The 57,671-nt window shown below is 68.8% G+C and carries 42 protein-coding genes and 1 pseudogene; 20 read left to right on the forward strand and 23 right to left on the reverse strand.

The features are described from left to right. Positions 1-1,856, forward strand: a pseudogene (locus WT53_RS33740) (hypothetical protein); the annotation flags it as partial. 292 nt (positions 1,857-2,148) lie between these two features. Here the strand turns inward: WT53_RS33740 and WT53_RS00005 are convergent. Continuing rightward, positions 2,149-14,865: an autotransporter-associated beta strand repeat-containing protein gene (locus WT53_RS00005; RefSeq protein WP_060258043.1), complete on the reverse strand. Its 12,717-nt coding sequence runs from the start codon at positions 14,863-14,865 to the stop codon at positions 2,149-2,151. A 733-nt stretch (positions 14,866-15,598) separates the two neighbouring features. Between WT53_RS00005 and WT53_RS00010 the strand changes: the two genes are divergently transcribed. Beyond that, positions 15,599-16,057, forward strand: coding sequence for a (2Fe-2S)-binding protein (locus WT53_RS00010; protein ID WP_034209056.1), 459 nt, complete (start codon positions 15,599-15,601; stop codon positions 16,055-16,057). Between the two features lie 21 nt (positions 16,058-16,078). Then, positions 16,079-18,571, forward strand: coding sequence for a xanthine dehydrogenase family protein molybdopterin-binding subunit (locus WT53_RS00015; protein WP_060258048.1), 2,493 nt, complete (start codon positions 16,079-16,081; stop codon positions 18,569-18,571). 314 nt (positions 18,572-18,885) lie between these two features. Here the strand turns inward: WT53_RS00015 and WT53_RS00020 are convergent, their stop codons facing one another. The 15 genes from WT53_RS00020 to WT53_RS00090 all read right to left on the reverse strand — a co-directional run bounded on the left by WT53_RS00020 (position 18,886) and on the right by WT53_RS00090 (position 31,864). Further along, positions 18,886-19,860 carry a type II secretion system F family protein gene (locus WT53_RS00020; RefSeq protein ID WP_060258052.1) on the reverse strand — a complete coding sequence of 325 codons (975 nt, stop codon included), beginning with the start codon at positions 19,858-19,860 and terminating at the stop codon, positions 18,886-18,888. A 36-nt stretch (positions 19,861-19,896) separates the two neighbouring features. Then, positions 19,897-20,874 (reverse strand): type II secretion system F family protein, encoded by a 978-nt coding sequence (locus WT53_RS00025; protein WP_034209053.1) that lies wholly within the window; start codon positions 20,872-20,874, stop codon positions 19,897-19,899. A 33-nt stretch (positions 20,875-20,907) separates the two neighbouring features. After that, positions 20,908-22,275, reverse strand: a complete 1,368-nt coding sequence (locus WT53_RS00030; protein WP_034209052.1) for a CpaF family protein — start codon at positions 22,273-22,275, stop codon at positions 20,908-20,910. 18 nt (positions 22,276-22,293) lie between these two features. After that, positions 22,294-23,502, reverse strand: a complete 1,209-nt coding sequence (locus tag WT53_RS00035) for an AAA family ATPase (protein WP_060258055.1) — start codon at positions 23,500-23,502, stop codon at positions 22,294-22,296. A gap of 22 nt (positions 23,503-23,524) precedes the next feature. Beyond that, a complete protein-coding gene (locus WT53_RS00040; RefSeq protein WP_034209050.1) occupies positions 23,525-23,968 on the reverse strand; it encodes a TadE/TadG family type IV pilus assembly protein in 444 nt (147 codons plus the stop codon). Beyond that, the gene (locus tag WT53_RS00045) at positions 23,965-24,498 is read right to left on the reverse strand and encodes a TadE/TadG family type IV pilus assembly protein (RefSeq protein WP_034209049.1); all 534 of its coding nucleotides are present in this window, start codon (positions 24,496-24,498) and stop codon (positions 23,965-23,967) included. The genes WT53_RS00040 and WT53_RS00045 overlap by 4 nt, the downstream gene beginning before the upstream one ends. 13 nt (positions 24,499-24,511) lie before the next feature. Next, positions 24,512-25,783, reverse strand: coding sequence for a pilus assembly protein TadG-related protein (locus WT53_RS00050; RefSeq protein WP_034209048.1), 1,272 nt, complete (start codon positions 25,781-25,783; stop codon positions 24,512-24,514). A gap of 25 nt (positions 25,784-25,808) precedes the next feature. After that, on the reverse strand, positions 25,809-26,105 hold the full coding sequence (locus tag WT53_RS00055) for a hypothetical protein (RefSeq protein WP_034209047.1): 297 nt from the start codon (positions 26,103-26,105) through the stop codon (positions 25,809-25,811). 20 nt (positions 26,106-26,125) lie between these two features. Then, positions 26,126-28,060, reverse strand: coding sequence for a type II and III secretion system protein family protein (locus tag WT53_RS00060; RefSeq protein ID WP_034209046.1), 1,935 nt, complete (start codon positions 28,058-28,060; stop codon positions 26,126-26,128). Between the two features lie 103 nt (positions 28,061-28,163). Beyond that, complete coding sequence (gene cpaB, locus WT53_RS00065) at positions 28,164-29,003, reverse strand: Flp pilus assembly protein CpaB (RefSeq protein ID WP_034209045.1); 840 nt, start codon at positions 29,001-29,003, stop codon at positions 28,164-28,166. 35 nt (positions 29,004-29,038) lie between these two features. Beyond that, positions 29,039-30,439 (reverse strand): ATPase, encoded by a 1,401-nt coding sequence (locus WT53_RS00070; RefSeq protein ID WP_034209044.1) that lies wholly within the window; start codon positions 30,437-30,439, stop codon positions 29,039-29,041. Positions 30,440-30,482: 43 nt separating this feature from the next. After that, positions 30,483-31,022, reverse strand: a complete 540-nt coding sequence (locus tag WT53_RS00075) for a prepilin peptidase (RefSeq protein ID WP_034209043.1) — start codon at positions 31,020-31,022, stop codon at positions 30,483-30,485. A 28-nt stretch (positions 31,023-31,050) separates the two neighbouring features. Beyond that, complete coding sequence (locus WT53_RS00080; protein ID WP_034209042.1) at positions 31,051-31,257, reverse strand: Flp family type IVb pilin; 207 nt, start codon at positions 31,255-31,257, stop codon at positions 31,051-31,053. A gap of 82 nt (positions 31,258-31,339) precedes the next feature. Continuing rightward, on the reverse strand, positions 31,340-31,531 hold the full coding sequence (locus WT53_RS00085; protein WP_034209041.1) for a Flp family type IVb pilin: 192 nt from the start codon (positions 31,529-31,531) through the stop codon (positions 31,340-31,342). 141 nt (positions 31,532-31,672) lie between these two features. Then, on the reverse strand, positions 31,673-31,864 hold the full coding sequence (locus WT53_RS00090; RefSeq protein WP_034209040.1) for a Flp family type IVb pilin: 192 nt from the start codon (positions 31,862-31,864) through the stop codon (positions 31,673-31,675). Between the two features lie 1,053 nt (positions 31,865-32,917). Here WT53_RS00090 and WT53_RS00095 point away from each other — a divergent pair. From WT53_RS00095 to WT53_RS00120, 6 genes are all read left to right on the forward strand, one after another. Then, positions 32,918-34,156, forward strand: a complete 1,239-nt coding sequence (locus WT53_RS00095) for a glycosyltransferase family 87 protein (RefSeq protein WP_034209471.1) — start codon at positions 32,918-32,920, stop codon at positions 34,154-34,156. Continuing rightward, positions 34,153-35,532 carry a glycosyltransferase family 87 protein gene (locus tag WT53_RS00100; protein ID WP_034209039.1) on the forward strand — a complete coding sequence of 460 codons (1,380 nt, stop codon included), beginning with the start codon at positions 34,153-34,155 and terminating at the stop codon, positions 35,530-35,532. Before WT53_RS00095 ends, WT53_RS00100 begins: the two co-directional genes overlap by 4 nt. A gap of 24 nt (positions 35,533-35,556) precedes the next feature. Then, positions 35,557-36,600 carry a glycosyltransferase family 2 protein gene (locus WT53_RS00105; protein ID WP_060258058.1) on the forward strand — a complete coding sequence of 348 codons (1,044 nt, stop codon included), beginning with the start codon at positions 35,557-35,559 and terminating at the stop codon, positions 36,598-36,600. Positions 36,601-36,612: 12 nt separating this feature from the next. Further along, positions 36,613-36,996, forward strand: coding sequence for a GtrA family protein (locus tag WT53_RS00110; RefSeq protein WP_060258061.1), 384 nt, complete (start codon positions 36,613-36,615; stop codon positions 36,994-36,996). A 294-nt stretch (positions 36,997-37,290) separates the two neighbouring features. Next, entirely contained in the window at positions 37,291-37,794 is a 504-nt protein-coding gene (locus WT53_RS00115) for an inclusion body family protein (RefSeq protein ID WP_034209036.1), read from the forward strand. A gap of 69 nt (positions 37,795-37,863) precedes the next feature. Next, positions 37,864-38,382: an AidA/PixA family protein gene (locus tag WT53_RS00120; protein WP_060258064.1), complete on the forward strand. Its 519-nt coding sequence runs from the start codon at positions 37,864-37,866 to the stop codon at positions 38,380-38,382. Between the two features lie 136 nt (positions 38,383-38,518). On the opposite strand, the gene WT53_RS00125 is transcribed toward WT53_RS00120, so the two are convergent. Together WT53_RS00125 and WT53_RS00130 are read right to left on the reverse strand one after the other, a co-directional pair. Beyond that, a complete protein-coding gene (locus tag WT53_RS00125; RefSeq protein ID WP_060258068.1) occupies positions 38,519-39,460 on the reverse strand; it encodes an ABC transporter substrate-binding protein in 942 nt (313 codons plus the stop codon). A gap of 99 nt (positions 39,461-39,559) precedes the next feature. Beyond that, a complete protein-coding gene (locus WT53_RS00130) occupies positions 39,560-40,681 on the reverse strand; it encodes a TauD/TfdA family dioxygenase (protein ID WP_060258070.1) in 1,122 nt (373 codons plus the stop codon). 414 nt (positions 40,682-41,095) lie between these two features. Here WT53_RS00130 and WT53_RS00135 point away from each other — a divergent pair, with 414 nt between their 5' ends. Together WT53_RS00135 and WT53_RS00140 are read left to right on the forward strand one after the other, a co-directional pair. Continuing rightward, positions 41,096-42,538 carry an MFS transporter gene (locus WT53_RS00135; protein ID WP_060258073.1) on the forward strand — a complete coding sequence of 481 codons (1,443 nt, stop codon included), beginning with the start codon at positions 41,096-41,098 and terminating at the stop codon, positions 42,536-42,538. A gap of 53 nt (positions 42,539-42,591) precedes the next feature. Further along, positions 42,592-43,860, forward strand: coding sequence for an ATP-grasp domain-containing protein (locus WT53_RS00140; protein ID WP_060258075.1), 1,269 nt, complete (start codon positions 42,592-42,594; stop codon positions 43,858-43,860). A 33-nt stretch (positions 43,861-43,893) separates the two neighbouring features. Here the strand turns inward: WT53_RS00140 and WT53_RS00145 are convergent, their stop codons facing one another. Further along, positions 43,894-44,769 carry a LysR family transcriptional regulator gene (locus WT53_RS00145; RefSeq protein WP_060258078.1) on the reverse strand — a complete coding sequence of 292 codons (876 nt, stop codon included), beginning with the start codon at positions 44,767-44,769 and terminating at the stop codon, positions 43,894-43,896. Positions 44,770-44,919: 150 nt separating this feature from the next. Here WT53_RS00145 and WT53_RS00150 point away from each other — a divergent pair, with 150 nt between their 5' ends. After that, positions 44,920-45,864, forward strand: coding sequence for a hypothetical protein (locus tag WT53_RS00150; RefSeq protein WP_034209029.1), 945 nt, complete (start codon positions 44,920-44,922; stop codon positions 45,862-45,864). A gap of 36 nt (positions 45,865-45,900) precedes the next feature. Further along, entirely contained in the window at positions 45,901-47,151 is a 1,251-nt protein-coding gene (locus tag WT53_RS00155; protein ID WP_052100399.1) for an acetyl-CoA carboxylase biotin carboxylase subunit family protein, read from the forward strand. A 20-nt stretch (positions 47,152-47,171) separates the two neighbouring features. Here the strand turns inward: WT53_RS00155 and WT53_RS00160 are convergent, their stop codons facing one another. Further along, positions 47,172-47,786, reverse strand: coding sequence for an NIPSNAP family protein (locus WT53_RS00160; protein ID WP_034209028.1), 615 nt, complete (start codon positions 47,784-47,786; stop codon positions 47,172-47,174). A 96-nt stretch (positions 47,787-47,882) separates the two neighbouring features. Here WT53_RS00160 and WT53_RS00165 point away from each other — a divergent pair, with 96 nt between their 5' ends. Then, a complete protein-coding gene (locus WT53_RS00165; RefSeq protein ID WP_034209027.1) occupies positions 47,883-48,803 on the forward strand; it encodes a LysR family transcriptional regulator in 921 nt (306 codons plus the stop codon). Between the two features lie 189 nt (positions 48,804-48,992). Here the strand turns inward: WT53_RS00165 and WT53_RS00170 are convergent, their stop codons facing one another. Beyond that, positions 48,993-49,913: a LysR family transcriptional regulator gene (locus WT53_RS00170; RefSeq protein WP_034209026.1), complete on the reverse strand. Its 921-nt coding sequence runs from the start codon at positions 49,911-49,913 to the stop codon at positions 48,993-48,995. An 81-nt stretch (positions 49,914-49,994) separates the two neighbouring features. Between WT53_RS00170 and WT53_RS00175 the strand changes: the two genes are divergently transcribed. The 6 genes from WT53_RS00175 to WT53_RS00200 all read left to right on the forward strand — a co-directional run bounded on the left by WT53_RS00175 (position 49,995) and on the right by WT53_RS00200 (position 55,266). Further along, positions 49,995-50,945: a ketopantoate reductase family protein gene (locus WT53_RS00175; RefSeq protein WP_060258083.1), complete on the forward strand. Its 951-nt coding sequence runs from the start codon at positions 49,995-49,997 to the stop codon at positions 50,943-50,945. Then, positions 50,942-51,334 carry a VOC family protein gene (locus WT53_RS00180; RefSeq protein ID WP_027786521.1) on the forward strand — a complete coding sequence of 131 codons (393 nt, stop codon included), beginning with the start codon at positions 50,942-50,944 and terminating at the stop codon, positions 51,332-51,334. The genes WT53_RS00175 and WT53_RS00180 overlap by 4 nt, the downstream gene beginning before the upstream one ends. 2 nt (positions 51,335-51,336) lie before the next feature. Beyond that, the gene (locus tag WT53_RS00185) at positions 51,337-51,795 is read left to right on the forward strand and encodes a MaoC family dehydratase (RefSeq protein WP_034209024.1); all 459 of its coding nucleotides are present in this window, start codon (positions 51,337-51,339) and stop codon (positions 51,793-51,795) included. After that, positions 51,795-53,018 (forward strand): CaiB/BaiF CoA-transferase family protein, encoded by a 1,224-nt coding sequence (locus WT53_RS00190; RefSeq protein WP_060258087.1) that lies wholly within the window; start codon positions 51,795-51,797, stop codon positions 53,016-53,018. Before WT53_RS00185 ends, WT53_RS00190 begins: the two co-directional genes overlap by 1 nt. Next, a complete protein-coding gene (aroE, locus tag WT53_RS00195; protein WP_059827474.1) occupies positions 53,015-53,848 on the forward strand; it encodes a shikimate dehydrogenase in 834 nt (277 codons plus the stop codon). Before WT53_RS00190 ends, aroE begins: the two co-directional genes overlap by 4 nt. Positions 53,849-54,033: 185 nt before the next feature. Then, the gene (locus WT53_RS00200; RefSeq protein ID WP_059827476.1) at positions 54,034-55,266 is read left to right on the forward strand and encodes an MFS transporter; all 1,233 of its coding nucleotides are present in this window, start codon (positions 54,034-54,036) and stop codon (positions 55,264-55,266) included. Positions 55,267-55,573: 307 nt separating this feature from the next. Here WT53_RS00200 and WT53_RS00205 read toward each other — a convergent pair whose 3' ends face one another. Then, the gene (locus WT53_RS00205) at positions 55,574-56,512 is read right to left on the reverse strand and encodes a PLP-dependent cysteine synthase family protein (RefSeq protein WP_060258090.1); all 939 of its coding nucleotides are present in this window, start codon (positions 56,510-56,512) and stop codon (positions 55,574-55,576) included. Positions 56,513-56,753: 241 nt separating this feature from the next. Beyond that, positions 56,754-57,620, reverse strand: a complete 867-nt coding sequence (locus WT53_RS00210; protein WP_060258093.1) for an NmrA family NAD(P)-binding protein — start codon at positions 57,618-57,620, stop codon at positions 56,754-56,756. Positions 57,621-57,671: the final 51 nt, after the last annotated feature.

The following is a 57,671-nucleotide window of genomic DNA, read 5'->3' on the forward strand; positions in this document are numbered from 1 at the left end:
GCCGTGTTCGCGACCGTTCCAACGACACCGCCGAGGCCGCCGGTCCCGCCACCACCGATGCCACCCAGTGCGCCGGTGACCGTGCCAACCACGCCACCAAGCCCACCGGTCGGATCACCAACTCCACCCAAGGCACCCGTCACCGTGCCGACTGCGCCGCTTGCCGCGTTGCCCACCGTTCCAACGACGCCGCCCAGACCACCGGTCCCGCCGCCAACACCGCCCAGCGCGCCAGTCAACGTTCCGACTGCGCCCGTCGCCGTGTTCGCTACCGTGCCAACAACACCGCCGAGACCGCCGGTCGGATCGCCGATACCACCCAAGGCACCCGTCACCGTACCGACCGCGCCGCTTGCTGCGTTGCCCACTGTCCCGACAACGCCACCGAGTCCACCAGTCCCGCCGCCGATGCCACCCAGTGCGCCGGTGACCGTGCCAACCACGCCACCAAGCCCACCGGTCGGATCACCCACTCCACCCAAAGCGCCCGTCACCGTACCGACTGCGCCGCTTGCCGCGTTACCCACCGTTCCGACGACGCCACCGAGTCCACCAGTCCCGCCACCACCGATGCCACCCAGAGCACCGGTTACCGTGCCAACCACACCACCAAGCCCGCCGGTCGGATCGCCGACACCACCCAAAGCGCCAGTCAGCGTTCCGACTGCGCCCGTGGCCGTATTCGCTACCGTGCCAACAACGCCACCGAGACCACCAGTCCCGCCGCCAACACCGCCCAGCGCGCCAGTCAGCGTCCCGACTGCACCCGTGGCCGTGTTCGCTACCGTGCCAACAACGCCGCCGAGACCACTAGTCCCGCCACCACCGATGCCACCCAGTGCACCGGTTACTGTGCCAACCACACCACCAAGCCCGCCGGTCGGATCGCCGACACCACCCAAGGCGCCCGTCACCGTACCGACCGCGCCGCTTGCCGCGTTGCCCACCGTTCCAACAACGCCACCGAGACCACCGGTCCCCCCGCCAACACCGCCCAAAGCGCCAGTCAGCGTTCCGACTGCGCCCGTGGCCGTATTCGCTACCGTGCCAACAACGCCGCCGAGACCACCCGTCCCGCCACCGCCGACACCACCCAGTGCACCGGTTACCGTACCGACCACACCACCAAGACCGCCAGCCGGATCGCCGACACCACTCAGGGCACCCGTCACCGTACCGACTGCGCCGCTTGCTGCATTGCCTACTGTCCCGACAACGCCACCGAGACCACCAGTCCCGCCACCACCGACGCCACCCAATGCGCCGGTCACCGTGCCAATCACACCACCGAGACCACCCGTCCCGCCACCACCACCGCCGACACCACCCAACGCCCCCGTCACCGCACCGACCGCGCCGGTTGCCGTGTTCGCTACCGTCCCGACGACATCACCAAGCCCGCCAGCCCCGCCACCACTTCCGCCAAGGCCGCCCAGCGCACCCGTCACCGTGCCGACCACACCACCGACACCACCTGCCCCACCGCCGCCACCACCACCGACACCCCCCAACGCCCCCGTCACCGTACCGGCCACGCCTGCGACCGGCTCGAGCAATCCGCTACCGATATCGATGGTCGCGCTTCCCGTCCCCGTCCCTGCCAGCCCGATCGAGATACCGCCCGCATTCGGGCTGCCGACCGTCACCACCCCGTTCCCCCATCCCGTCACGGTGCCGACGAGTTCCCCGGGCGCGGGGGATCCGCCTGCGACGATGAGACCGTCGGATTTGCTGACACTTCCCACCGGGGAAGCCAGTACCCCCGCCTGAGACGCCGAGGCGGCCAGGCTGAACAAAGCCGCGACCGACAAGGCGATGCCTGTCAATTTCACGTTCGCTTTCGTTTTCATGAATAACCTCATTTCGGTTGGACAACCGCGGAACGGCTCGAGCGATGACGCGTGGACCCTGCCGCTGCGAAGGCGGCGCGAATCGTTCGCGGATTGCCCGATACGGCAAAGCGTTGAAACAGGTTTAAACAGGCCGATGCAACGGGACACCAGACATCAAGCGACGCACTTCATGAAAATTGATTCGCATCACGAAACTTAAGCAATGCGAACCTGATAACCGACCATCATCGAACCATCGATCGACGATTGACCGCTCACGACGATACCTTCCGTCGCGAGCGGCCCCCGCCTCCCTTTAGAACTTCCACAGCAGATTGCCGTACAGCGCGTGGTCGCTGATGCTGCCGCCGATCTGGCCGCTGTAGGACAACCCGAGCGACAGGTTCTTCGTGACGGCCGCGTCGACACCGACCTCGAGCACCGCAGCGTCACGCGCGACCGGCACACCGACCACGCTGAACGGCGAACCGCCGCTCGCGAACGACAGCCTCGACGCCGGCTGCGTATTGCCGAACGCGTGCCGCCAGCCGACCGTGCCGAACGCCGTGACCTTGCCCTTCGTCGTGACCGCGACGTCGGTCGAGGCCCGCACGCCGAGGGTCGAGAAGCCGAGGCCCGTCGTGTCGGAATCGCCCTGCAGGGCAGCCGCGCCGCCGTTCTCCTTGAAGCCGTCGGTGTGCAGGCTCGCGTACCCGAGCCCGACGAACGGTTCGAGCGCGACGTTGCGAATGGCCGTCGAGTAGCCGATCTCCGTGAACACCTGCGTCGCGTTCGCGTCGTAGCTCGCGGTGTCGTGATCGGAGAAGCTGCCGAACGACGGATTGCGCTCGCTATGCACGCGGTACCACGACTGCGACACGCCACCGCGCACGTTCCACGCGTCGTATCGGCCGCTGGCGTACAGCGCGATCGTCTCGCCGTTGACCTTCGCCGACTCGTTCTGGTCGGTATTGAGCTGGCTGCGCGACGCGCCGCCCGCGATACCGACGCGCCAGTGGCTGCTGACTTCCGCGTCCGTACCGACGACGAAGCCGTACAGGTTGCGATCGATCGAAGCGACGCCGTCGCCGTCGAACCGGCTATGCGAACCGTACAGCCGGCCCCACACCGCGGGCTTGAACGACTTGGCCGGCGTGCAGCCGTTCTCCGCGGCCATGCGCCGGTCGAGCGCCGCCGAGTGATCGTCCGCCGACACCGGCGCCTCGCATCCGCAGAGCGCCCCGCCCGGCTGCGAACCGAGCCGTGCACGATCGAGCACCGCGTCGCGCACGTAGCGGCTATCCGACAACAGCACGCTGCGCGTGCTCGGATACAGGTCGCCGGCCAGTTGCGTGAACGCACGGTTGGCGGTCGGCGCATCCGTCGTCAGCACCGTATCGAACAGCGGGTTGCCGGCGCCGAGCGTGCCGACCGCGCCCGCCACCGCTTGCCCGTCGGGCGTCGTCGCGACCGACGAGAACGGCGTGCCGTTCGGCGCCAGCGACATCAGCACCTGCGCCGGGTTGTACGTGAGCGTCGGCGTGAGGAACGCATACGTCGAGTTCACCGCGCTGAACTGCCCTTGCACGCCCGCGCCGGCATTCACGATGGTGTAGAGCTTGCCCGGCTGGTATTGCCCGGTCGCCGCGACGACCTGTACCGACCCGCCGTTGAGCGTGGCGGAGCCAGTCACGTCGAGGGCGCCGCTCTGTTGCGGCGTGGCGCCGACCTGCAGCGTCGAACCCGGCTGGAAGGTCGCGTTGCCCGCGACCTTCAGCGGCTGCCCGAGCTGGAGGACCGATGCGGTGCCGCCGCCCGACACGACCAGGCCGCCGATCGTGCCCGTCCCGGTGACGGTCGCGCCGTTGCCGACGGTCACCGGCGAGTTGGCCAGCGAACCGGTGACCGCGAGCGTGCCGCCCGTCACGGTGGTCGGCCCGGACAGCGTGCTGGTCCCGCTCAGCACCTGTGCGCCCGTGCCGGCCAGCGTCAGCGGGCCGGTACCCGACAGCGTGCCCGCGAACGAGCTGGTGCCGGCGGTATTGACGGTCAGCGGCGTCGCGCCGAGGTTCACGTTCGAACCCGTCGTGCCCGACAGCGTGCCGATCGATTGCGGTGCGGCCGAACCCGTGAGGTCCAGCGTCGCGCCGCTGCCGGCGAGCGTCACCGGGCTCGTCGGCGCAAGGCTGCCTGCGCCGGCAAGCGCGAGCATGCTGCCGCTGCCGATCGTCGTGCCGCCGGTGTACGTGTTGACGCCGGTCAGCGTCTGCGTGCCGCCGCCCTGCACCGCGAAGCCGCCGGTACCCGCGATCGTGCCGCCGAACGAACCGCCCGTCGGGCCGGCCACGGTCAGCGTGTTGCCGCCGAGATTCACGGTCGAACCCGCCGCGCCCGACAGCGCGCTGGCCGTCTGCGGCGTCGTCGTGCCGCTGACGTCGAGCGTCGCGCCGTTGCCGGCCAGCGTCAGCGCACTGCCGGCCGACAGGCTGCCGTTGCCGCCGACCGCCAGCGTGCTGCCGTTGCCGATCGCCGTGCCGCCCGTGTACGTGTTCGCGCCGCTGAGGGTCGTCGTCGACGGGCCGCTCACCGCCAGGTTGCCGCCGCCCGAGATCGGGCCGCTCAGGCCGAGGTTGTTGGCGCCGCCCACCGTCAGCGTCGAACCCGTGCCGAGGTTCACGGCGTTGCCGAGCGTCGTGCCGGGCACGCTGGTCCCGAGCGTGCCGCCGTTGCCGCCGACACTCAGCGTGCCGCTGCCGAGTGCGGTCGGCGTGCCGGCGACGAGCGTGCCGCCGCCCGTGACGCTGGTGCCGCCGGTGTACGTGTTGGCGCCGGACAGCGTCGTCGTCGCGGGGCCGCTGAGCGCGAGCGTGCCGCTGCCCGAGATCGGGCCGCTCAGGCCGAGGTTGTTCGCACCGCCCACGGTCAGCGTCGAGCCCGTACCGAGGTTCACCGCGTTGCCGAGCGTCGTGCCCGGCGTGCTCGCGGCCAGCGTGCCGCCCGCGCCGCCGGTGTTCAGCGCGCCGGTGCCGAGCGCCGTGTTGCTGCCCGCGACCAGCGTGCCGCCGCCCGTCAGGTTCGTGCCGCCCGTGTACGTGTTGTTGCCGGTCAGCGTTTCGGTGCCCGGGCCGGCCAGCGTGAGGCTGCCGCCCGCGCCGGCGATCGTGCCGCCGTACGTGCTGCTGCCCGTGCCGCCGAGCGTCAGGTTGTTGCCGCCCAGGTTCACCGTCGAGCCGGCCACGCCCGACAGCGTGCCCGTCGTCTGCGGCGTGGTCGCGCCGCTCAGGTCGAAGGTTGCGCCCGCACCCGTCAGGCTCACCGGCGTCGTCCCCGACAGGCTGCCGCCCGCGCCGATCGCCAGCGTGCCGCTGTTGATCGTCGTCGCGCCGGTGTACGTGTTCGCGCCCGTCAGCGTTTCGGTGCCGGTGCCCGACAGCGTCAACCCGCCCGTGCCGCCGACCGTACCGCCGAACGTGCCGTTGCCCGACCCGCCGAGCGTCAGCGTATTGCCGCCGAGGTTCACCGCCGAACCCGCTGCGCCGGACAGCGCGCCCGTGGTCTGCGGCGTCGTCGCGGCACTCAGGTCGAGCGTGGCCCCTGTACCCGACAGATCGACCGCGCTGCCCGCCGACAGGCTGCCGCCCGCACCGACCGCGAGCGTGCTGCCGCCGCCGATCGTCGTGTTGCCCGTGTACGTGCCGACGCCGCTGAGGGTCGTCGTCGACGGGCCACTCACCGCGAGGTTGCCGCCGCCCGAGATCGCACCGCCGAGGCCGAGATTGTTCGCGCCGCCGACCGTCAGCGTCGAGCCCGAACCGAGATTGATCGCATTGGTCAGCGTCGTGCCGGCCACGTTCGTGCCGAGCGTGCCGCCTGCGCCGCTGGTGTTCACCGTGCCCGTGCCGAGCGCCGAGCCGTTGCCGGCGAGCAGCGTGCCGCCGCCGCTCAACGTCGTGCCGCCCGTGTACGTGTTGTTGCCGGTGAGCGTTTCGGTACCGGTGCCCGCCAGCGTCAGGCTGCCGCCCGTGCCGGCGATCGTGCCGCCGAACGTGCCGCTGCCCGACCCGCCGAGCGTCAGCGCGTTGCCGCCGAGGTTCACCGTCGAACCGGCGACGCCTGCCAACGCGCCCGTCGACTGCGGCGACGTGGCCGCGCTCAGATCGAGCGTGGCGCCGGCGCCGGCCAGATCGACCGCGCTACCCGACGACAGGCTGCCGCCCGCGCCGACCGCCAGCGTGCTGCCGTTGCCGATCGTCGTGTTGCCGGTGTACGAGCTCGCGCCGGTGAGCGTCGTCGTCGACGGGCCGCTCACCGCGAGGTTGCCGCTGCCCGAGATCGCGCCGCCAAGGCCCAGATTGTTCGCGCCGCCGACCGTCAGCGTCGAACCCACGCCGAGATTCACCGCGTTGCCGAGCGTCGTGCCGGCCACGCTCGTGCCGAGCGTGCCGCCCGCGCCGCTCATGTTCAACGCACCCGTGCCGAGCGCCGAGCCGTTGCCCGCGATCAACGTGCCGCCACCGGTCAGGCTCGTGCCGCCCGTGTACGTGTTCGTGCCGTTCAACGTTTCGGTGCCCGTGCCGCCCAGCGTCAGGCTGCCGCCTGCCCCGGCAATCGTGCCGTCATACGTGCCGCTGCCCGTGCCGCCGAGCGTCAGGTTGTTGCCGCCCAGGTTCACCGTCGAGCCGGCCACGCCGGACAGCGTGCCCGTCGTCTGCGGCGTGGTCGCGCCGCTCAGGTCGAAGGTTGCGCCCGCACCCGTCAGGCTCACCGGCGTCGTCCCCGACAGGCTGCCGCCCGCGCCGATCGCCAGCGTGCCGCTGTTGATCGTGGTGGCTCCGGTGTATGTATTGCTGCCCGTCAGCGTTTCCGTGCCGGTGCCCGACATCGTCACGCCGCCCGTGCCGGCGATGTTGCCCGCGTAAGTGCCGTTGGCCGAGCCGCCGAGCGTCAGGTTGTTGTTGCCCAGGTTCACGGTCGAGCCGGCCACGCCCGAGATCGCGCCCGTCGATTGCGGCGACGACGCGCCGCTCAGGTCGAGCGTCGCGCCGGCCGCCGTCAGGCTGACCGGGCTGCTCGACGAGAGGCTGCCGTTGCCGCCGATCGCGAGCGTGCCGCTGTTGATCGTCGTCGCGCCGGTGTACGTGTTGGTGCCCGTCAGCGTTTCCGTGCCGGTGCCCGACAGCGTCAACCCGCCCGTGCCGCCGATCACGCCTGCGTACGTGCCGCTACCCGAACCGCCGAGCGTCAGCGTATTGCCGCCCAGGTTGACGTTCGTGCCCGTGCCGCCGGAGAGCGCGCCGCTCGTCTGCGGCGACGTGGCCGCGCTCAGGTCGAGCGTGGCGCCGGTGCCGGACAGGTCGATCGCGCTGCCCGACGACAGGCTGCCGCCCGCGCCGACCGCCAGCGTGCTGCCGCCGCCGATCGTCGTGCTGCCCGTGTAGGTGTTCGCGCCCGACAGCGTCGTCGTCGACGGACCATTCACGGCGAGGTTGCCGCTGCCCGAGATCGCGCCGCCGAGGCCGAGATCGTTCGTACCCCCGACCGTCAGCGTCGAACCCGCGCCGAGATTCACCGCGTTGCCGAGCGTCGTGCCCGGCGTGCTCGCGGCCAGCGTGCCGCCCGCGCCGCTCGTGTTCAGCGCGCCCGTGCCGAGCGCCGAGCCGCTGCCCGCGACCAGCGTGCCGCCGCCCGTCAGGTTCGTGCCGCCCGTGTACGTGTTGTTGCCGGTCAGCGTTTCGGTACCCGTGCCCGACAGCGTGAGACTGCCGCCCGCGCCGGCAATCGTGCCGCCGTACGTGCCGTTGCCCGTGCCGCCGAGCGTCAGGTTGTTGCCGCCGAGGTTCACCGTCGAACCGGCCACGCCCGACAGCGTGCCCGTCGTCTGCGGCGTGGTCGCGCCGCTGACGTCGAACGTTGCGCCCGCACCGGCGAGGTTCACCGGGCTGCTCGCCGACAGGCTGCCGCCCGCGCCGATCGCCAGCGTGCCGCTGTTGATCGTCGTCGCGCCGGTATACGTGTTCGCGCCGGTCAGCGTTTCGGTGCCCGTGCCCGACAGCGTCAAGCCGCCCGTGCCGCCGACCGTACCGCCGAACGTGCCGTTGCCCGACCCGCCGAGCGTCAGCGTATTGCCGCCGAGGTTCACCGCCGAACCCGCTGCGCCGGACAGCGTACCGGTCGTCTGCGGCGACGTGGCCGCGCTCACGTCCAGCGTCGAGCCCGCACCGGTCAGATCGATCGCGCTGCCCGACGACAGGCTGCCGCCCGCACCGACCGCCAGCGTGCTGCCGCCGCCGATCGTCGTGCTGCCCGTGTAGGTGTTCGCGCCCGACAGCGTCGTCGTCGACGGACCATTCACGGCGAGGTTGCCGCTGCCCGAGATCGCGCCGCCGAGGCCGAGATTGTTCGCGCCGCCGACCGTCAGCGTCGAGCCCGAACCGAGATTGATCGCATTGGTCAGCGTCGTGCCGGCCACGTTCGTGCCGAGCGTGCCGCCCGCGCCGCTCGTGTTCAGCGCGCCCGTGCCGAGCGCCGAACCGCTGCCCGCGATCAGCGTGCCGCCGCCGGTCAGGTTCGTGCCGCCCGTATACGTGTTGTTGCCGGTCAGCGTTTCGGTACCCGTGCCCGACAGCGTGAGGCTGCCACCAGCCCCCGCGATCGTGCCGTCGTACGTGCCGCTGCCCGACCCGCCGAGCGTCAGGTTGTTGCCGCCGAGGTTCACCGTCGAACCGGCCACGCCCGACAGCGTGCCCGTCGTCTGCGGCGTGGTCGCGCCGCTGACGTCGAAGGTCGCGCCCGCGCCGGCGAGATTCACCGGGCTGCTCGCCGACAGGCTGCCGCCCGCGCCGATCGCCAGCGTGCCGCTGTTGATCGTCGTCGCGCCCGTGTACGTGTTGGTGCCGGTCAGCGTTTCCGTCCCCGTGCCGGCCATCGTCAGCCCGCCGGTGCCGCCGATCGTCCCTGCATAGCTGCCGTTGCCGGTACCGGCCAGCGTCAGCGTGTTGCCGCCGAGGTTCACGTTCGTGCCCGCTACGCCGGACAGCATGCCGCTCGTCTGCGGCGTGGTTGCCGCGCTGATGTCGAGCGTCGCGCCCGTACCGGCGAGATCGAGCGCGCTGCCCGACGACAGGCTGCCGCCCGCCCCGACCGCCAGCGTGCTGCCGCCGCCGATCGTCGTGTTGCCGGTATAGGTGTTCACGCCCGTGAGCGTGGTCGTCGACGGGCCGCTGACCGACAGGCCGCCGCTGCCCGAGATCCCGCCGCCCAGCCCGAGATCGTTCGCACCGCCAACCGTCAGCGTCGACCCTGCGCCGAGATTGATCGCATTGCCGAGCGTCGTGCCGCCGACGCTCGTGCCGAGCGAGCCGCCCGCGCCCGTCACGTTGAGCGCGCCGGAACCCAGTGCGCTGCCGTTGCCGGCAATGAGCCCGCCGCCGGCGAGCGTGGTGCCGCCCGTGTACGTGTTCGTGCCGGTGAGTGTCGTGGTGCCCGCGCCGGTCTGCGCAAGGCCGCCGCTGCCGGAAATCGTGCCGCTCAGGCCGAGATCGTTCGCGCCGTTCAGGCCGAGCGTCGCGCCCGCGCCGAGCGTGACCGCATTGCCGAGCGTCGTGCCGCTCACGCTCGCGTTCAGCGTGCCGTTGCCGGTCACGTTCAATGCGCCGGAACCGAGCGCCGTGTTGCTGCCCACGCTCAGTCCGCCGCTGCTCAACGTCGTCCCGCCGCTGTAGGTGTTCGCGCCGCCGAGCGTGGTCGTGCCCGAGCCGGACTGCACCACGCCGCCCGCGCCGGAAATCATGCCGTTCAGGCCGAAGTCGAACGCGCCGCCGAGATTCAGCGTCGAACCGGCGCCCAGATCGACGGCGTTCGCCAGCAGCAGGTTGGCCGTGCTCGCGCTGAGCGTGCCGCCGCTGCCGGTGACGCCGAGTGTGCCCGTGCCGAGCGCCGTGTCGTTGCCGACCGACAGGCCGCCGGCGCTCAACGTCGTGCCGCCCGTGTAGGTGTTCGCGCCGGTGAGTGCGGTCGTTCCGCTGCCGGTTTGCGCGAGACTGCCGCCGCCGGCGATGATGCCGCCGAGGCCGAGATCGTTCGTGCCGCCGAGCGTCAGTGCCGAACCGGCGCCGAGGTTCACCGCGTTGCCGAGCGTCGTGCCGGCGATGCTCGCGGCCAGCGTGCCGCCTGCGCCGCTCGTGTTCAGCGCGCCCGTGCCGAGCGCCGCGCCGTTGCCGGCGAGCAGCGTGCCGCCGCCGGTCAGGTTCGTGCCGCCCGTGTACGTGTTGGTCCCGTTCAGCGTTTCGGTGCCCGTGCCCGACAGCGTCAGGCTCCCGCCCGCTCCCGCGAGCGTCCCGCCGAACGTGCCGCTGCCCGACCCGCCGAGCGTCAGGTTGTTGCCGCCGAGGTTCACCGTCGAACCGGCCACGCCCGACAGCGTGCCGATCGCCTGCGGCAGTGCTGCCCCGCTCAGGTCGAACGTCGCGCCGGCCCCGCCCAGATTCACGGCGCCGCCCGCGGCCAGGCTGCCGCCCGCGCCGATCGCCAGCGTGCCGCTGTTGATCGTCGTGCCGCCCGTGTATGTGTTCGCGCCGGTGAGCGTCTCCGTGCCGGTGCCGGCCATCGTCAGCCCGCCCGCACCGCCGATCGTGCCGCCGAACGTGCCATTGGCGGCGCCACCGAGCGTCAGCGTATTGCCACCGAGATTCACCGCCGAGCCGGCTGCGCCGACCAGCCCGCCCGTCGCCTGCGGCGACGTGGCCGCGCTCAGGTCGAGCGTCGCGCCCGCGCCTGCCAGATCGAACAAGCTGCCGCCGGACAGGCTGCCGCCCGCGCCCACCGCGAGCGTGCTGCCGTTGCCGATCGTCGTGTTGCCGGTGTAGCTGCCCGCCCCCGTGAGCGTCGTGATCGACGGACCGTTCACCGCGAGGTTGCCGCCGCCCGAAATCGCGCCGCCCAGGCCCAGGTTGTTCGCGCCGCCGACCGTCAGCGTCGCGCCCGCGCCCAGGTTCACCGCATTGCCGAGTACCGTGCCGCCGACGCTCGTGCCGAGCGAGCCGCCCGCGCCCGTCACGTTCAGCGCACCGGTGCCGAGTGCGCTGCCGTTGCCCGCGATCAGGCCGCCCCCGGCGAGCGTCGTGCCGCCCGTGAACGTGTTCGCACCGAGCAGCGTCGTCGTGCCGGCGCCGGTTTGCGCAAGACTGCCGTCGCCGGCAATCACGCCGCCGAGGCTCAGATCGGCCGCGCCGTTCAGGCCGAGCGTCGCGCCGGCGCCGAGGTTCACCGCGTTGCCGAGCAAGGTGCCGGCGACGTTCGTCGCGAGCGTGCCGCCCGCACCGCTGACATTCAGCGCACCGGTGCCGAGCGCCGCGCCATTGCCGGCGATCAGTCCGCCGCCGGCGAGCGTCGTGCCGCCCGAGTACGTGTTCGCGCCGAGCAGCGTCGTCGTGCCGCTGCCGGTTTGCGCGAGGCTGCCGTTGCCGGCGATCGTGCCGCTCAGGCCGAGGTCGTTCGCGCCGTTCAGCCCCAGCGTGACGCCGGTACCGAGATTGACCGCGTTGCCGAGCGTCACGCCCGGCACGCTCGCGCCGAGCGACGCCGAGCCGTTGACGTCGAGCGCGCCGACGCCGAGCGCCGCGCCGCTGCCGACGAGCAGGCTGCCGCCCGTCAGCGCCGTGCCGCCCGCGTACGTGTTGTTGCCGGTCAGCGCCTGCGAGCCGGTGCCGGACAGCGTGAGCCCGCCCGCACCGCCGATGTTGCCGGCGAAGACGCCGCTACCGCTGCCCGCCAGCGTCAGGTTGTTCGAACCGAGATCGATCGTCGAGCCCGCGACACCCGACAGCGTGCCGATCGACTGCGGCGTGGTCGCACCGGCGATGTTGAACTGCGCGCCGGCGCCCGTCAGGTTGACGGGGCTCGACGCGGCGAGGCTGCCGCCCGCGCCGATCGCGAGCGTGCCGCTGCCGATCGTGGTGCCGCCGGTAAACGTCTCGGCCGCGGTGAGCGTCGTCGTGCCCGGGCCGCTCACGGACAGGCCGCCCGCGCCGGAAATGATCCCGCCCAGCCCCAGATCGTTCGCACCCCCAACCGTCAGTGCCGCGCCCGCGCCGAGCTGGATCGCATTGCCGAGCACCGTGCCGCCGACGGTCGTGCCGAGCGAGCCGCCCGCGCCCGTCACGTTCAGCGCCCCCGTGCCCAGCGCGGCGCCGTTGCCGGCGAGGATTCCGCCACCGGCGAGCGTCGTGCCGCCCGAGAACGTGTTCGCGCCGGTCAACGTCGTGATGCCCGAACCGATTTGCGCGAGGCCGCCGGTACCGGCGATCACGCCGTTCAGGCCGAGATCGTTCGCGCCGGTCAACGCGAGCGTCGCGCCCGCGCCGAGGTTCACCGCATTGCCCAGCGTCGTGCCGCTCACGCTCGCGCCGAGCGCGCCGCCCGTGCCGGCGACGTTCAGCGCGCCGCTGCCCAGCGCCGTATTGCTGCCGGCGAGCAGCGTGCCGGCGCTCAGCGTCGTGCCGCCGCCGAAGGTGTTCGCGCCGGACAGCGTCGTCGTCCCCGTGCCGCTCAGCACGAGACCGCCGGTGCCGCCGATCGCGCCGCTCAGGCCGAGGTCGTTCGCGCCGTTCAGCGTCAGCGACGCGCCGTTCAGGTTGATGCCGTTCGCGAGCGCCGCGCCGGCCGCCAGATCGGCGCTCAGCGAACCGCCGAGACCGCTCACGTTCAACGCGCCGCCCACGCCGAGCGCCGAGTTGCCGCCGACGATCAGGCTGCCGCCGCCCGTCAGGCTCGCGCCGCCCGTGAACGTGTTCGCACCGGACAGCGTCGTGGCGCCGGTGCCGCCGAGCGCCAGGCCGCCCGCGCCCGAGATCGCGCCGCTCAGGCCGAGATCGGCCGCGCCGTTCAGGCCGAGCGTCGCGCCCGCGCCCAGGTTGACCGCATTGCCGAGCACGGTGCCGCCGACGTTCGTCGCGAGCGTGCCGCCCGCGCCGGACACGTTCAGCGCGCCCGTACCGAGCGCCGCGCCGTTGCCGGCGATCAGCCCGCCGCCGCTCAGCGCCGTGCCGCCAGAGAACGTGTTCGCGCCGAGCAGCGTCGTCGTGCCGGCACCCGATTGCGCGAGGCTGCCGCTCCCGCCGATCGCACCGCCCAGGCTCAGGTCGGCCGCGCCGTTCAGGCCGAGCGTCGCGCCCGCGCCCAGGTTGACCGCATTGCCGAGCACCGTGCCGCCGACGCTCGTCGCGAGCGTGCCGCCCGCGCCGGATACGTTCAGCGCGCCCGTGCCGAGTGCCGCGCCAGTGCCGGCGATCAGGCCGCCGCCGCTCAGTGCGGTGCCGCCCGAAAACGTGTTCGCGCCGAGCAGCGTCGTCGTGCCGGTGCCGCTTTGCGCGAGGCCGCCGCTGCCGGCGATCGTGCCGCCGAGGCTCAGGCCGGCCGCGCCGTTCAGGCCCAGCGTCGCGCCTGCATCGAGATTCACCGCATTGCCGAGCAGCGTGCCGCCCACGTTCGTCGCCAGCGAGCCGCCCGTGCCGCTGACGTGCAGCGCGCCCGTGCCGAGTGCCGCGCCCGTGCCGGCGACGAGCCCGCCGCCGCTCAACGTCGTGCCGCCCGTAAACGTGTTCAGGCCGAGCAGCGTGGTCGTGCCCGAGCCGGTTTGCGCCAGCCCGCCGTTGCCGGCGATCACGCCGCCCAGCCCGAGATTGGCCGAGCCGTTCAGACCCAGGGTGACGCCGGTGTCGATGTTCACCGCGTTGCCGAGCACCGTGCCGCCGACGCTCGTACCGAGCGTGCCGCCCGTGCCCGTCACGTTCAGCGCGCCGCCGCCGAGCGCCGTCGCGGTGCCGACGAGGAGCCCGCCGCCGCCCGTCAGATTCGTTCCGCCCGTGAACGAATTGGCGCCGTTCAGCGCCAGCGTGCCGGTACCGCTCACGTTCAGCGCACCGGCGCCGCCGATCGCACCCGACAACCCGAGCCCGGTCGCGCCGTCCACCGTCAGGCCGCCGGTCAGCGTCACGTTGTTGAGCAGGTTCACGCCGGCCGTGCCGGCCTCGAGCGTGCCGCCACCGCCGACGATCGTGCCGGTGCCCAGCGCGCCGGCGCCGTGGACGATCGCGGTGCCGCCGGTCAGCGACGCGTTCGTCGCGGTCGATGCGCCGGTGATGTCCCACGTGCCGCCCTGCACGGCGAGGTTGTTGAAATTGCCGTACGTATCGACCGCAATGGCGCCGTCCGCCGCGCCGCCGGCGGCCGTGTTCAGCTGCAGGTTGAGCGTGTTGTTGCCGCCCAGCCCGGCGTCGACGCCGAGCCCCACCGACGACCCGGTCAGCGCGTTGAACGTGTTCGACGTGCCGAGGGCCGCGCCCAGCGACACGTTGCCCGTGACGGTGCCGGCGTTCGTGAACGTGTTCCCTGCGCCCGGCGTGCCGCTGGGCGCGAGCGCCACCGAACCGTTGATCGTGCCGCCGCTCGCGTTGGTGAAGTTGGTCTGCGCACCGCCCGACGTGGTCACGACCTGCGCGGTCGGCCCCGCGCCGAAGCCGAGCAGGCCGGTCGTACCGATCGTGCCGGCGTTCGTGATGTTCGTCGTGCCGCCGATGCCGTTGTTGACCGTCAACGCCGGCCCGTTGACCAGCGAGCTCGTCGACCCCATCATCACGCCCGTGCTGGTGTTCGTGACGTTGACGGTGCTCGCCGACGCGCTATTGCCGACCACCGTGCCGTTCGACACGACGCTCAGCCCGGACAACGCGGGGTCGATCCGGCCGTTGTTGGTCAGCGTGACGCCGCTGCCCGTCAGCGACAGCGCGGTGCCGCCGAACAACGGCACCACGGAAATGGTCGCGCCGGGCTGGACGGTCAGGTTCAGATTGTTCGTGCCGTTCGAATAGGACGTGCTGGCTCCGGTACAACTGACGGTCGTCGTTCCGGTGCAGGCAGCCAGGGCGTCGGCGGGGACGATCCCGGCGCCGACCAGCGCGACCAGCATGCCGGTCGGGACGAGGAATTTCGGACGTGCTTCCGCGCGCTTTTTGTTCGAGCCCATGCGCATACGCATAATCACACCTTCCCATAAGAGAATCGACGACACCGGGCATTCGCCGGCGCATTCAAAATGCCGGGGATAAATACCGGAATGCGTTATTCGACGTTTTTCGGAAAATACCGTCCCATCACCAATCCAAAGCGGCTGGCCGGATTAAAAACAAACAAGAACGAATCGACGAGAATTATTGAATCGGCATATTTTACTTTTAACCCCCTTCGTCACCCGGTAAATTTTCCACTAATCAATAACAGTCGTTTTAACGACACCGGAAACGTTGCCTCGACGAGCACAGCTCATCGCATATCCGTCCATCCAGGCCAACAACGCATCCATGCCGAAACCCCGCCCGTACGGGGCCTCCCGCCCCACAATCAAACGCCGCCCGCTCCCGTCGGATAACCGCGCGCCTGTTGCCCCGCACACCGATTCGTCAGTGCCTGCCGCCCGATCCGCCTGTCTCCCGGCGTGATCGCGAGTCAAATATAGGCCCGAGTCGCAAACGTTTTCCATCGGCCGGGTATTTTTTTGGCAAAACTCAATATTCTTTCATTCACATTAATTCATTGGCACGCGAGATGAAAATGATTCTCTTTAAATAAATCACGAAAATCATTAAGAAAGGCAAAAAAATCAAATTCCCCGGTGCAGGTTTTTTAGCGAATCTGCTTTAATTGGTTCAGATTCGCTGCATTGCCTTTCCGTCTCGCGGGCGATAACGAGGTATCCAACGGAGAACTTCACGATGGTGACGTTGAACATCAACAACCGGCCGGCCGAGATCGATGCCGATCCGTCGACACCGGTGCTCTGGGTGCTGCGCGACAACCTCGGGCTGACCGGCACCAAGTTCGGATGCGGCACCGGCGACTGCGGCGCCTGCACCGTTCACGTCGACGGCCGCCCGGCCCGAAGCTGCACGCTCGCGCTGTCGGCGGTCGGCAGCGCGCGCATCACGACGTCCGAACATCTCGCCGACGATGCGGTCGGCAAGGCCGTCCTCGACGCATGGATCCGGCACGACGTCGCGCAATGCGGCTACTGCCAGAGCGGCCAGATGATGAGTGCGGCCGGCCTGCTGCGCGGCAACAAGGCGCCGACCGATGCCGACATCGATCGCGCGATGGCCGGCAACCTGTGCCGTTGCGCGACCTACCAGCGCATCCGCGCCGCGATTCACGATGCGGCTCACGCGCTCGCCTGAGCCTGCCCGGAGACTGTGACCATGCGTATCCGCACTTTCGGGCGCCCGGCAAGCGCCGACACCGCCCATCGCGACGCGCCGCCCGCCACCGGAGCCGATGCTCCGATGCCCGGCCGGCGCGGCTTCCTGAAGCTGACGATGGCGGCAAGCGGCTGCCTCGCGCTCGGCATCGCGCCGACGCGCGCCGCGGCGCAAGCGGGCAAGACCGCGCCGGCTTCGCCACCGCAAGCATTCCTGATCATTGCGCCCGACAACATCGTGACCGTCGCCGTCAACCGGACGGAATCCGGCCAGGGCGTCAGCACCGCGCTGCCGATGGCGCTGGCCGACGAGCTCGACGCCGACTGGCGCAACGTGCGCACCGTGCTCGCGCCGGCCGGCGAGCCGTACAAGGATCCGGTGACGGGCATCCAGATGACGGCCGGCTCGACGTCGGTCAATCACTCGTTCGCGCAATACCGCGAACTCGGCGCCTCCGCCCGCGCGATGCTCGTCACCGCGGCCGCGCAGCGCTGGAACGTCGATCCCGCCACGTGCCGGACCGCGAATGGCGTCGTGACGTCGGGCAATTACCGTGCGACCTACGGCGAGCTCGCGTCGGCCGCGATGGCGATGCCGGTCCCGCAGCGGGTGCCGTTGAAGTCGCCGGACCAGTTCCGCCTGATCGGCAAGCCGACACCGCGCGTCGACGCGCGCGCGATGCTCGACGGCACGCTCAAATACGGGATGGACTGGCGCCTGCCGGACACGATGGTGGCCGTGGTCGCGCGCCCGCCGCGCTTCGGCGGCAAGGTCGCGAGCTACGACGCGGCGGCGGCCCGGGCCGTCAAGGGCGTGGTCGAGGTCGTCGAGATCCCGACCGATCGCGGCGGCACCGGCGTGGCCGTGATCGCGAACGGCTACTGGCCGGCCAAGCTCGGCCGCGATGCGCTGAAGGTGACGTGGAAGGACGCCGGCTCGACCGTCACGTCCGCCGAACAGATGCAGGCGTACAAGCAGCTCGCCGGCACGCCGGGGACCGTGGTGCGCACGGCCGATGCCGGCAGCGCGCCGCCGGCGGCGACGCGGATCCAGAAGGACTACGAATTTCCGTATCTGGCGCATGCGGCGATGGAACCGCTCAGCTGCACGGTCGACGTCGGGCCGGCGAACTGCGCGTGCGGGATCAAGATCTGGGGCGGCTCGTCGCTGCAGACCGCCGACCGCGCGGCCGTCGCGAAGGCGCTCGGCGTCGCGCCGGAGAAAGTCCAGATCTTTACGCTGACGACGGGCGGCGACTACGGCCGGCGCTCGACGCCCACGTCGGACTACGTGGTCGAGGCCGCCCGCGTGTCGTCCGCGTACCTCGCCGCCGGCCATCTCGGCCCGGTCAAGACGATCTGGACGCGCGAGGACGATCTGCGCGGCGGCTATTACCGCCCGATGGTGCTGCATCGCGTCGACATCGGCGTCGACGGCAGCGGCGCCGTGCGCGACTGGCAGCACGTCGTCGTCGGCCAGTCGGTGCTGAAGGGCTCGCCGCTCGAGCGCACGGCGATGCTCCGGCGCGGCACCGATCCCAGCCTGACCGACGGCGTCGCGAACAGCCCGTACGGCTTCCCGATGCAGGTATCGGTCCATCAGACCGACGTCGACGTGCCGGTCCAGTCGTGGCGTTCGGGCGGCCATACGCATACGGCGTTCGTGATGGAAACGCTGGTCGACGAACTCGCGCACGCGGCGCGCCAGGACCCGGTCGCGTACCGGATGGCGCGGCTGGCCGGCCCCGAGCACGCGCCGCATCGCCAGGCGCTCGCGCTGGCCGTCGACAAGTCCGGCTACGGCACGCGCACGCTGCCGGCCGGGCACGCATGGGGCGTCGCGATGCACGAAACGGCCGGCTCGGTCGTCGCGTACGTGACGGAGGTGTCGATCGAGGCGCAGCAGCCGCGCGTGCATCGCGTGACGGCAGGCGTGTATGCGGGCCGCATCGTCAACCCGACCGGTGCGGAAGCGCAGATCCAGGGCGGCGCGCTGTTCGGTCTCGCGACGACGAAGCCGGGTTTCGCGATCGACGTCGACCACGGCGCGGTGCGCAACGCCGGTTTCGCCGACTATCCGCCCGTGCGCATGCAGGAAGCGCCGCCGGTGGACGTCTTCTTCGTGCCGTCGGACGCCCAGCCGACCGGGTTGAGCGACGCCGGCGTGCCGCCGATCGCGCCGGCGGTGGCCAACGGTGCGTTCGTGCTGACCGGCGAACGGATGCGTGCGTTGCCGTTCGCGCCGATGCTGGTCGCATCGGCCGCCCCCGCGATGCCGGAGGCCCCTGCTGCGGCCGTCGAAGAGGATCCGTACGGCGACCTGCCGGCCGGCGGTTGCCGGATTCCGCACAAGGTCAAGCGGGCCGCGTTGAAGCCCAAGGCCGACCAAAGCCACGCAGGCGTCGGCCAGGCACCCGCCGTGCCGAAATTCCTGCGGCCGAAACGGCGCGCCGGGATTCCGTGCATCGAGGATCTGAAGAAAGGCACGGTGTGACGTAGACGATCCGGCGCGCGATCGATACCGGCAGTCGTTTTCAGTGACGCGCCGCGCGCCGGCCGCCCCGATACGGGGCGCCGCCGCTTCGAGCGGTTAGCAGTAGGGGGCAGCCGCGAAGGCGGTGGACTACGGCTTGTTCCATGGCCGACCATGGGTCCAGGATGCCTCGACGCCGCTATGGTCGACCTGTCTCGCGGCGCCGCCTGGGGAGGAAGCCTCCATGAAGCCTGTTGCCGTGCCGGCCGCCGGATCGCCCGGGGCCGGCACGCAAGATCGCGATCGATGCCGGTAAAGCCGCTGCGCTCCGCCGTTCACTGCGCGATGCCGACGAACGTCGGCAGCAGCACGCGATAGACGTGAATCATCGCCGGGCCGAGCAGCACCATCATCAGCGCGGGGAAGATGCAGAAAATCAGCGGGAACAGCAGCTTCAGCGCGATCTTCGCCGCACGTTCCTCCGCACGCATCCGGCGCCGCGTGCGCAGCATGTCCGACAGCACGCGCAGCGATTCGCCGATGCTCGTGCCGAACCGGTCGGCCTGGATCAGCATCGCGCAGAACGATTCGATGTCCTCCACGCCGGTGCGCAGCGCGAGATTGCGCAGCGCCGTCTCCTTCGTGAAGCCGGAGCGCATCTCGAGCAGCAGCAGGTCGAGCTCGCTCGCGACCACCTCGCTGCGAAACCGCAGCTCCTCGCTCACTTTCATCAGGGCTGCGTCGAGCCCGAGTCCCGCCTCGACGCACACCGTCAACAGGTCGAGCGCGTCCGGGAAATCCTCGAAGATCTTCTGCTGGCGCACCTTGGCCCGTTGCGACAGCACTACGTTCGGGATGTAGTAGCCGATGCCGGCGAGCGCCACGAGGATCACCGACAGCAGCGCACGCTCGTCGCCGAGCGGCGTCGTGATCAGCACCAGCAGCGCCGCGCACGGCAGGCCGAGCGCGAGCATCGTCTTCGCGGTGAAATACAGCGCGGCCGCGCTCTGGTTGCGCCAGCCGGCGTTCATCAGCCGGATGCGCAGCGGCGAATTCTCCCACCCCTCCTTCGGCACCGACAGCTTCGAAATCGGGGTGGACAGCTCGACCAGCTTCGCGACCCAGCGCGACGCCATGTCGTCGCCCTGACCCGGGCCGGCGACGGCACCCACCCCGGCCCCGCCGGCCTGCTGGATCCGGCGCTGGATGCCGCGCGGCGCGAACAGCAGCATCGCGACGAGCACGCCGCCGGCCACGACGATGAACAAGCCGCCCAGCATCACGGCCTGGACCACGCTCAGGTTTTGCATGACAGCCTCGCAACGGTTCGTTATTCGGCTCGCGCGTCAGACGCGAATACGGACGATACGACGGATCCAGAACAGGCCGAACAGCATCGACACCAGCATCGTGCCGACCATCCGGATCCCGGCCGGATCCTCCCAGAGCACCGACAGGAACTCGCGGTTCAGCAGCGCCATCACCGCCGCGGTGCCGAACGGCAAGAGCCCGAGAATCCACGCCGACAGCCGCCCTTCCGCCGACAGCACGCGCACCTTGTCGAACAGCTTGAAGCGCTCGCGGATCAGCCCGGCGATGCTGTCGAGCAGCTCGGCCAGGTTGCCGCCCGTCTCGCGCTGGATCAGCACCGCGATCACGAAGTAGCGCAGATCCTGCACCGGTACGCGCGTCGCGAGATTCATCAGCGCGTCGTGCAGCGACACGCCGTAGTTGACCTCGTCGAACGTGACGCGGAACTCGCCGCCCATCGGCTCGGAAAACTCGTCGCCGACCATCCCGAGCGTGCTCGTGAACGAATGCCCGGAGCGCAGCGCGCGCGCGATCATGTCGCAGATCTCCGGCAACTGCCGCTCGAGCTTGCGCAGCCGGCGCGCGCGGCAGCGCAGCACGTACATCATCGGCATCCACCCGGCGAACAGCGCGATCGGCACCGCGGCGAGTTGCGGCAACCGCGCGAAGCTCGCCACGAACCACGCGAGCGCCGCGAACGTCGCGCCGAGCGTGATCAGCTTCGGCAGCGTCCAGTCGAGGCCCGACTGCTGGATCACGAGATCGAGCGCGTGCACGCGCGGCACGCGCAGCAGCAGCCGGTCGAACGGTTTCGACTCGTCGAGCATCCGCTTCTTCAGGATCGACAGCCGCTCCTGCTGGACGTTGCCGCCGGCCGACATCGCGCGGATGCGCGATTCGATCCGGCGCGCGGCGGCGCCGTGCCGCGCGTTCCACCATTGATAGACGCCTTCGATCGACAGCACGACCGCGACGAAGGTGAGAATCACAAAACCGTAAAAGATCGCATTCATGAGGCCTCCCCGGCAGCGCACGGCGCCCTGGCGTCAGTCCGTCTCGTAACGCACGGACGGGTCGTACAGCGAATCCGGCAGGTCGATACCGAACGCCTGCAGCCGCTCGACGAACTTCGGCCGCACGCCGGTCGCGCAGAAGTGGCCGCGCACCGACCCGTCGCGGTCCACGCCCGTGCGCTTGAACGTGAAGATCTCCTGCATGTTGATGATGTCGCCTTCCATCCCGGTCAGTTCCTGGATGCTGACGATCTTGCGCTTGCCGTCCGTGAGCCGCGCCGCCTGCACGACCACCGAGATCGCCGATGCGATCTGCTGGCGCATCGTCTTCGGCGGCAGCGTCAGGCCGGACACGCTGACCATGTTCTCGAGCCGCGTCAGCGCATCGCGCGGCGTGTTCGCGTGGATCGTCGCGAGCGAGCCTTCGTGACCGGTGTTCATCGCGTTGAGCATGTCGAGCGCTTCGGCGCCGCGCACTTCGCCGAGGATGATCCGGTCCGGGCGCATCCGCAGCGCGTTGCGCACCAGCGTGCGCTGCGTGATCTCGCCCTTGCCTTCGATGTTCGGCGGCCGTGTTTCGAGCCGCAGCACGTGCGGCTGCTGCAGTTGCAGCTCGGCGGCGTCCTCGATCGTCACGATCCGCTCGTTGCGCGGAATGAAGCCGGACAGGATGTTGAGCAGAGTGGTCTTGCCGCTGCCGGTGCCGCCCGACACCAGCACGTTCACCTTCGCACGCGCGAGCGCGTCGAGCAGCTCGGCCATCGGCGGCGTCAGGCTGTGGAAGCGCACCAGGTCGTCCATCTTCAGCGGGTTGACCGCGAAGCGCCGGATCGACATCAACGGCCCGTCGATCGCGGACGGCGGGATGATCGCGTTCACGCGCGAGCCGTCCGGCAGCCGCGCGTCGACCATCGGGCTCGATTCGTCGATACGGCGGCCGACGCGCGACACGATCTTCTCGATCACCTTCATCAGGTGCGCGTCGTCGTAGAACGTCACGTCCGTCAGTTCGAGTTGCCCGCAGCGCTCGACGTAGACCTGCCGGCAGGTGTTCACGAGGATGTCGGAAATGCCGGGGTCGCGCAGCAGCGCTTCGAGCGGGCCGAAGCCGAACATCTCGTCGTACACGTCGATCGCGAGCTGCCGCCGCTCGATGTCGTTCGCGGGCAGCCGTTCCTCGTCGAGGATGCGCGCGATCAGCGCGCCGATTTCCATGCGGACCTGGTCCTGATGCAGTCGCGACAGGCGCTCGAGCTCCACGCGCTCGAGCACGGCCAGGTGAATTTCGCGGCGCAGCTTCTGGTATGCGTCGCGCACCGACGAATGGGCCGGGCCGGCCGGCTCGCCGCCCGCCGCCATCGGCTGGGCCCGGTGCAAGGACATCTGTTCGCGCAATGACATGACGGTTCCCCGAAAGAATTACATCGACTTGAGCTTCGGCGTGGCCTTGCGGCCGAACAGCCGGGACATCAACGGTTCGGTGCGCGTCGCGCTGCGTCCCGCGCGCACTTCGCCGTCGACGAGTTGCTTCGCATAGCCCTGCAATGCCCGTGCGACCGCCGAGCCGCGCGCGAGCCGCGACACCGGGTGGCCCTGGTTGATCGCTTCGAGCACGATGTCGGCGTCGTCGGGAATCGTGCAGGCCGCATGCAGGCCGAGCACTTCCTCGAGCGCGGTGCGGGTCCGCTCGCGCGCGCGCGTCGCGCGGTTCACGATCAGCCGCAACTGGTCGGTCGAATAGCCGAGCGACACGAGGATCTCCAGCAGCCGGCGGCCGGCGCGCACGTGCGGCATCGCGGGCTGCAGCACGATCTGGATCTGGTCGCTGCGATCAAGCGCGACCATCGACAGCGGGTTGATGCCGACGCCGACGTCGAAGATCACGAAGTCGTAGCGCGGCGCGGCGACCCCGAGAATCCATTCGAGCGCGTCCTCGTGCACCTCGGCGGCCTTGACCGGGTCGCCGGCGCCGGCCAGCACGTGAAAATTTTCCGTCACGTGCGCGACGCTCGCGTCGAGAAACGCGCTGTCGAGCCGCTCGATCTGCGCGCACAGCTGCGGTAGCGTCGACGGCGGGGTTTCGTCGCTGACGAGGAACGCCGCGTCGGCGAACTGCTGGTTCACGTCGATCAGCAGCACGCGGCGCTTGAAGCCCTCGGCGATCTCGAACGCGACGTTGCCGGCCGCGAAGCTCGTGCCGGCCCCGCCCTTGCACGACATGAACGACACGATCCGCGTGTCGTCGGTATCGCGCCGCGTGCTTTGCGCGGCCGCCCGTTCGAGCGCGTTGCCGAGCGCCTGCACATCGAGCGGCCACTGCAGCACGTCGCGCGCGCCGGCGCGCATCGCGTCGAGCAGCACGTGCGGCGATGCGTCGGCCGTCACGAGGATGCAGGTCAGGCTCGCGTGCGCGCGGCAGATGCGCTCGATCGCCGCCAGCTCGAACGGGTCGAGCGACGTGCCGTCGATCAGCAGGACGTCGAACGCGTCGAGCCCGTCGGTGCGATGTTCGATCTGCGACGGGCGGCCGGTGGCGCGCGTCGTGCGATAGCGTCCGCTGTCGGCCACGAGCCGCGCGATCTGCGAAAGCCGCGCGGTATCGTCGGAAGCGACGAGGATATTGATCATGTCGTGTGCCTCGTGTGTTCGATCAGTTGCAGGCGGAGCCGCCCGTCGCGGAGTTCAGGCTTTCGCGCGGCAGCGTCGTCGTGAACGGCGGCATCGTGACCGTGATGTTCACGAACGGAATCATGGTCTTGACGGTGACGTTCGTGACGCTCACCGTCACGAACGAGCACGTGTTGATGTCGCAACTCGACGGCGTGTAGTTGACCGACACGTTCGCGCTCGACAGCAGCGGCAGCAGCGATCGCACGCGCTTCACGACGCCCGCGGCGTTCACGTCGCAGACCACCGCCGTGCGTGCGCCGAGGCGCACGGCTTCGCTCGCGGTGTTCCAGTAGAACAGCACGCGGCCGAATTCGAAGATGCCGATCAGCAGCACGATCAGCACCATCGCGATGAGGGCGAACTCGACGATCGCCGCGCCGCGCTGCGCGCGCCGGCGCGACCGCGGAAATTGGCGCGCGTTCATGACACCTGCCTCATCACGGTGACGATGTTGCCGAAGGTGATCGACGGCAGCGCCGGATACGCGGGAATCGGCTGGTACTTGTAGCCGCTGATCTTCACTTCGACGACGTTGATCGCGCCCGTGGCCGTCCCGCTTGCCGTGTTGTTGTCCGCGTCGTAGGTCGGCAGGTTCGCGAACTGCGCCGGGTCGGACGCATCGCTGCAGCCGGTCGTGCGCTGGGCGTCGCAGATCGTGACCATCGACGTCGTGAGCCCCGGCACCAGCTCGGTGCCCGACGTACCGCACGTCGTGCTGCCGTACACGACCAGACACTGCGCCTGCGACACCGGATACGCGCTGTCGGTCGGCAACCAGACCGACAGGTAGCGCGCCGCATCGCGGGTCGCCTTGGTCAGCGTCTCGTACTGGTAGATCGCCCGGCCGAACTCGGCCACGCCGGTCGCCAGCAGGATCATCGGCATCAGCACGAGCGCGAACTCGACGGCGACGGCGCCCCGGGTGCGCGAACGACGAATCGGCAGCTTCTTCATGACCGTCTCTCCGCTATTGAACGAGCATCGGCACCTGGGTGCCCGACGCGCTGCCGCTGCCCGGCAAGCCGTGCGTCGCGCACGGGTTGTTGCCGGAGACCGACGAGCCGAGGTATTCGAGGTGCGCGACGACCGTGCCGCTGCCGGCGCTGAACGGAAGCGGATCGAGCATCAGCACGCAATCCCATTGCGTGACGTGGACCTTGCCGCTGTTGCCCTTCAGCGTCGAACAGTCGCCTTCCGGCGCGAGCGCGAGGCGCCGGTCGCCGCCGTACGTCGTGTAGTTGCTCGCCGTCGCCGTGCCGTTGGTCGCGATGCCGCTGCCCGACGGCGGTGCACCGTCGCCCTGGTACGACTTGAAGCTCGCGCGGTCGGCCACGAACTGCGTGTACGCGTCACCCTTGATGCCCGCCGTTCCCGGCGGCCCGTAGTTCGGCCCGACATACGCGTAGCCGGTGAAGTCCGGCTGGCCGCTCGAGCCGTTCGCGCCGTTCGTATAGATGCCGAAGCGCGTATTCCACGCACGCTGCGACGCCGACTTCAGGCCGGTGGTGCTCAGGTCCGGCGGGCTCGTGATGTTGCAGGTATTGCCCGACAGCTCGCTCGCGAGCGTCGTCTCGCTCGTCGACCCGTCGAGCGCCGCCCAGCCGAAATTGCCGGGCCCGTAGGTCGACGACGACCCGGACGGCGACGAGATCCAGTCGCCGACCTTGTAGGCCGGATCGGACGGGCCGCGGCACACGAACACGGGAATCGCACAGGTCGTCTGCCCGCCACCGACGGTCGCGATCGCGCTCGCCGACACTTCCGCCGCATTCGCGAGCTTCGTGCCCGGCAGCACGTTCAGCACTTCGATGAACCAGTGCGCGATGTTGCTCAGCGTCGCGGTGCACTGCACATACTTGATGTTCGACGGTTTCGTGACCGCATTCTTGGCCAGGAACGGGTTGCTCAGGGAATCGCTGAACGTGACGTTCGCGTTCGTCGACATCTGCACCGACTTCTTCTGGAAAAACACGAAATTCAGGTGGCCGGCCGCGATGCCGTCGGCTTCGGCCACCGACAGGCTGATCGCCGTCGTCAGGTCGCGCGCGGCGGACAGCGCGCAGGCATCGGCACTGTTCTGCAGTTCGCTGCGCGTGACGTACAGCTTGCCGAGATCCAGCGCGAGCCCGACGAATCCGATCATCACCGCCAGCGAAAGGCCGACGATGATCGCGACGGCACCGCGCTGGCGGTGCAGGCTGCGACGCGTGACCTTCGGATAGCGGGCTGCGCTGTTCATGGCGTTCTCCCTGAGCGTGCCGTCGTTACTGGGTGGACTTGCCGATGCCGATCACGAACGCATTGGCGGGCGGCAGGGTCTGCTTGAACGACTTGTCGTAGTTGTCGAGCGCGGCCGCGGCGGCGGCGCCGTCGATCCCCGACGCCGACGCCGGATGTTCGCCGGCATGCGGATCGATGATCTGGGCGTGCATCACGGTGCGGACCGAGTCGCCGAAGCGGCTGTCCCACACCGGGGTCGACGACATGCAGCCGGCAAGCGCGAACGCGAGCGGGACGGCAAGCGCCGCACGGCGCACGCATACGAGGTAGGCGGATTTCATGAGCTTCCCCTTGGATGGCTTCAACGATCGGTGGACTGGGGTTCGGCGGCCGCACGCGCAATCTGCGCCTTGGGCGCCGCCGCGATCCGGTGCTTCGGTCGCGCCGCCGGCTGGGCCGACGGTTCGGGGGCCGCGGCCGCGAGGCGCGCGGCGGCGGCTTCGATGCGCGCGACACGCGCCGCGGTGGCCGGGTCGGACTGCGGCGCGGCGGCCGCGACCGGCGCCGGCGCCTTCGGCGGCTCGGCCGGTACCGGCGGCTGCACGTCGGCGTCTTGCGGCGCGCGCGGCGCGGGCAGCGCGGCCGGTGCGACCGGTGCTTCCGATTGCGGCGCCGGAGCGGGCGCCGGCGCCTGGGCCGGGGTCTGCGGGGCGGCGGCCGCGCCGTTCGCGGGTTGCTTCGGCTGCGCGCCTGCCTTGCGCACGCCGCCGCGGCCTTCCATGTTGCCGGTCGCATACACGTCGGCTTCGTTCGGTTTCGAGAAGCTGTCGGTCGGCAGCGCGACGTCCGCGGTCTGCAGCGGCTTCACCAGGTGCGGCGTGATCAGGAAGATCAGCTCGGTGCGATCCTGCTGGAACGACGTGCTGCGGAACAGCGCACCGAGCACCGGCACTTCGCCGACACCCGGGATCGCCTTCAGCGCGCCGGTCGCGTTGTCCTTGATCAGCCCGCCGATCGCGAACGATTCGCCGTCGCTCATCTGCACCGTCGTCGATGCGCGCCGCGTCGTGATCAGCGGCAGGATCGACGTGCCGCCGATGTTGGACGCGCTCAGCGTGACGCCCGTCTGCGACAGCTCCGACACTTCCGGCGCGACCTTCAGGCTGATCCGGCCGTTGGCCAGCACCGTCGGCGTGAACTTCAGCGCCACGCCGAATTCCTCTTCCTGCAGCGTGATCGACGAGACGCCGTTGCTGCCGCTCTGCGGAATCGGGATGAAGATCCTGCCGCCCGCGAGGAACGTCGCTTCCTGGCCGCTGATCGTCACGAGGTTCGGCTCCGCGAGGATCTTGACGAGGTTGTCGGTGTTCTGCGCGTCGGCCGCGATGCTGAACGGCTTGTTGTTCGCCTTGTTGAACACGGCGCCGCTCGCGACGCCTGCGAGCAGGTTGCTGACCAGCGCGCCGCTCCACGAACCGAACCCGCCCTGGATGTTGAATGCGCTGCCCATCTGGTTGATCAGCGTCTTCGACACCTCGGCCACCTTCACCTCGAGCATGACCTGCTGCGGCGACGTGACGTTCAGCATGTTGAGCACGCCGCCGCCCTGCTTGCTGCCGCCCGCCGCATCGCCCGCGCTGTCGCCGTACGCGTGGGCGATCTGCACGGCCTGCTGCGCGGCCTGCGAGCTCGACACCGTGCCGGCGAGCACGATCGTGCCGGCCGCGGTCGACACATGAATGTCGCGCTCGTTCGGCATCAGTTGCAGCAGCGACGCCTGCAGGCCGCCGGCGTCCGCGCCGACCGCCACGTCGATCACGCGGCATGCGCCGCTCCTGCCCTGCACGATCATGTTGGTCGTGCCGACCGCGAGCCCCAGGATGTACAGCGTCTGCGGCGACACCATCGTCGCCTGCGCGACGGCCGGATTGCCGATCGTCCGGTTGCGGACCGGCTCGGGCATCGGCACCAGCAGCGACTTGCCGAGCGGCACGGCGACGCTGGTCGATTCGCGCACGGCGCCGACGCAGTTCGGCCCGCGCAGCGGCCCCGCCGACGCGGCAGGCGCGGCGGCCGGCATCGGCGCCATGCTGATCGTCATCTGCATCGGCCCCTTGCCGACCGCGGCCGGCGCGCTGGCGCCGCCCTTCGTCAGCACCGCCGATTCGACGCCTTCCTGCGCGAGTGCGCCATACACGGTCAGCCATCCCGAACAAAGGATCGCGGCCATCGTCGTACCCCGTGCGACGCGTGTGCGTAGCGGGCCGGTACCTGTGCGTTGCGGTTTGATCTTCATTTCGTCTGATCCCCCGAGAGACCGGCGCCGTGCCGGTTATCGACTTCCAAGGCCGCCGCGCGTTGCCGGCGGCCGATCTGTTGGTCTGTCTATATGGATGACTTCAGAAACATTCGACGCTGCCTTTCACGCCGGTCAGCACGCCGACGCAATCGCGCCGCGCTTCCGGCGCCGCATGCGACGCGACGTGCACGCGGACCGGCCGCGCGCGAACGGGCGCCGGCTGCGCTTCGGGTGCGGGCGCCTTGCCGAGCAGCGTCAGCTTGGTCGCGCCGTCCGTGTTCAGCGTCTTCTGGTCGACCTGATTGCGCAGCACGAGCGACAGCGTGCCGACGCTGCGTGCGACGTCGAGCCGTTCGGCCTGCTCGGGCGTGACTTCCAGCGTCACCGCGTTGACCACCTTCGGCGCCGTGTCGTCGCGGCTCACCTGCTGCGCGACGGCGAGCACGAGGATGTGCTCGAGCACGATCTTGGAGATGCTCTGCCCGTCGGTCTTGCCTTGCTGTTCCTGCGTGTTGACGATCACGTCGACGTAGTTGCCCGGCAGCGCGAAGCCGGCGACGCCGACCACGTCGTTCACGCGCACCGTGATCGCGCGGCTGCCGTCGGCGATCACCGCGGACAGCCCACCCTTCGTGCCGACCGGCGCGAGCTTCGACTCGATCACCGGCTCGCCGCGCGCGAGGCTGGTGCGCACGACGCGCCCTTCGAGCGCCTTCGTATCGGTGAACGCGCCGGTCGGCACGCTGCCCGACGGCCAGCTCACCATGTGGATCTGGTTCGGCCCGAGCGGCTCGCCCAGGTTCAGGTCGGTGCTGGCGACCGCAACGGAAGTGACCGAGCTCGTGGACGTCTGTACCAGCCAGTGGGACGCGAACACGACCGCGGCAAGACCCGCGATCATCGCGACGACCAGCATCATGAGCGCTCGACTGTTTTTCATGGCAATGCTCCTCGACGAATCGTGAAAGAAACCGCTCAACCGGTGACGAACGTACGGCCCCCTCGCTCGACGGGCGGCGGATGGCTGCCGTCCCGCTCGGGCGCCGCACCGAAGTAACTCGCCCATGCGTCGTACAGCGCGTCGTGCGTCACCTCGGGCGGATCGCCGCGATAACGCGCGCCGGCGGCCACGAGGCGCAGCAGGTCCGCCGGAAAGCACGCGAGAAACGCCTTGCCGGTCGGCAGGTGCAGCCGATGCAGCAGGAAGTCGAACGCATCGCTCGCCGACACGAGCCCGAGCGATGCGCAGGCCGCGTCGTACACCGCGCGGTAGTCGTCGATCGACATCGCGCCGACGTGCAGCTTCGAGCCGAGGCGGCGCATGAACGCGTCGTCGCAGAACTGCTCCGGCGCCAGGTTGCTCGAGAACACCGGCCATACGTCGAACGGCAGCACGAAGCGGTTGCCGGATTCGAGCGTCATGAAATCGACGCCGCGATCGAGCGGACGCAGCCAGCGATTGAGCAGGTCCCGCGGCTCGACGCGCTGGCGGCCGAGATCGTCGACGACGTACATGCCCATGTTCGCCTTCATGTGCGGCGGCGCCTGGTAGAAGCCGGCCGCTTCGTCGCGACGCAGGTCGAGCTCGTCGAGCGTCAGCTCGCCGCCCGACATCACGACCGGCCGCCGGCACAGGCGCCAGCGGCGATCGACCGACTGGCCGCCGCCCGCGGCTTGCGCGTCGACATGCACGAGCGGGTCGTAGACCTGGATCACTTCGCCGGCCGCACAGATCGCGTGCGGCACCGGCACGCGGCCGTGCATCAGCGCGCCGAGCCGCTCGGCGAGAAAGGTCTTGCCGCTGCCGGCCGGGCCGTAGATCAGCAGCGGCCGGCCCGCGTTCAGCGCGGCGGCTGCCGCATCGAGCACCGCCGTGTCGATCACGACGCCTTCGAACGCCGCCCACACGTCGCTCTGGCCGATGTGCAGCTTGCGCACCGAATGCGCGGCCACGCTCGCGAGATACGCGTCGAGCGTCACCGGCGCAGGCCCGCTGTAGCCGCTGCGTTCCCGTTCCTCGAGTGCGAGCACGCGGCCCGCATCGGTCAGGCGGAACGTCACGTCGAGATCGGTCGCGCCGCGATGGGTCAGCTCGACGAGATGCTCGCGCACCAGGAACGCAAAGACGTCGTCGAGCACCGCGAGCGGCAGGCAGTGCCGCTCGACGAGGTCGCCGTACGACGGGCGGCCGAGCACCAGCGTCGACTTCAGCACGAGGCCGGCGACGAACGCCATGCCGAGCCCCGTTTCGGCGAGCGAGCGCGGCGCCGACGGCAGATGCGCGCCCAGCTTCGTATGGACCTCCCGCGACGGCGGCGGATCGGGCAGGCGTGCCACCTGCGCATCGCGTCTCGGTTCGGTGTGGTTCGTGTTCATGATCGTTGCGTCCTCGTTGCGTCTTCGTTGCGGATCCGCCGCGCTATGCGCACGACGCGAACAGCATGCCCAGCGTGCCGGCCGCGATCGCCACGCCGTACGGCAGCGTGCCGACCGAGACGATCTCGGCGGGGCCGTCGTCGGCCTCGGCGCCCGCCGCTGGCGAGCGCCGCACGATCAGCGTGCGCACGTTCGCCCACATCCGGCGCGTCCGCCCGCGCAGCAGCGCGTAGGCGACGGCGCCGATCCCGCCGGCCAGGAACGTGGCCAGCACGATGTAAAACGTCATTTCCGCGCCGACCCACGCACCGATCGCGAGCATCAGCTTCACGTCGCCCGCCGCCATCCCGCGCAACAGGTAGAACGGCAGCAGCAGGCCGAAGCCGGTCGCGGCGCCGGCGAGCCAGCCGAGCACGCCCGCCGGCACGCCGTGCAACAGACACTGCGCAACCAGCGCGCCGGCCAGGCCAAGCAGAACGAGACGGTTCGGAATGCGACGGGTCGCGATGTCGGTGCTGGCCGCAGCGATCGCGAGCAGCGTCACGCACAACGGAACCGGGTAAGGCGGCGCAACGGGAAACATGGCGAACCTCGCGGATCGAATCGGTGGATCAGGAAGCCATCGCCAGCGCGGTGGTCACGGCGGCCGTCGCGGCCGCGGCGATCATCTCGTACGCGTCGCCGAGCGAGCCCTTCAGCGTGACGACGCTGCCCAGTACCGCGATGGCGAACATCGACGCGAGCGACGCATATTCGATCGACGTCGCGCCTCGTTCGTCGGCGATCCAGCCACGTGCGGCACGCATGACGGCTTGCATGACGGTCTCCGGTTTCCGGTTGATCGGATCGCCGGGGACGGCTCGAGCGCTGCACCGGCCGAGCCGTCCGCGGCACGCTCCATCAGATGGCTGCGACCGCCGAATCGAGGTCGTCGGCGATCGTGCTGAACACGGTCTTGAGGTCCTTGCCGACCGTCGACAGCGCGGCGATGATGCCGATGGCGATCAGGGCGGCGATCAGGCCGTATTCGATGGCCGTCACGCCGTCTTCATCGCGTACGAAACGGCTGACTTGCTGAACGAGCTTGGACATGATGATCTCCTTGCGTAGTCACTTTCAAAGCCCTCGCGTGCCGGCAGGATCGAATGATCCGGCATCGATACGTCGAGGCAGGTTGTTGATGCCGTGTGGTGTCGACGAACAATTCGGAGGAGCCGTTCGCCGTACCGTTCGTCAAATCGCTGCCACGATCGAATCCAGATCGTCTGCCACCGTGCTGAAGACGGTTTTCAGATCCGTACCGACCGTCGTCAGCGCGGCGACGATGCCGATCGCGATCAGTGCGGCGATCAGGCCGTATTCGATGGCCGTCACACCGCCCTGATCGTCGGCGAACCAGGCGATCTTTTCGATGATTCTCGACATGAGCACTCTCCTTTCGGACTACTATGAAATACCCTTCGTCGGTCAGGACGTCGGGGGCTGGCACCACCGGCACTACTCTGGAAATCGGAAGCCGACGATCAGTCGCGGAAACGGGGCGGACCGCCCCTGTCCGTGCGAACGGGTACCGGCGAGACGGAGCACGAGAGACGCGTGTACGGTTCGACCGGCCGGACGAACCGGGCAGGTCGAGCGACCGGAGCGGCACGACGGCCGTTCGACGCATGGAATTCGATTGAACGAGAGACGAGCTCCCGGCAAAGCAGCAATGTGTCTTTAACGCGGCTTGCGAACCGCGATGCGCTGTGGTCTTTCATTTTTATTCCCCATGTACTGCCATGCCGATTTCTTATTGCCCTGAAGCAACCGGGTCTCTCGGGCCGTTCGACGACGGTTCCCGCGGGTGATCGAACTGGAGCGGCGTGTTCCCCGACGCGCTCCGACCGGTCTTTTCCCCAGGTGATTCACGAACCGGCTGCGCGGCGTTTCTGCCTGAACCGTCCGATCGTCACATCGTCGACTGCCGTGCCAACGCTTACGCAAAGAGCGGACCATCCCGGGCGAAATCGAGGCGCGGCAAGGGTTCCGTCGATCCGCACGCCCTCCCGCCAAACGTCCGGCCGCCTAAATGTTTCAACTTTGATATATGCGCTTCGAGCGCATGCGGTCGGCGTGAAACCCCGTCGCCGCGCTGCACAAAGGGCCCAAAAAATTTTCTCGGGATTTTCCCGAACGCGGCGGGCCGTGCGTGCGGCTCGGGTCCGGCGGCATGCACGGCCCGCAAAAATCGCGGAATGTTTCAAGCCGGAAACACGAATTCCGGTGGCAGCGTTTTCTCATACCAGAAATGGCGGTTTTCAACCGCATCGCTGAACACATTCAATGTCGGCCGGCCGTGCGCGGTTTGCATCGAGCGATTTTTTCTTCAACAATGAATTCACCGGACAACGCCGTTTCAGAGCGATCGATCCGCAAGGGCACGACAACATCAAACGGCTGCGACGGACCACGCGGCCACACGACAGACGGGGCATCATGTACACAGCCAATCGTGGAACGCGCGATCGCGCAATACGCTGTGCTCAATGGCTGACGGCCGACCGGATCATTCCGTACAGCTGCATCATGCTGATGCTCTTCGTGGCGCTAGTAATCGTCTGGGGCGTCGTGACCGACGGCTTCACGTCGAACGCCACCGCGCGCCCCGGCACCGACTTCTCGGTCTTCTGGACCGCATCGCATCTCGTGTTGCAAGGCCATGCCGCATCGGCCTACGACCCTTCGTCGTTCGCGCGGGCCGAGTTCGCGCACTTCGGTGCGTCGCTGCAAAGCCGGCCGCTTCCCTGGCTCTATCCGCCGACGATGCTGCTGTTCGTCGCGCCGGTTGCCCTCGTGCCTTTCCTGCCCGCTTACTTCCTCTTTTTCGCGGGCAGTCTTTTATGCTACGCGTTCGCCGTCTTGCACTTGTCGGGGCTGCGCGCGCATCTTCCCGTGCCGCGTGCCGCTGCGCTCGTCGTCGCCGCGTATTCGGCAGCGTGCGTGTCCGCGCTGTTCGGCCAGAACAGCATCCTGACCGCCGGCCTCGCCGCGCTCGCGCTGCATCTGCTCGGCAAGCGTCCGGTCGTGGCGGGCGTGCTGATCGGACTGCTCGCGATCAAGCCGCAACTCGCCGTCGTGTTCCCGTTCGTGCTGATCGCGACGCGTGCGTGGCGCACCTTCGCGGCGGCGGCGACCAGCGCGGCGCTGTTCGCCGCGGCCGGCGTCGTGCTGGCCGGCCCCGCCGCGCTGCACGGGGTGAGCCAAGCGATGTCGACGGTACGCGCGCAGCATTTCATGCTCGCGTCGTACTGGCTCGCGTCGCCGACGCCGTTCGCCGCACTGCGGCTCGCGGGCGCATCGGTCGCGGCCGCGCTGGCCGCGCAGGCGGCGGTCGCGCTGCTCGCGATCGCCGCGGCCGTCAGCGTATGGCGTCGCACGCACGACATGCGCCTGCGCGGCGCGGTGCTGGCGGTCGCCACGCTGCTGACGACGCCTTATCTGTGGCATTACGAACTCACCTGGCTCGGCATCGCGCTCTTCTGTCTGATCGCGCACGGTCTCGACGAAGGCTGGCTGCCCGGCGACCAGGGCATCCTCGTGATCGCGTGGCTGCTGCCGGTCTTCGAGATGTTCAATCGGCTGATGAAGCTGCCGCAAATCGGGCCGGTCGTGCTGCTCGCGGTGCTGTTGGTCGTCCTGCGTCGCACGGCACTGGCGACACGAGGCCAGCAATGAAAACGCCCTCGTTCGCCCGCCATGCGCATTCCGCCATCGACGTGCATCCGGAACTGCCGATCGCGGGCCCGCGCCGCCGTCCGCACTGGCTCAATCGCGACCGCGTGCGCCTCTATGCGGGCGCCGTGCTCCTGACGGAGCTGCTGTTCATTGGCATCTACCTGGTTCGCATGATCGTGTCGAACCACGGCGCACCCGAGCCGCTGTCGCCGGATTTCTCCCCAATCTGGAGCGCCGCGTGGCTCGCCGCGCACGGGCACGGCGCCGATGCGTGGCATTACGCCACGCTGTTCGCGATCGAGCAGTCGGCGACACCGACGATGACGCTCGCGGGTGGCACGCAACCGTGGCTCTATCCGCCGACGATGCTGCTGCTCGTGCTGCCGCTCGGCTGGCTGCCGTACACGCTGGCGCTCGCACTGTGGCTCGGCGTCACGCTCGCGCTGTTCGCCGCGGCGATCCATGCGACCGTCCAACGCGATGTCGCGTGGCTGTGCGCACTGGCGTTCCCCGGCGCGTTCCTCACGGTGATCGTCGGCCAGACGAGCCTCTTCACGGCTGCGCTCGCCGCCCTCGGCCTGCTCGCGCTGAACCGCCGTCCGGTCGTGGCCGGCATCTGCTTCGGGTTGCTGACGATGAAGCCGCAGCTCGCGGTGCTGTTCCCGCTCGCGCTGCTGTGCGCCGGCCAATGGCGCGCGCTGGCCGCGTGGGCCGCGACGATCGTCGTCGGTGCCCTGCTCGCGACGCTCGCGTTCGGCGTCGGCCCGTGGCTCGCGTTCATGCACACGATCGCCGATGTCTACACGATCGTCGGCACCGGTCATGCGCAGCTCGCCCGCATGCCGACCGCATTCGCGCTCGCGACGCTGGCCGGCTGGCCCGCGCTCGTCGCGCGCGGCCTGCAATTGCTGTCGGCCGCGGCTGCCGCGATCGCCGTCGTCTACGCTTGGCGCGGCGCCTGTTCGTACGCGCTGCGCGCCGCGACCCTCGCATGCGCATGCCTGCTCGTCAGCCCCTATCTGTACGACTACGACCTGACGTGGTACGGCATCGTGATCGCGTGGTACGCGCGCTATGCATGGACGCACGGCTGGCGGCACTTCGATCGCGAATGGCTGATGCTGCTGTGGCCGATGCCGCTCGCGGGCCTCGCGATCGTGCCGCATCTGTCGTTCCAGTTCATGCCGCTCGTGACGCTCGCGTCGCTCGCGCTCCTCGTCGGCCGGATCGCGCGGGAACGACGCGACGTGCCGTCGATGCCCGATGCGCGCGACAGCTCGACCGAGACCGCATTCGCGCACCCGGTCCGACCGCACCACCGCCCGGCGCACGGCATGCGCCGCACCGGCCGCCCGACGTTCGGCGCCAGCCGGTAAAGCGACATCACAAGGGGAATCATCATGCGGGAATCCATCTACACGCCGCTCGTCTCGCTGGTCGTGCCGTTCTACAACGAAGGCGAAGCCGTCGAGCGCTTCTTCGACGTCGTGATTCCGTTGTTGAGCGCGATCGACGCGATCCGCTTCGAGATCGTCTGCGTGAACGACGGCAGCCGCGACGACACGCTCGAACGCCTGGTCCGGATCGGCGCCGCCGAGCGGCGCGTGCGCGTCATCGACCTCACCCGCAATTTCGGCAAGGAGGCCGCGCTGACGGCCGGCCTCGACGAAGCCGCCGGCGACGCGGTGATCCCGCTCGACGCCGACCTGCAGGACCCGCCGAGCCTGATTCCGGTGCTGATCGATCACTGGCGCGACGGCGCGGAGGTCGTCGCGGCCAAGCGCAGCAACCGCGCGTGCGATTCGTTCGCGAAGCGCACCGCCGCCGCGATCTACTACCGCGTTCACAACCTGCTGTCGGACGTGAAGCTGCCGGAGAACGTCGGCGATTTCCGGTTGATGGACCGCAAGGTCGTGAACGCGCTGCGCAACCTTCCCGAGCGGCACCGCTTCATGAAAGGGCTGTTCGCGTGGGTCGGCTACAAGACCGTGATCGTCGAGTACCAGCGCGATCCGCGCAGCGCCGGGCACTCGAAGTTCTCCGGCTGGAAGCTGTGGAATTTCGCGCTGGAAGGCATCACCAGCTTCAGCACCGTGCCGCTGCGCAGCTGGACCTACATCGGCGTCGGCATCGCGGCGCTCGCGTTCCTGTACGGCACCTTCATCATCCTGCGCACGCTGCTGTTCGGCAATCCGGTGCTGGGCTACGCGTCGCTGATCTCGGTCACGCTGTTCATCGGGGGCATCGAGCTGATCGGAATCGGCGTCGTCGGCGAATACGTCGGGCGAATCTACGACGAATCGAAGCAACGGCCCGTCTACCTGATCCGCCGCCGCTACCAGGCGCACGGCAAGGTGATCGAACTGCCGGTCGCGCGCGACGCCCGCCGCCAGCCGCCCCGCCGGCGCGCGCATCCGGCCAGGGCGCGCATCGGCGCACGCTGACGTGCGCTTGCCATGATCGGCCTGCTCCAGGCCGAGCGCACGAGGCTCGTGCGCTTCGGCGTGTCCGGTCTCTGCTCGACCGCGATCCACACGCTGGTCGCGACGGCGCTGTTCGCGCTGCTCGAAGCGACGCCGGTGACCGCGAATGCGGTCGCGTTCCTTTGCGCGACCGCGTTCTCGTATCTGGCGAATACGCTGTGGAGCTTCTCGTCGACGGTGCACGCCCGCAACGCGCTGCGCTTTCTCGCGGTCACGCTCGCCGGCTTCGTCGAAACGTTGCTGCTCGCGGGCGCCGCCGAGGCGCTGGGTGCGTCGCGCGCGATGGGCGTCGTCGCGATCGCGCTGCTGATCCCGCCGACGACGTTCGTGCTGCACCGGCTCTGGACGTACCGGTAAGCGCCCTTTTCCCGTTCCCGCCAATAATCGGACAATCAATTAACAGATTCAATGTCGCCATATTTATGTAACGCATCGATTCGATTGATTCCGATTTCAAAATTAACCCGATAAATCATTTTATCGACCTGTTTACTTTTACAGCTTCCACGATCAATCAAACGGGATAACCTGCATTCGCCGTCGCTTCTGCATGCGTCGAAACCGGCGAAAACCCTTGCAGCACCAAGCGATGGCGGTTGCACGAAGCAATTCGCGCAACGATAAGTTCCATTACTTTAAACGGGAGCTTCTATGTCACGCGTTACCGATGTGCTCGTCTCGTTCGATACCGAAACCATTCTCCAGAAATATCCGAATCCCAGCCGGGATCCGAAAAACCCGACGCTGATCGACTGGAAGCACGTGTACATGGTCACCAACCAGGACAACGTGGTTTCCGGGCAGGCGGGCGGCGAGCTCGACCTGAAAGCGCAGGTGGGCGACCTGATCCGCTGGCGCGAAACGAGCCTGTCGCTCGGCTTCGAAAAACAGGTCATTTTCTACGGCTTCATCGCGAATCAAGGCAAGGACCTGATCTCGCCGCCGACGCCGCGCAAGGCCACCGCGTCGATCCCGATTCCGAATCCGAGCTCGCCGTCGACGCCGACCTGCCAGAAGGTCGACAACTATTACTGGTCGTCGGAAACGCTGTCGGAGGGCCGCGTGACCTACCACTTCTACTTCCAGATCATCGATCGCAACTGTCAGTCGCTGGGCTGCTATCAGTGGGATCCGTTCATTTCGATCCACAACTGATCGTCGATCGCGGCAAGCGGGTGGCCGCACGGCCGCCCGTGTCATTCCCTTGTTGCGGAGGAAGCGCTCATGTCTGGTCTTCGTTGCGATGTTCTCGCGATCGTCGACGCCGCCACGCTGCTGTCGGCCCACCCCGATGCGAGCCGGAACGCCGATACGCCAACCGTCATCGACGGCCGGCACATCTACGTGATAAGCCCCGGCGACAGTCGGCTCGGTCACAACGACAGCAAGTTCTTCGCCGGCCTGCAACCGGGCGACCAGCTTCATCTACGCGAAACCGCGCTCGCGCTACGTGCGGAGGTAACCGTGCTGTTCGTCCGGTTCACGCTGAAGGACGCCGGCATCGTCGCGCCGATCGAAGCGGAAATCCGCGACGCCGCCATGCCCGTGCCGGACGGCGACGACCTGCTGCATCCGTCGTGTCGGCCGATGAAAGACCACTTCTGGCGCAGCGAGGTGCTCGCCGCGGGCGCCACCACGTGCACGGCCGATTTCGCCGTGCTCGATCGCGACGGCGCCGTATCGGGCTATTTCCGCTGGGAAACGGCGATCGAGATCGCCGCCAGCTCGCCCGACACGAAATAGCCCGGCGTCACGCCATAGCGGATCGCGACGGCTATTTCACGCTGCCGCCGCGTACCGGCTTCAACGCGATCGGGGCGGAAGACGGCGCCGACAACGACTACGACGATGTCGACGTGGGCGGCGTCGCGTGCCGTGCTCAGGTGCGCGGCAACCCCGGCGGATTGGTCTGCGACCGGTCGATCGCCTCGGCGTCCAACCGCCAGTGATCGAGGGCCTTCCGGTAGCTGCCGTTGGCGATCAGCGCATTGATCGCGAGCGTCAGCGGCTCGGCGAGGCCGCTGTCCTTGCGGGTCGTGATCGCGATGTCCGCGGTGCGCGGCCAGCCGCCGCTGACGGTGCCGATCAGCTTCGCATCGCCACGCAGCGACGCCTGATACGCGAGCATCGAGTTCACGCTGAAGATCGTGTCGACGCGGCCCGACTGCAGCGCGACCCAGCGCTCGGCCGCATCCGCGTAATACTGGATCTCGACGGGCGCGAGACCGTGCGCGACGTTCTGCCGGTTCCATTCGAGCAGGATCTTTTCCTGGTTCGTGCCCGAATCGGTCACGACACGCAGCCCGGCGACATCCTTCGGCTCGCGGATCGCCGCCAGCTTGCTGCCGATCTTCACGTGGAAGCCGAGCTGGTCCTTCCGGTAGGTCGAGAAATCGAATTTCTCCTTGCGCTGCTCGGTGACCGTCACGTTCGAGATCACCGCGTCGACCTTGCCGGACTGCAGCGCGAGCGGCCAATCGGCCCACGCGAGCGGCACGATCTTCAGCTTGCGGCCGATACTGTCCGCGATCAGTTGCGCGAGATCGGGATCGAAGCCGACCACCGTGCGTGCGTCGGTCGCATAGGTGCTGAGCGGCGGCAGATTCGGCGCGATGCCGATCGTCAGCGTGTTCGCTTCGGCAAACCGGAAGCCGGCCGGCAGCGCCTGCTCGACCGCCGGGTTCACGACGCCGCGCTGCCGGGCCGGCTGCTCGGGACTCAGGTCGAACGACGCCGCCTGCGTGGCGACGGCGCTCCCGGCAATCAGCGCGACGGCCAGCACGCGGGCGATGCGCGCGACGGGAAAAACGGTTCTTCTCATGTCTTGTGGAATCCTGTATTGATTCGACGATGCAGGAAACGAAGCGTGCGGGCAGCGGGCCGGCAACGTTCGGCGCCAGTCGCTGCCAGGCCGGGTCGCTCACGCAGGCGCCGCTTCGAGTTCGACCGCGGCCGCGCGCGGCGGCGCCGCTTGCACGGCCGGCGACGGCTGCCTCGCCTGCGCCGGTTCGCCCGCATAGAGCGCTTTCGGGTCGAACACGCGCGCCTGCAGCGGCGTGAACGCGCGGAAATTCCACAGGCTGCGCGCGACGAACACGCGCTGCACCCAGCGGAACGCTCGATCGTTCTCGTCGTACTGCGGATCGAAGCGATCGCGCGAATGCAGCGTGAAGTGGTTGTTGATCAGCACCAGCTTGCCGGGCGACACCTGCACGCCGAACGACACTTCGCGCACCGCGCGATACAGGTTGGCCAGCGCTTCCTGCGCGCGCGCATTGACCGCCAGCACCATGTCCGGATAGAACGCGACCGTCACGCGCGGCGCATCGAGCGGCCCCGACAGCACGGCGCTCAGGTCGGTGTTGTCGCGCGGCGTCGGCGTCGCGCCACGCCACCGGTACGGCACGCGAATGATGTAGTGCTCGCCGTAGAGTTGCGCAATATCGTCCGGCGACAGCAATTGCAGCGCGCGGCGCGCATCGGCGAGCCGCGTGTACGGGCCGCCGCCGGCCTCGCTGCGCACGCCGAGCAGCAGCAGCGCGAATGGCGACGTGTCGCCTTCCGGCATGTGCGCCTGCGCGGCGTTCTCGATATGGAAATCGAGTTCGACCTCGGAGCCGAGGCCCGTATAGTCGCGCGCGGTCGCCTTGTGCGGCGTCAGGTTGTTCACCAGCTCGCGGCCTTCGTGCGCGATCGAGTACGGCTCGCCCGCCAGCGTGCTCAACGCGACCAGCACGTTCTCGCTCAACACGCCGGCCTTGAACGAGCGGCCGGTTTCCTCGAATCGCGGGCTGCCGGTCACGCCGTCGTCGATCGGCAGGTTGTCGATCTCGATCGAGCCGTGCGCGTCCGCGGTCGGCGCCTTCGCCCGATCGAATGCGTCGACGATCCGGTCGGGAAACGCGTTGTAGGCCAGCTTGCGGACCGCGCTGATATAGCCTGCGCCGCCGGCCGGATCGTAATCCAGCGCGCCGAGCGTCGTGCGGATGTGAGCGGATTCCGCTGCCGTCAAAGCGATGCGTTCATCTGCGAGATAGGTCATAAGTCTCTCGTATAAAGATCTGGTTCGAAGAGCGGCGTGGCATCGCCGCCGCGCTCCGCCGTCCTCGGGGCGAAGCGCTCGACAAGACTAGGAGACCCGCATTGCATTGCGAAATGATATTAATTCGATTGCAAACGAACATTATCGATATAAGTTCAGCAATCCGGCCGGAACCGGTTCACCTCGCTCGAGCGGCCCTTTAACAGGAATACTTGTTAAAAAATCGCTGCTTATTATTTGTATTCGCTAACGGGTCGATGCTATTTTTCCGTCGGATTCGACGCAGCGACCGGCGCCCGACGGGCAGCCGGCTTCCCTCGTCCGCCTTACGGAAACCCGCCCGATGAACCGATACCGCCAGCCGTCCCACGCGCCCTATACGCCCTACACACCCCATACGCCCCGGGAGTCGCGATGAGCGACCGTGCCCCGGCGCTCGACCGCGTCGAGCGCGCGCCGATCGCCGCCGCGGATTCGCCCCGCGCGTCGCTGCGCGCCCTCTTCCCGACCGTCGCCGCCGCGAGCCTCGGCTTCGCGATCGTCCAGCTCGACGTGACCGTCGTCAACGTCGCGATCCCGAGCCTCGGCCACGCGTTCGGATCGAGCGTCCACGGGCTGCAGTGGATCGTCGATGCCTATACGCTGTCGTTCGCCGCGCTGCTGCTGACGTCCGGCACGCTGGCCGACCGCTTCGGCAGCCGTCGACTGTTCGCGTACGGCCTTGCGCTGTTCCTGCTCGCGTCGCTCGGCTGCGCGCTCGCGCCGTCGCTGGCGGCGCTGGTTGCCGCGCGGATCGCGCAAGGCGTCGGCGCCGCGATGATCCTGCCCACGTCGCTCGCGCTCATCACGCATGCGTGCGCCAGCGATGCCGCCGCGCGCGTGAAAGCCGTCGCATGGTGGAGCGCGACGGGCGGCGCGATCAGCGCGGCCGGACCGACGCTCGGCGGCCTGCTGATCGATTCGCTCGGCTGGCGCGCGATCTTCTTCATCAACCTGCCGATCTGCGCGCTCGGGCTGTGGCTCACGCTGCGCCACGTGCAGGATTCGGCCGCCGCGCGCACGCGGCTGTTCGATCCGGCCGGCCAGATCGTCGCGGTGCTCGTGCTCGGACTGCTGACGGGCGGCATCATCCGGGCCGGCGCGCACGGGATCGGCGATCCGTATGCGGCCGGCGCACTGATCGCGTCGGTCGCGCTCGGCGCGTCGTTCGTCGCGATCGAGCGGCGCGCGAGCGCGCCGATGCTGCCGCTCGCGTTCTTCCGGATCGCGCGCGTGCCGGGCGTGCTCGCGATCGGCGCGATCACGAATGCGGCGTTCTACGGGCTGATCTTCTCGCTGAGTGTCTATTTCCAGAACGCGCGCGGCTTCACGGCGACCGAATCGGGGCTCGCGCTCGCGCCGCTCACGATCATCATGCTCGCCAACATCGCGAGCGCTCGGCTCGCGGTCCGCTACGGGTTTCGCGCGACCGTCATCGTCGGTCTCGCCGTGTCGCTCGCCGGCTATGTGTGGCTGTGGCGGACGCTCGCCGCGCACGCGCCGTACGCGTTGCTGGCGCCGGGGCTCGCGGCGATGGCGATCGGCGGCGGCATCGCGATTCCCGCGCTGACGTCGACGATGCTCGGCAGTGTCGAGGCCGGGCGCTCGGCCACTGCGTCCGCGATCCTCAATACCGCACGCCAGGTGGGCGCCGCGATCGGCGTCGCGACGCTCGGCGCGCTGGTCGCCGGCCAGGGCGCGGCCATCGCGACCGGCGCGGCGCGCGCGTTCGCCGTGGCGGCCGTGCTCGTCGCGGCCTGTGTCGTGCTGGCGGTGCGCTGGCCCGGCGACCCGGCCGATACCGGCACGCGGGCCTGAGCACGCCGGCGCCCCGCCTCCTTCACCCGATCCCCCATCCGAGCGAGGAATCCATGCAGCATCGCTTCATCGATACCGTCCTGATCGTCGACGGCGCGTCGACCGCCGCTTACCTGGCCCCCGCGTTTCGCGCATACGGCATCCGTTGCGCGCATGTGATCAGCGACCCCGATCTGCCGGCAATCTACCGAAACCAGTTCGTGCCGTCCGACTACATCCGGCAGGTCCAGCATCGCGGCGACATCGACGCGACGCTCGCGCAACTGAGCGACCTGCGCATCGGCGCGGTGCTGCACGGCCTCGACGCGGCGCTCGAGCTGGCCGATACGCTGGCCGAGCGGCTCGACGTGCCGTTTCGCAACCCGCTCGCGACCTCCGCCGCGCGACGCGACAAGTTCGCGATGAACGAACGCATTCGTCAGGCCGGGCTGCGCGCGCCCGCGCACTTTCACAGCACGTCGGTCGACGAAGCGCTCGACTGGGCGCGCGCGCACGGCACGTTGCCGCTCGTGGTGAAGCCGGCGCGCAGCGCGGGCGTGGCCGGCGTGAAGATCTGCCGGACGCTCGCGCAGATCGAGGCCGCCGCGCGCGACGTGCTGGCCACCCGTTCGCTGTACAACCAGCCGAACGACGACATCGTGATCCAGAGCTATTCCGAGGGGCAGGAATACATCGTCGACTCGGTGTCGTTCGAGGGCCGCCATCGCGTGGTCAGCCTGTGGGAGGTGCATCGCGACCGCACGCACGCGCCGCGGCTCGACAAGATGCTGGTGCTGAACCACACCGATCCGCGCTACGCGCCGCTGCTCGACTATGCGGCCGACGTGCTCGACGCGCTGGACGTGCGCTTCGGGCCGACCCATCTGGAACTGTTCGATACGTCCGACGGCCCGACGATCGTCGAGCTGAACGCCCGTCTGCACGGCAGCCTCGATCCGCGGCTGACGAGCGCGGTCAGCGGCGAGAATCACGTGTCGGCCGCCGTCGAAGCCGTGCTGCATCCGGAGCGGCTGTTCGGCGACGTCGCCGCGCCGACGGATTTTCGCGGGTACTGCGGGCACGTGCTGTTGCTGTCGTCGCGCAACGGCGTGCTGCGGCAGGATTTCACGTGGCAGGCGATCCAGGCGCTGCCGTCGTTCGTCGGGCTCAAGCAGTGGGTCAAGGTCGGCGACTCGCTGCGCGTGACCACCGACCTGCAGACGGCGCTCGGCACGGTCGGCCTCTACAGCCCGACCTTCGAGCGGCTGCTCGAGGATTGTCGGCGGATTCGCGAAATCGAGGCCGACTTCTTCGCGGACGAAGGCGCGGTCGCGCCGGCCTAGCGCGTGTTCACGCCAGGGCCGCGCAGTCTCGTATCAGCGTGCGAGCAGCGCACCGGCCTGCCGGCCGAGCACCGCGCGCAATGCGTCGAGTTCGGGCAGCGCAGGCGCTTCGTCGAGCGTGACGAGGTAGGTGGTCACGCTGCCGAGATCGTCGAACGCATGCGTGCGCAGCTCCTTGCGCGCCACGTGCTCGGCCGTGATCCGCTTCGGCAGGATCGCGACGCCCATCCCGGCCGCGACGCAGCCGAGGATCGCGCCGAACGTGCCGAACGACGACACCGATTCGATCGCGACACCGCGCGCCTTCAGCCAGTGCTCCGCGACCGCGCGATACGGGCAGCCGTCGTGAAACGCGAGCAAGCGCACCGTGTTGTCGGCCAACAGTTGCCGGCGCGTGACGGTCACCGCGCTCGCCAGCACCATGTCTTCCGCGAACGCGGGCTCGTAACGCAGCCCGGGCCGCACGACCGCGCGCGCGGTGAGCGCCGCGTCGATCCGGCCGCGCAACAGCGCGTCGGCCAGGTCCGGCTCGCTGCCGATCTGCACCGCGAGGCCGAGCGCCGGATCGCGTTCCTTCAGCGCGGCGGCCAGCGCCGGCAGCCGCGTGGCGGCCGTGCTTTCCATCGACCCCAGCCGCAAGCCGCGGGCTACCGGCGTTTCGCGCACCACCTGCGTCGCTTCGTCGACGAGACGCAGGATGCGGTCGCAATACGGAATCAGCCGGCGCCCGGCATCGTTCAGCACCAGCCGCTTGCCGTGTCGATCGAACAGCGGCGCGTCGAGCGACTCTTCGAGCTGGCGCAGCCGCGCCGTGACGTTCGATTGCGTGCAGCCGAGCCGTTCGGCCGCGCGCAACGCGCTGCCTTCCTGCACGACGGCCCGGAAAGTTTCGAGGAGAGGGATGTTCATATCACTTTCTCTTGTTACAGATTCAGTTTATATCATTTTACTTCTCCAATCATCCGGATTAGCCTAGGCTGTCCGCTTCCAGGGAATCCGCATGCCATCCGCCGCCCGCTTCGGCTTCACTCCGGCTCGCCACCGGCCCGAGGTTCGCCCGTGCGCGCACTGATCGCCGCGTTGGTGCGGCGCGGCCCGACCGTGCTCGCGTGCGGCGTCGGCCTCGGGCTGCTGGCGCCGCCGCTGGCCGACCTCGCGCGGCCGCTGATGCCCGCGACCGTGTTCCTGTTCGTGCTCGGCACGCTGCTGCGCGTCGAGCCGAGCGCCGTGCGCGCGGTGGCGCGGCGTCCCGCCGTGTCGCTGCTGCTGCCCGCCATGACGATGATCGCGTGCCCGGTCGCGCTCGGCATCGCCGCGCGGCTCGCCGGCCTGCCGTACGACTGGGTCGTGGCGCTGGTGATCGCGTACTGCGCGCCGCCGTCGAGCGGCACGTCGACGATCGCGCGCATGCTGTCGCTCGACGCCAGCGTCGCGCTCGTCGCGACCCTCGCGTCGATGGTGTTCGTGCCGCTGACCGCCCCGTTGCTGACGGCCTGGTTCAGCCACGACGCGGCGGTGTCGATCTCGCCGTCGAGCCTCGCGCTGCGGCTCGCGCTGCTGATCGGCAGCGCCGAAGGCGTCGCGTTGCTCGTGCGGCGCTTTGCCGGCGCGCGGCTCGCGCGCCACGCGACGCCGATCGACGCGATCGTCGTCGCCGCGCTGTTGATATTCGCGCTCGGCACGATGGCCGGCATGCAGCAGTCGATCATCGACGCCCCGCACCGCGCACTAACCGCGATCGCCCTCGCATTCGCCGTCAACGCGGGTTTCCAGATCGTCGCGTACGGGCTCACGCCCGGCGACGTCCGCACGCGCCTGAACGTCGCGCTGATCGTCGCCAATCGCAACGTCGGGCTGATGTGGGCGGCGCTCGGGCTGGCCGCGACGCCGACCATGGCGCTCGTGTTCGCGTGCGCGCAGTTGCCGATCTATACGCTGCCGCGCGTCGTCCAGCATCTGCTGCCGCGCCTCGAAGCGCAGCAGCTGCGCCGGCGCCCCCGCTAGCCGGCTTCCTCTTCCGCCCTCGATCAAGGATTCGTCATGAAGCGACTCATCGTGATCGGCGCACGCGCCACCGGCAGCAGCGTCGCGCTGGTGCGCGCCGCCCTCGCACGCCAGGCGGCCGTGACCGTCGTTACCGCGCCCGGCCATCGTCTCGACGGCGTGTTTCCCGACGGCGTCGAGACGGTCAATCTCGCGCCCGACGCCAACCAGCTCGCCGGCTGGCTGCGCGCGCGCTTCGCGGACGAACTCGACACGCTGCGCGTGACGACCGCGCACGACACCTATGCACGCACCGCCGCATGGGTCGCCGATGCGCTCGGGCTGCCCGGCCCCGATGCACGGCACGTCGCGCACGCAGTGTCGAAGTCGAACCAGAAGGCATTGCTCGCCACGCACGGGATCCCGGCCGCGCAATTCGTCGCGGGCACGCTGGCCGCGCCGGCGGCGCTCGCGGCCGCGGCGGCCGCGTTGCGCTTTCCGGTCGTCGTCAAGCCGTCGGAAGGCTCCGCGAGCGACGGCGTGCGCCGCTGCGAGGACGTGGCCGCCGTGCGCGCGCAGCTGGACGCGCTCGCCGCCATGCACGCCGATGCCGCTTCGCGTGCGACCGAACGCGTCGTCATCGAGGAATTCCTGGAGGGCAGCGAATACTGCGTCGAGTATTTCGACGGCCGCTACGTCGGCGCGCTGCGCAAGCTGAAGCGGCACGGCGCCGGTTTTCTCGAGCGCGGGTATACATCCGAACTCGATCTCGACGCCGACACGCTGCGCGCGCTGATCGACGTCGGCGCGCGCGCGACGGCCGCCGCCGGGCTCACGTGGGGGCCCGTGCATCTCGACTGCATCGTGCACGACGGCGTGCCGCACGTGATCGAACTGAATCCGCGCATCGCGGGCAGCTTCATCTGCGACATCGTGCGCGACGGCTACGGCTTCAACGTGGTCGAAGCGTTGCTCGACAAGCTCGATGGACGGACGGTGACGATTCCCGAGCTGTTCGAGCCGCACGCGTATGCGCGCGCCGAATTCCTGCTCGACAGCGATCCCGGTGCGTGGCGGTTCGCGCAGGCCGGCGAGATCGACGACGGCGCGGTCAGGATCAGCTATGGGCCGCAAGTGCTGCCCGATCGAGAACGGCGCGCGTTTCTTTATGTGCGCGTTGCGTTGCCGGCTGCGCATGGTTCGCCGGAGGACTCGGGTTCGGCGGCCGAGCGCCGAACCGTCGTGCAGCCGACGCGGGCGGCGGCTCCGTCTCCCGATCTGAATCCTTCCGCCGGAGAAATAGCGTGACACGCGCGCCCACAGCGCATTCAGTGCAGCGGCGACCACGCCTCCGGCAAGCCGATCGTCGACGTCGCGCTTTCGATCTGCTCCGGACCGCCCGTCGGAGGCCAAAGACCCTCCGCATAGTGCCGCTTTCTCAACGCCATGCGTTCTTCCAGACTCGAGAATCCCCAAATGTGCGTGATGCGCGGCGGTCCATCTAGCGCGTACAGGTTGCAAACGAGATGTGACGTATAGGCGTGGGCCGGACCTATCGCACACTCCCACGCGGAAATGGTCGGCGCAATACCGCCGGCTTTCAGCCAGTAGCGGCGAATCTCGTAGAAGCCGCCGAATGCCGCCGGTTCGACGTCGGGCAGAAAAGGAAACAGCGCATAGCTTTCCATCGCCAATCGAACGGACGCGCTTTCAATTCCGAAAGGTCGCTCGGCGCGCAATGCCCGATTGCGTTCATGCTGCAATTCATCCATCGTCTCGAAGCCACGCAGCACGACAATCCGCGACAGCTCGCCGATTTCCGTGCGCCATGCGCCCAGCAGGCGCCCTCGCGCGTCGGCATCCGACACCCAGCGATGCGCACGGCGGGACACCCTGTCCTGGTCCGTAAGCGGACACGACAACGTCGTAAGTTCATACGGCATTTCAGTTCTCCTTTCGTTCGGATATCGCAATCTATTTCCAAACCGGTGGCCGATAAACGCGCGTCGCCTTGAAACAGAATCCAGTACCATTGCGCAATGGATCTCCTCAAGGCGATGACCGTATTCGTCCGTATCGTGGAAACGGGTAGCCTGACCGCAGCCGCGCAAGCGTCCAACCTGTCGCCGACCATGGTCGGCAACTACCTTCAGGCTTTGGAAAACCGGCTGGGCGCGGTCCTCGTGCACCGCACGACCCGTAAGCAGAAAGTCAGCGCGTTCGGCCACGCTTACTACGAGCGATGCGTCGAAGTCCTCGGCCTGGTCGACGACACGGAACAGCTTGCGCTCGCTCACCTCCAGCAGCCGCGGGGGCGTTTGCGCGTGACCGCGCCCGTCGTGTTTACGAACGAGTGCCTGGTTCCCGCGCTCGCGGACTATTACCCGCGCTACCCCGAGGTCCAGCTCGATATCGTCGCAACCGACTCGCTCGCCGATCTGTTCGACGACGGTTTCGAGGCAGCCATTCGCATCGGCGCGCTCGCCAACCCGGATGTGGTGGCGCGGCCGCTGGCGCCCTATCGGCTGGTGCTGTGCGCGTCGCCCGCTTACGTTCGCGAACACGGTGTGCCGACTACGCCGCAAGCGCTTGCCGAGCATCAATGCCTGACGTATGCGTATCCGCCCCGATCGGAATGGCACGCGGCGCAACCTCGATGGATGCTGGAAGGTCCGGACGGGCCGACGAGCATCGCCGTGGACGGCAGGCTGAAAATCGACAGTGCGGACGCGTTGCGCCGGGCGGCATTGAGAGGGCTCGGTATCGCGATGCTTCCGTCCATGTTGATACGCGACGACATTCGCGACGCGCGCCTCGTCGAGATCATGCCGGACTTCGCCGGGCCGGAACGGCCGATGAATCTGCTTTATCTGCAGGAGAGGCGGAAATCGCCGAAGCTTCGTAGCTTTACCGAATTCGTGGTCGAACGGTTCGGCGCCGAAACGGCCTCCCGGGCGTAATGCGGCTGCCGTCCCTGCTCAAGGCCGGGCACCTCGGCGAAACCGCGAAACTGGAGTTGCCGCCCCTCGATCAAGCACGACCTCGCCGCGCAGATCGTCTATCGATGATCGGCTTTCGGGCGCGGCCGAATCGGAAGCGCCCGAAAGCCGCGCCGCCTCCGGCGTCCATCGCGAACGCCGAAGCCACAGTCAATGCGAAGCACCGAACAATCGAATCACGACACCTCGCAGCCACCGGTTGCCGGCCTCGTGGTGATAGCGCGCGTGCCAATGCTGCCGCACCGCGAACCCGTCGACCGGGATCGGGCATGCATGCACCGCCAGATCGTTGACCTGGGCCAGCGTCTCGCCGATATGACGCGGTAGCGTCGTGATCAGGTCGGTCGTCTGCACGATCGCCCCCAAGCCCAGAAAACCCGGCAATTCCAGCACCACGTCGCGCTCGATGCGCGCCTGCCGCAGCGCCTGTTCGAGGAGTTGCGCGCCGGTTCCGGCCGTAATCGCGACATGCCCTTCCGAACGATATTGCTTTACCCCGAGCCGGCCGCGAATCCTCGGGTGATGTCGATTCACCAGACAAATCCAGTCCTGGTCATACAGCTTCTGCTGATAAATGCCGCCGCCGAGCCACGGCACGTAGCCGATCGCGAGATCGGCTTCGCCCGATTCGAGCGCCCGCTCCGTATTGCCGTCGATCCGTGCGGCTTCCAGCCGGACGCCGGGCGCCTGCGCGCGAACATGGGCCAGCAGCCGCGGCAGCAGCGTGACGTGGCTCGCATCGGTCATGCAGATGCGAAAGCGCCGCTGGGCGGTCGCGGGATCGAAGGCGATTTCCCACGCAGTGAAGCGCCGCAGCGATTCGAGGATTTCCCGGCATGGCCCGATCAACGCGTCGGCTTGCGGCGTCGGCGCCATGCCGCCGGGCGTGCGAATGAAGAGCGGATCGTGCAGGTGCTCCCGCAAGTGCCCGAGCCAGATGCTGACGGTCGGCTGGCTCTGGCCGAGCTGCTCGGCGACGCGCGTGACGCTGCGCACGTCGTACAGGAGATCGAATAGCTGAAGCAGTTTCAGGTCCGGCAGATCGGCTGGCATCGGCGCGTTATTGTCCATGGCAATGACGCCATTGTATCCATTGCATTGTCGACATGAGCGCCGGCTTCTATCGTGAGGCCACACGTCAAGGAGACAGCATTGAAAATCGCGATTCTGGGAGCCGGCGCACTGGGTTGCGCGATCGGCGCCACCCTCACCGAAGGCGGTCACGAGACCTGGTTGATCGACCGCTCGCCCACGCACGTCGATACGATGCGGCGCGACGGCCTGCGGGTCGACGACGCCGGCGGCTCCCGGCACGTCCGCGTTCACGCGACGACGCAGGCTGCCGAAGTCGGCGCGGCCGACCTGGTGGTGGTGCTGGTCAAGTCGTTCCACACCGACGCGGCCATCCGCGGCGCCCGCTCACTCGTCGGGCCCGATACCGTCGTGCTGTCGCTGCAGAACGGCCTCGGACACGAAGACATCCTGAGCGACGCCGTCGGCCGCGAGCGCGTGCTCGCGGGCAAGACCTACGTCGGCGGCGTGCTTCGCGGGCCGGGCCATATCGAATCCGGCGTCATCGGCAAGGCCACCTACATCGGCGAACTCGACGGCCGCATCACGCCGCGGGTGCGGGCGATCGCCGACGCGTTCGATACCGCCGGCCTCGCGACGACGATCAGCGACAACATCGTCGGCACGATGTGGGACAAGCTGCTCGTGAACGTCGCGACCGGCGCGCTGACCGGCGTCACCGGCCTCACCTACGGCCAGCTTTACGACGAGCCGCTGCTGAAGGCGACGTCGCTCGCGGCTGTCGCCGAGGCGATCGCGGCGGCGCAGGCGGCCGGCGTCAGGCTGTCGATGACCGATCCCGAACAGGCGTGGACGCTCGCCGCCGAGGGGCTGCCCGCGGCCTTCAAGACCTCGATGTTGCAAAGCCTGGAGAAAGGCTCGATCACCGAGATCGACTTCATCAACGGTTCGGTCGTGCGCGCCGGGCAGCGCTACGGCGTGCCGACCCCGGTCAACGCCACGCTCGTCGCCTGCATCAAGGGGCTGGAGCGCGCGATGGCCGATCGCCGGCGCGAGGAGGCTGCCGCATGAATGCCACGAAAGCCTATCTCGAGCACGTTGCGATCTGGGTGAAGGACATCCGGTGGCACATCCGCTTCTTCGAGGACGTGCTCGGCATGACGCTGCGCGAAGTGGACGGCACGCTCGACGCGCCGCGACAGTACTGGACGCTCGGCGGCCTGCAGTTCATCCACGCGCCGGAACACGACGGCCCCGAAGGCAGGCTCGCGCATCTCGGCGTGATGTGCGAAGACCTGGAGGCCGCGCTGGCCGCGGCGCGGCGGTTCGACGTGACGGAGATGCCGCAGGGACGCAACTGGCTTCGCCTGCCCGACGGGCTCGCCGTCGAACTGATTCAGGCCCGGCCGGCGTCCTGCGTCGCGCAGGCACTGGCGATCGACCCGCGCGCGGAGGCATGACCATGACCATCGTCGAGAAATACTGGGACGACGCCCGCGAGGGCGACACGTGCACGAGCCCGAGCTACGTCGTGACCAAGGAACGCATTCTCGCGTATGCCGACCTCACCGGCGACCATACGCCCGTTCACGTGGACGAGGATTACGCGAACGCCAGCCATTTCGGCTGCCTCGTCGCGCACGGACTGTTCGGCCTGTCCGTCGCCGACGGCCTGAAGACCCAGAGCGACTATCGGTTCCTGCCGGGCATGTCGCTCGGCTGGACCTGGGATTTCCTGCTGCCGATCAAGGTCGGCGACGTGCTGCACGTGACGTTCCGCGTCGGTTCGATGCGGGCGAGCAAGAGCCGCCCGGACTGGGGCATCGTCGTGCTGCCGTCGGAACTGATCAATCAGGACGGGCAGGTCGTTCAACGCGGCGAACATCGTCTGATGGTGCCGCGCCGTCCGGAGGCACGGTGATGCAGGCTCGTCCCCTCGAAGGCATTCGCGTCGTCGACTACAGCCACTTTCTCGCCGGCCCGTATGTCGGGCGCTGTCTCGCCGCGCTCGGCGCCGAAGTCATCAAGGTCGAGCGTCCCGGCGCCGGCGACGCCGGGCGCCAGCACGCGACCGTGCTCGACGACCAGCAAAGCGGCTACTTCCTGCAGCTCAACATGGGCAAGCGCGGCGTGAGCGTGAACATGAAGGATGCGCGCGGCAAGGCGTTCATGCAGCGGCTGTGCGACTCCGCCGACGTCTTCATCGAGAACTACCGGCCGGGCGCGCTGGACAAGCTCGGGCTCGGCTATGCCGAACTGTCGGCGCGCAATCCGGGCCTCGTCTACTGCTCGATTTCGGCGTACGGGCACACCGGCCCCGACGCGCATCGCGCGGGCTTCGGGCTGATCGCCGAAGCGAAGAGCGGGATCATGCAGATGGTCGGCACGCCCGGCGAGCGGCCGCCGCTGCTGCGCATTTCGCTCGGCGACATGTACACCGGCATACATGCGGTCGCGGCGATCAATGCCGCGCTGCTCGGGCGCGTGAAGAGCGGCCGCGGGCAACACGTCGACATGGCGCTGTACGACACGCTGGTGTCGATGCACGAATACGCGGTGCAGTGCTACACGCTGCAGGGCGTGCTGCCCGAGCAGACCGGGCACGACATGCCGACGTCGACACTCTACGGCGTGTTCCGTGCCGCTGACGGCGATCTCGTGATCGCCGCGCAGGTCGACGATGCGTGGAAGCGCTTCGCCGACCTGATCGCGACGCACGGCGGCCCGGCGGGTTTCGGCGCCGACACGCGGTTTCACGACAGCACCGGCCGCAACGCACACCGCGCGGAGATCCTGTCGGTGGTCGAGCCGTGGGTGGCCGCGCGTTCCGTCGCGTCGGTACTGGACCTGCTGGACGGCATCGACGTTCCTTGCGCGAAGGTGCAGCGCATCGACGAGGTGTTGAACGATCCGCAGATCCAGGCCAGGGGCATGGTCGTCGAGCAACAGCATCCGCGCTACGGGACGCTGCGTCTGCCCAACCTGCCGTTCCGGTTTTCCGATTGCGATACGACGATTCGCGACGTCGCGCCCGACCTCGGGCAGCACAACGCGGAAGTCGCGCGCTCCCTCGGGTTCGATTCGGCCGAAATCGACGCGATGCAGGCCGATGGCGTCCTCTATTCGAAAGCGAGCCAACGATGACTGATCGATACGCGGTGATCGGCAATCCGATCGGACACACGAAATCCCCGCTGATTCACGGCCTCTTCGCGCAAGAGACGCGACAGGACCTCCGCTATACGGCGATCGAAGGCCCGCTCGAGCCGGCAGGTGCTTTTGCTGCAACGGTGCGTGCGTTTTTCGATGGCGGCGGCAAGGGCATCAACGTCACCGCGCCGTTCAAGCTCGACGCGTTCGCGATGTCGGACGAACGCAGCGAGCGTGCGCGGCTCGCGGGCGCGGCCAACGCACTCAAGTTCGACGGCGGCCGCATCCTGGCGGACAACTTCGACGGCATCGGGCTGGTTCGCGATATCGAAGCGAATCTCAATCTGCCGATGGCCGGCAAGCGCGTGCTGGTGCTCGGTGCGGGCGGCGCGGCGCGCGGCGCGCTGTTGCCGTTCCTCGAAGCCGGCCCGGCGGAACTCGTGATCGCGAATCGCGACGTCGACAAGGCGCGTGCACTGGCCGCGCAGGTGGCCGGGCGCGGTCCGCTCGTGGCCGGCAGCTACGCGGACCTCGCGCGGATGGGACGTTTCGACCTCGTCGTCAATGCGACGTCGGCCAGCCTGACCGGCGATCTGCCGCCCGTCCCGCCGAGCGTGTTCAGTCCGACGGGAACCGCCTACGAACTCGCCTATGGCAAGCGGCTCACGCCGTTCCTCCGGCTCGCGAAAAACGCGGGCGTGCACGGGATCGCGGACGGCGTCGGCATGCTGGTCGAGCAGGCGGCCGAGGCGTTCGCATGGTGGCGCGGCGTGCGCCCCGCGACCAGTGCGGTGATCGACCGGCTGGCCGTGCCGTTCGACTGAACACGCGATGGGGTGTCGGCATGCAGCCGATCCCGATGCGCGACGGCATCGAACGCGGCAGGGGCGGCAGGCGCGATCGGGTAGACTCGGCGCGTCCATACGAATGCGCCGCGTCGCGCGACGTTGCGTTGCCGCCGCCCGCTTCCCCCGCCCCTTCCCCGCCCTAGACCGTGCCGAACCCCGTCATGCCGGACACCACGCGCCCCGCTCGCCTGAACTTCGCGCTCATGTTGCCGCTGTTGCTGGCGGCCCAGCCGGTGGCGACCGACAGTTATCTGCCTGCGCTGCCTGAAATCGCCGCGACGCTGGGCTCCGCCAGCGTCAGCCTCACGGTGTTCGCATTGATATTCGGTGTCGGACAGTTGCCGATGGGCAGTCTGTCGGACCGGTTCGGCCGTCGCCCCGTCTTGCTGGCCGGCCTGACGCTCTATGCGCTGACCGCATTGGCGGCGGCGCTCGCGTCGACCGCCGCGATGCTGGTGACCGCGCGTGCGATGCAGGGCTTTGCCATGGCCGCGATACTGGTATGCGCCCGTGCGGCGGTGCGCGACCGGTATTCGGCGGGCGACGGCCCGTACGTGATGGCACGCGGCTTCATGGGAATGGGGATGATGGCGTTCCTCGCCCCGATCGTCGGGGCATACGTCACGCAGCACGCCGGCTGGCGATGGGTACTCGCGGGGATGAGCCTGTATGCGTTCGGCTTGCTCGTCATGTGCGCGTACGGCTTCGAGGAAAGCGCCGCGAGAATCGCGCCGCGCCGGAACTCGGCCGGGGACGTGCGCGAGATATTCGGCAATGCTCCGTTCAGGGTATGGACGCTGCTGGCCGCGTCGACGTACACCGGCATGTTCTGTTTTCTGCTGCTTTCTCCGACGATCTATATCCGGCAGTTCGGCATCTCGCCGCAGCGATACGGCTGGATCCCGGCGAGCGGGACGCTCGTCTACGTCCTGAGCACCTTTGGCTGCCGGCAGTTGCTGCGACGTCAAAGCATGCTGCGCACGGTGCGCCAGGGCGCAACGTTGAGCCTGTCAGGGGCGGTGATCCAGGCTTTGGGGTGTGCGCTGCTTCCCGGCAGCATCTGGCCGCTGCTCGTCGGGCATGGCGTGTATTGCCTCGGCCACGGCATCCATCAGCCGTGCGGGCAGGCAGGCGCGGTCAGCGGCCTGCCTCACCTTGCCGGTCGCGCGGTATCGTGGTCCGGCTTCATCATGATGTTCTTCGCGTTCGGCGTGGGACAGACGGCGGCGGTTTTCACCGATCCGCGCTATCAGTCGGGCGCGTGGCCGATGGTGGCGCCGATGCTCGTCGTCGGCGTCACGCTGGTCGCGATCGCGTTTGCGTGGTTGCCGAAAATCGGCGATGCAACTTTGGTCGCGGCAACGGTTCCGGCGCGCGCGGTGGAAGGTCGCTGAGTTGCGGTGGAGAATCGGCGGGTGAAGATCGCACGGCAGCGCCGGCAGATGCCAGTCGAACGCGAAACCCGTCGCGCGATAGTCGGCCACGATCTCGTCGCCCCCACGATGCTGGAGGCAAGGTCGGTACCGCGTCGTCGCGTTCGGTGCTGCTCGGCGGATCTCGAACAGGCACGGCAACCGCGAACCAAAGCGCCGCGCCGATCAGCCGATCCGGCGCGGACGAAACGCTCTCGGCTATCGGGAAAGCGGGAGGTACTGCGTTTTTCATGCACGCGGATCTCGCCGACCCAAGCCCCCCAAACCATCAGCCCATCGTTTGCGCGAACGACTTCAGATACTTCATGCCCGTGTCGCACATGATCGTCACGATCGTGGCGTCCGGGCCGAGCCGTTCGGCGAGTCGCAATGCGCCGGTTACGTTGGCGCCGGTCGACGTACCGCAGAACAGCCCCTCCTCGGCGGCCAGCCGGAACGCCATGGCTCTCGCGTCCTCCGTCGAGACGCGCTCGAGTTCGTCCGCGATACCGTCGCGCCAAAGCGGCACGACATAGCCCGCGCCGATTCCGTCGATCTTGTGCGCCCCGGTCGGCCCACCCGACAGCACCGCCGATTCGGCCGGCTCGACACCGGCGATCCGGATGCGTGCGTCATGCTCGCGCAAGCGCCGCGAAATCCCGCGCAGCGACGCAGCGGTACCGACGCTCTGGACGAAACCGTCGAGACGGCCGCCGGTCTGCTCCCAGATCTCGTCGGCCATCTTCGTATAAGCGCCGAGCTGATCGGCGTTTTCCATCTGTGCGGTGAGGTATGCGCCCGTCTCGCCGGCAATCCGATGCGCTTCGCGAATCATGTCCTTCGTCAGCTTCTCGGTTTGCTTGCCGTTGTCGCTGGGGACGAGCGTCAGCTTCGCGCCGAGCAAGCGCATGTGATCGAGCTTCTCCTTCGCGAACGCATCCGATGAAACCAGATGCAGCGGATGCCGCTTGACGGCGCACACCAGCGCGAGCGACACGCCCGTGCTGCCGCCGGTGTACTCCACCACCGCGCCGCCGGGCGGCAGACGCCCATCGCGCTCGGGCGCTTCGATCATCGCCAGCGCGATCCGGTCTTTCATGCTGCCGGTCGGATTCTGGCTTTCGAGCTTGACGAACAGACGCGCGCCGTTCTTCGGGACAACATATCGTAACGGGACGAGCGGCGTGTTGCCGATCGTGTCGAGGATGCTGCCGGGAGTCGATTTCATGTTGATCTCTGAAGTGAACGAGCCGGTACGAGCAGGCGGATGGCGGTTGAACAGATCCGGGAATGCCGGAAATGCTTCGCAGTCTAGACGCGCGACGAGGCCTTGCGCCATAGTCATAAATGACATTAATGGCGGCATTTACGACATCCCTTCGGCATGGAAGCCGCTCTCCGCCTGATCGGAAATCCGATGCATGGACGGGCGCGGCGCAAGCGCACCACGCGTCGCCCGCCGCATTCGTTCAGACCGTACGCGACACCATCTCGCCCAGCACCGTGTCCAGCGCGACATGGCCGCGCAAGATATCGTCAGGATAGCTGTCGAAATCGATCCAGCCTTCGTTGAAGCCGTCCAGCATGCGCATGCGCGGGAGCGGATGTTTCATGCCCTGCGCGCGAAACAGCGCTTCCCACGTTCGCCTGTCGACGGCTTCCGCGCGCACGTCCCGGCCCAACACGCGAGCGAAGGCCAGCGCGAGATCGTGGGGGCTCACCCGGCGCGGGCCTTCGAGCTCGACGACACGCACCCCGCTCCACGTCTGCTGCAGCAGTTCCGCCGCAACACGGCCCACGTCCGCGGTGGCGACCATCGGCACGGGCTTGTCGAGCGGCTGCAGGTAACTGGCGACGACGCCCCCGTCGCGCGCGAACGCGACATCCCACGCGGCGTTCTCCATGAACCAGCCGGGCCGCAGGAACGTCACCGGCATCGGCATCTCGCACAGCGCCTGCTCCATCAGCGTGAGCTGCGTGAGCAGATTGGTCTCGTGGGCCTGCGCGCCGATCGTCGACAGGCAGACGACCTTTTCCGGACGCGCCGTCAGAAGCGCGGCGGATACGGCTTCGATCACCTTCCGCGCCTCGGGAAACCCGGGTGCCGGATCGAACACCGGTGGCAGCAGGATGAAAACGCCCGACGCGCCGGCGAACGCGGCGGCAAGCGACGCAGGGTCTTCCATGACCGCGGTCGCCATCTCGCACCCGCGCTCCGCCCATGCCCTTGCCCGCGTCGTGTCGCGTACGACCGCGCGCACCGGCCGCCGCGCGGCCAGCAGCTCGCGGGCCAGTGCGCCGCCGACCTGGCCGGTGATTCCTGTGATGGCATACATTGCTCGTTCTCCATGTGTGAATACGTGGGTCGCATTCTGGACAAACGCCGA

It is taken from the genome of Burkholderia sp. MSMB2157WGS (genome assembly GCF_001532755.1).
Classification (GTDB): domain Bacteria; phylum Pseudomonadota; class Gammaproteobacteria; order Burkholderiales; family Burkholderiaceae; genus Burkholderia.

What these genes read in the sequence shown, in the direction of transcription:
- WT53_RS00130 (WP_060258070.1), bottom strand. Translation starts at nt 40,681, where the DNA reads ATGACCTATCTCGCAGATGAACGCATCGCTTTGACGGCAGCGGAATCC.
- WT53_RS00085 (WP_034209041.1), bottom strand. Translation starts at nt 31,531, where the DNA reads ATGTCCAAGCTCGTTCAGCAAGTCAGCCGTTTCGTACGCGATGAAGAC.
- WT53_RS00140 (WP_060258075.1), top strand. Translation starts at nt 42,592, where the DNA reads ATGCAGCATCGCTTCATCGATACCGTCCTGATCGTCGACGGCGCGTCG.
- cpaB (WP_034209045.1), bottom strand. Translation starts at nt 29,003, where the DNA reads ATGAAAAACAGTCGAGCGCTCATGATGCTGGTCGTCGCGATGATCGCG.
- WT53_RS00190 (WP_060258087.1), top strand. Translation starts at nt 51,795, where the DNA reads ATGCAGGCTCGTCCCCTCGAAGGCATTCGCGTCGTCGACTACAGCCAC.
- WT53_RS00015 (WP_060258048.1), top strand. Translation starts at nt 16,079, where the DNA reads ATGCGTATCCGCACTTTCGGGCGCCCGGCAAGCGCCGACACCGCCCAT.
- WT53_RS00005 (WP_060258043.1), bottom strand. Translation starts at nt 14,865, where the DNA reads ATGCGTATGCGCATGGGCTCGAACAAAAAGCGCGCGGAAGCACGTCCG.
- WT53_RS00105 (WP_060258058.1), top strand. Translation starts at nt 35,557, where the DNA reads ATGCGGGAATCCATCTACACGCCGCTCGTCTCGCTGGTCGTGCCGTTC.
- WT53_RS00040 (WP_034209050.1), bottom strand. Translation starts at nt 23,968, where the DNA reads ATGAACGCGCGCCAATTTCCGCGGTCGCGCCGGCGCGCGCAGCGCGGC.
- WT53_RS00045 (WP_034209049.1), bottom strand. Translation starts at nt 24,498, where the DNA reads ATGAAGAAGCTGCCGATTCGTCGTTCGCGCACCCGGGGCGCCGTCGCC.
- WT53_RS00160 (WP_034209028.1), bottom strand. Translation starts at nt 47,786, where the DNA reads ATGCCGTATGAACTTACGACGTTGTCGTGTCCGCTTACGGACCAGGAC.
- WT53_RS00055 (WP_034209047.1), bottom strand. Translation starts at nt 26,105, where the DNA reads ATGAAATCCGCCTACCTCGTATGCGTGCGCCGTGCGGCGCTTGCCGTC.
- WT53_RS00050 (WP_034209048.1), bottom strand. Translation starts at nt 25,783, where the DNA reads ATGAACAGCGCAGCCCGCTATCCGAAGGTCACGCGTCGCAGCCTGCAC.
- WT53_RS00080 (WP_034209042.1), bottom strand. Translation starts at nt 31,257, where the DNA reads ATGCAAGCCGTCATGCGTGCCGCACGTGGCTGGATCGCCGACGAACGA.
- WT53_RS00180 (WP_027786521.1), top strand. Translation starts at nt 50,942, where the DNA reads ATGAATGCCACGAAAGCCTATCTCGAGCACGTTGCGATCTGGGTGAAG.
- WT53_RS00075 (WP_034209043.1), bottom strand. Translation starts at nt 31,022, where the DNA reads ATGTTTCCCGTTGCGCCGCCTTACCCGGTTCCGTTGTGCGTGACGCTG.
- WT53_RS00095 (WP_034209471.1), top strand. Translation starts at nt 32,918, where the DNA reads ATGTACACAGCCAATCGTGGAACGCGCGATCGCGCAATACGCTGTGCT.
- WT53_RS00110 (WP_060258061.1), top strand. Translation starts at nt 36,613, where the DNA reads ATGATCGGCCTGCTCCAGGCCGAGCGCACGAGGCTCGTGCGCTTCGGC.
- WT53_RS00170 (WP_034209026.1), bottom strand. Translation starts at nt 49,913, where the DNA reads ATGGACAATAACGCGCCGATGCCAGCCGATCTGCCGGACCTGAAACTG.
- WT53_RS00200 (WP_059827476.1), top strand. Translation starts at nt 54,034, where the DNA reads ATGCCGGACACCACGCGCCCCGCTCGCCTGAACTTCGCGCTCATGTTG.
- WT53_RS00115 (WP_034209036.1), top strand. Translation starts at nt 37,291, where the DNA reads ATGTCACGCGTTACCGATGTGCTCGTCTCGTTCGATACCGAAACCATT.
- WT53_RS00070 (WP_034209044.1), bottom strand. Translation starts at nt 30,439, where the DNA reads ATGAACACGAACCACACCGAACCGAGACGCGATGCGCAGGTGGCACGC.
- WT53_RS00145 (WP_060258078.1), bottom strand. Translation starts at nt 44,769, where the DNA reads ATGAACATCCCTCTCCTCGAAACTTTCCGGGCCGTCGTGCAGGAAGGC.
- WT53_RS00060 (WP_034209046.1), bottom strand. Translation starts at nt 28,060, where the DNA reads ATGAAGATCAAACCGCAACGCACAGGTACCGGCCCGCTACGCACACGC.
- aroE (WP_059827474.1), top strand. Translation starts at nt 53,015, where the DNA reads ATGACTGATCGATACGCGGTGATCGGCAATCCGATCGGACACACGAAA.
- WT53_RS00165 (WP_034209027.1), top strand. Translation starts at nt 47,883, where the DNA reads ATGGATCTCCTCAAGGCGATGACCGTATTCGTCCGTATCGTGGAAACG.
- WT53_RS00210 (WP_060258093.1), bottom strand. Translation starts at nt 57,620, where the DNA reads ATGTATGCCATCACAGGAATCACCGGCCAGGTCGGCGGCGCACTGGCC.
- WT53_RS00185 (WP_034209024.1), top strand. Translation starts at nt 51,337, where the DNA reads ATGACCATCGTCGAGAAATACTGGGACGACGCCCGCGAGGGCGACACG.
- WT53_RS00090 (WP_034209040.1), bottom strand. Translation starts at nt 31,864, where the DNA reads ATGTCGAGAATCATCGAAAAGATCGCCTGGTTCGCCGACGATCAGGGC.
- WT53_RS00155 (WP_052100399.1), top strand. Translation starts at nt 45,901, where the DNA reads ATGAAGCGACTCATCGTGATCGGCGCACGCGCCACCGGCAGCAGCGTC.
- WT53_RS00030 (WP_034209052.1), bottom strand. Translation starts at nt 22,275, where the DNA reads ATGTCATTGCGCGAACAGATGTCCTTGCACCGGGCCCAGCCGATGGCG.
- WT53_RS00010 (WP_034209056.1), top strand. Translation starts at nt 15,599, where the DNA reads ATGGTGACGTTGAACATCAACAACCGGCCGGCCGAGATCGATGCCGAT.
- WT53_RS00120 (WP_060258064.1), top strand. Translation starts at nt 37,864, where the DNA reads ATGTCTGGTCTTCGTTGCGATGTTCTCGCGATCGTCGACGCCGCCACG.
- WT53_RS00100 (WP_034209039.1), top strand. Translation starts at nt 34,153, where the DNA reads ATGAAAACGCCCTCGTTCGCCCGCCATGCGCATTCCGCCATCGACGTG.
- WT53_RS00205 (WP_060258090.1), bottom strand. Translation starts at nt 56,512, where the DNA reads ATGAAATCGACTCCCGGCAGCATCCTCGACACGATCGGCAACACGCCG.
- WT53_RS00035 (WP_060258055.1), bottom strand. Translation starts at nt 23,502, where the DNA reads ATGATCAATATCCTCGTCGCTTCCGACGATACCGCGCGGCTTTCGCAG.
- WT53_RS00020 (WP_060258052.1), bottom strand. Translation starts at nt 19,860, where the DNA reads ATGCAAAACCTGAGCGTGGTCCAGGCCGTGATGCTGGGCGGCTTGTTC.
- WT53_RS00125 (WP_060258068.1), bottom strand. Translation starts at nt 39,460, where the DNA reads ATGAGAAGAACCGTTTTTCCCGTCGCGCGCATCGCCCGCGTGCTGGCC.
- WT53_RS00135 (WP_060258073.1), top strand. Translation starts at nt 41,096, where the DNA reads ATGAGCGACCGTGCCCCGGCGCTCGACCGCGTCGAGCGCGCGCCGATC.
- WT53_RS00025 (WP_034209053.1), bottom strand. Translation starts at nt 20,874, where the DNA reads ATGAATGCGATCTTTTACGGTTTTGTGATTCTCACCTTCGTCGCGGTC.